This window comes from Jeotgalicoccus meleagridis, from assembly GCF_903994045.1.
Taxonomy (GTDB): domain Bacteria; phylum Bacillota; class Bacilli; order Staphylococcales; family Salinicoccaceae; genus Jeotgalicoccus; species Jeotgalicoccus meleagridis.
The window spans coordinates 508,203-565,873 of record NZ_CAJEWD010000008.1 but is presented as its reverse complement, the minus strand read 5'-3'; the positions used below and the strand labels follow the sequence as shown (position 1 = coordinate 565,873).

Below are 57,671 nucleotides of genomic sequence, written 5' to 3'. Positions count from 1 at the left end.
GGAAAATCCTCTTGATGAACCTGAGAGAAAATGTAAGAAATATTGCAATTATCGCACACGTAGACCACGGAAAAACGACACTAGTAGACCAACTGTTAAAACAGTCGGGAATTTTCCGTGAAAATGAACATGTTGAAGAAAGAGCAATGGACTCAAATGATATTGAACGTGAGCGTGGAATTACCATCCTTGCTAAAAATACAGCAATAGATTACAACGGTACGCGTATCAATATTCTAGATACACCGGGACACGCTGACTTCGGTGGAGAAGTTGAGCGTATTATGAAAATGGTTGACGGTGTTATTTTAGTAGTAGACGCCTACGAAGGTACTATGCCACAAACTCGTTTTGTACTTAAAAAAGCTTTAGAGCAAAACTTAAAACCAGTTGTAGTAGTAAATAAAATTGATAAACCGAGTGCACGTCCTGCAGAAGTAGTAGACGATGTTTTAGAGCTCTTTATCGAACTAGATGCTAATGATGACCAACTCGAATTCCCGGTTGTTTATGCATCAGCCATGAATGGTACAGCTAGTTTAGACTCAGACAAACAAGACGATAACATGCAGTCGATTTACGATACTATTATCGATTACGTACCAGCTCCAGTAGATAACTCGGATGAACCACTTCAATTCCAAGTTGCCTTACTCGACTATAACGATTATGTTGGACGTATTGGTGTAGGTCGTGTCTTTAGAGGAACAATCAACGTTGGAGATACAGTCTCACTCTTAAAAATTGATGGGACACACAAAAACTTTAGAGTAAGTAAAATCTTTGGTTTCTTAGGACTGAACCGCATTGAAATTGAAAGTGCTCAAGCAGGGGATCTAATCGCAATTTCTGGTATGGAAGACATTAATGTTGGGGAGACAATTACACCAACTGATGCACAAGAAGCCTTGCCAGTTTTAAGAATTGATGAGCCAACACTACAAATGACATTTTCAGTAAATAATTCACCTTTCGCTGGACGTGAAGGTAAACACGTTACTGCTAGAAAAATTGAAGACCGCTTAGAATTAGAACTAGAAACTGATGTATCTTTAAGAGTTGATGCAACAGATCGACCAGATGCATGGAGAGTCTCTGGACGTGGGGAGTTACACCTTTCTATTTTAGTTGAAAACTTAAGACGTGAAGGTTTTGAACTTCAAGTATCAAAACCAGAAGTAATTCATAAAGAAGTCGATGGCGTAGTTTGTGAACCATTCGAGCGCGTTCAAATTGATGTACCAGAAAGTAATACAGGAAGTATTATTGAGTCGATGGGTGAGAGAAAAGGCGAAATGCTAGACATGGTTTCAAGTGGTAACGGACAAACACGTTTAGTATTTATGATTCCAGCTCGTGGCCTCATCGGTTATCGAACTGAATTTATGTCTATGACAAATGGTTATGGTATAATGAATCATACGTTTGAAGATTATCGTCCAGCTGTAAAAGGACGAATTGGTGGAAGAAGAAACGGTGTCTTAGTATCAATTGATAAAGGCGCTGCAAGTACTTATGCCATCTTAGCTTTAGAAGGACGTGGGACTAACTTTATGGAACCAGGTACTGAAGTTTATGAAGGAATGATTGTTGGTGAAAACTCACGTGAGAATGACCTAGCGGTTAATATCACTAAAGTCAAAGCAGCCAATAATATTCGTTCAGCGACTAAAGAACAGACTTCTACAATGAAGAAACCAAGAAGTCTAACTTTAGAAGAAGCTTTAGAATATATCAATGACGATGAACTGGTAGAAGTAACACCTGAGTCTATTCGCATGCGTAAGAAAATTCTTGATAAAAACGCACGTGAGAAAGCGAATAAAAAACAGAAGTAATTATTTGAAGTGGAGTGAGAAACGTGTTTAACCCTCTCATTCTCCTAAACACAGCGGATGTCGGTAATGTCCAAGGTAGACTGACGTTTTTTGGGAGATTATATGGTCTAGATACTAATCCTGAAAAGGGTATGTGGTACTTACTAATTACAATCTTTGTACTATGTGCAATAGTCTATCATCTTGGCTTTGCTAAAAAGCTCAAATTATGGAAACACCTGATCATATATTTCTTTATGTTTATAGGTGTAATTTTCCTAACATTTTTTGGAGCATTTTATCCGGTTGCAGAATGTTTGATTGTTATCGCACTAGTCTTAGCAGGATATCGATATAGACTCCATAAAGAAAGAAAAGCTGGTAAGTTCCAAACTGCGAATAAACCACCTGAACAATAAAATATATAAGTAAATGGCCTGGGAATCTTAAATTCAAGATTTCCAGGCCATTTTTTATTTGTGTGAGTAAATAGTGTTTGTTTGGCGTTGATGGTGAGTTCAAGTTGAGCGAGCTTATGACTTATCAGGACTTCGAATTGTTTTCATTGTCCAGATAAGTAGGTATCAGGACTACGTGATGTTTTCATTGAATTGCCAGCGCTCTCGGAGGACAATGAACACTTCTCATTGAACCGCCAGCGCTTCCGGAGGACAATGAGCACTTCTCATTGAACCGCTAGCACCTCCGGAGGACAATGAGCACTCCTCATTGAACCACCAGCGCCCCTGGAGGACAATGAGCATTCCTCATTGAACCGCCAGAGCCCCACGAACCAACCCTAATTGAACCACATTAGTTATTATTTAAATTCTATGCCGGTCACATGAGTTAATCTTAAAGATTCATGGCCGTTATTGACGACGATTAGGTCAAACATTCCATCGTCATATAATCTTTTACCGTTATTAGAGAAGTGAGCATACATTCCTTCTCTTTCATTATATGGAAGTGTTGTTTCACCGTCGTTATGTATAAAAGTAATCTCAGCGTCTTCACCTGAGTTGGGTTCAGTGTATTCTAAGAACGGTTTTAGACAGATCGCAAATGAGCTGTCCAAGAGTTCTCTTTTTTTATATTTTTTCTCTGATTTTAATGTAGGTGGTTTAGTTTCACCTTCGATGATTTGACGATTCCATTCGGCTTCATCATCAAAAAGTATCTGCTCTTGGTCTTCTGTGTTGGTGAGCAACTCTTCAACTTTTAACTTGCGGTCATCAAAAATCCATGTTGATGGATCTAAAGTAATTTGAAACTTAATGTTTCCTTTTAATTGAATAATCATAATTATCGCTCCTTCTGATAGAAAAGTATAGCAAAGTTTTAAGAATAATTATAGAATGAATATATATCGATGAAAGATAGCACTGTCATATCCGCTTGATTTTTTGAGCATGTTAAGATAAAATTTTATGGAAGAGTAAAGAGGGGGGAAGCGCGTGTCTGAAATAAAACAGTTAAGCAAGGATGCTTATAATCAGTTAGATAGGGACGCCGACAGAATTCTCCAGCTGATTGAAGTTCAGATGGAAAACTTAACCATGCCGAGTTGTCCAGTATTTGAAGAAGTTCTAGACACTCAAATGTTTGGCTTATCCAAAGAAATACATTTTGCGGTAAGATTAGGATTAGTTGATGCAGAAGACGGACGTGCGATTTTAGATCACTTGGAAGTTGAAGTTTCTAAAGTACACGAAGCATATATGGAAAGAGAAAAAAACCAAGTCTAAAGAATTTTCTTTAGACTTTTTTAAATGAGGGACGTTTGGTAGATGAACCATATAAAAAACTTTATCAACTACGTAAAGTCTTACTCCAAGTATGTTGATTTTCTCATAATAATTGCATATATTGCGCTTTCAATGATCGGTTTAGTCATGGTTTATAGTGCGAGCATGGTGCCGGCAGAAATGAATCAAGGAAGCTCTACATATTTTTATTATAGGCATTTGGCCTTTATCATACTCGGTTTTGCAATTGTCTTTTTTATGACTTATTTTATGAGTGGTAATCTCTTTAAAATGAAAGGTGTCCAAATCTTGATGATTGTTACCATTATCATCTTACTTTTGGCAACTGCGATTTTTGGGACAGAGATTAACGGACAACGAAATTGGATTAGAATTGGTGGATTCGGTTTCCAGTCTTCAGAATTTTTTAAAGTCATTGCAATACTTTACTTAGCTTATATTTATTCTCGACGAGAGAAACGTTTAGGCAGTGAAGATACTAGTGTGGTACCAGTTGCCTTTATCCTAGCAATATCAGGATTAGTTATATTAAATGATATGGGAACTTGGATGGTTATTGCAGCGATTATTTTATCAACCTTCCTATATTTAAGATTACCTTTAAAAATAATCTTTCGGGCAGGGCTATTCGTTCTTGCTGCTATAGGAATCGGTGCAGGATTTTTATATTTAATAAACGGACAAGTACTATCCAATTATCAAATGGCTAGAATTGATACATTTCTACATCCCTTTAATGATCCAGCTGGAACAGGTTACCAACTCACTAATTCCTTAATTGCTATTTCTCACGGTGGTTTAACCGGAACAGGAATCGGTAATGGAATTATTAAGCTCGGCTATCTACCTGAACCTCACACAGATTTCATTATGGCAGTTATTGCAGAAGAACTCGGTTTACTAGGCGTACTGTTAGTGGTTGTCTTATATCTAGTTATCATTATAAAAGCAATGTCTTATGCTAGACGGTCTACAGACACTTTTTACCAAATTGTCTGTGTAGGTGTGGCGATGTATATTACTATGCAAGTATTTATTAACGTAGGTGGGATATCTAAAATTATTCCATTAACTGGTGTACCGTTACCATTATTATCTTATGGTGGATCATCATTTTTAAGTGTTTCGATAGCGATTGGCTTGTTAATCATTGCAGCAAAACATGTTAAGCAAGCTGAGATTGTAGAGAAAAATAAGAGATAAAAACTATACTCATATAAAAAAAGCTTGAAAATCTAAATTTAGATTTCCAAGCTTTTTCAATTTTACTTGTTTCTTGATAGAAGCATTATAAAGTAACATAGCACACCAAACAGTAAGGTAATGAATAAAGCGTGCATCAAGGCGATGAAAATATTCACCTGTGTAAACACTGATAACATACCTGTGATTACTTGTAATACGAGTAAGGTAAATGCAATCATCCAGCCAGTTTTTAAAATTCTCGACTCTGAATAATTTCTTAAGACATGAATGAAGATGATTAGCATCCATATGAAGAGTATTCCTACGAGAAATCTGTGTCCCATTTGGACAGCTTGATAAAAGTTGCCTGGTAGGATTTGGCCTGGCATACAATGTGGCCATTCTGTACAGGCGAGCGATGAATCAGTGTGTCTCACTAATGCACCACTATAAATCACAAAGTATATATAAATAGTTACTAAAATTGTGTTGTATCTTAGAAACGGCTTAACAATGATCTTACGTGTTTCGACACCATGGGCAGTTTCAAATATTAAGAGAGTCAATAAGAGAACAGCGGCAAAACAAATTAATGAGATACCAAAGTGTGCTGCAAGTATAAAGTCGCCTTCATAAATACCAACAACAGCTGCTGCACCAATTAGGGATTGAATAACAATAAAACTTAATGACACATAAATTAAAAATTTAGCTTCCCTAACATGACGAATTTGTTTCCATGCCATGTAGCCTAAAGCGAGTAAGAATATTATAGCTAAGCCCGAGACACCTCTGTGTGTGATCTCTATTATAGTGTCTATCGGCCAGTCTTTTGGAATGAGTTGTCCGTGACACAGTGGCCAAGATTGACCACAACCGTCTTCAGAACCTGTCTTAGTGACAAGCGCTCCACCGATTTGAACAAAAACCATGATCAAGGTGGTTAATACGGCGACTATTTTTAAATTTTTATACAACTACAACACCCCAGAACATTGACGTTATGTCTTTTACTACAGTAACTAAATATATATGATAATAAGAGTCTTTGCAATGAGCAAAGTTTTGAATAGTCCTTAACAATTTATGAAACTATGGTAAAATCTAATAGTGTAAGGACCTAACGCTACCCTTTGAGTATAAAACACTTTTAGGCATGTATTCATACATTTTGATGAATAATTCTTGAACAATGCAAAATGTAACAATTTTATTTCAAATATGTATAGAAAATATGTCCCATTTAATCTATTATAAGGTATAAATGTGTTTGTTTATGAAAGGGGGGCATATAGATGCACAGTGATGTATACCAAGAGGAAATACATCAGACCACTCGCAGTAAAAAACTTAAGGCGTTTAAAGTGCTCATCAAAGATGGCATAATTAAAGCGAACTTAATACCTGCTTTTGCTGCTGGATTTCTTGCAGTCATGTATTATAACATTTCGTTTTTTAGATCGATTCCAATCCTGCTCTTGATGTTACTCGGTACCGCGCTGGTCATCGGAGGCGTATGTGCCCTGAATAACTTCTATGACAAAGATATTGATAGGTTGATGAAGTCTAAGAAACAAAGACCAAGTATCGATGGAACATACAGCGATAAAGAAATTCTAACCATAGGTTTCGTAATGTTGTTTATCGGCTTAGTACTCTTGTTCTCAATCAATTTTACAACGGGAGTTTTAGGACTAATAGCAGCCTTTGGTTATGCAGTTGTATATTCAATCTTTGCCAAGAGACATCTTGTTGCAAACACAGTTATTGGAGCAATTCCTGGAGCAATGCCACCTTTAATAGGCTGGTCAGTATTTCAACCAGAGCTACATACATTAGCATGGGCCATGTTTATAGTGATGTTTATTTGGCAAATGCCTCACTTCTATGCTCTTGCAATTAAGCGGAGTGATGAATATAGTGCAGCAGGCATACCGATGCTTCCATCAGTCAAAGGAAGTAAACGCGCAAGGAATTCCATAATTTTCTGGGTGACACTTCTTTTGTTCACACCACTTATGATGTTTGAACTCGGTTTATGGTTCGTAGCGCTATTCGCAGCCCTGAACCTTCTATGGTTTTACTTTAGTGTCAATCAGTTCAAACGCATTACAGACTATAATCGCTATGCCGGGCGAATATTTGTCTTCTCACTCAACTACGTCGTGATATTTTTTGTCATGGTAATCGTAGCCGGCTTACTTGTGAATGTTTAGTAAAGTAAATGAATGAAAGAGGGGTCTAACACAATGAACTTTAGTTTTCTTAAAGGTAAGGGACTATTATTAGTTTCTGCACTGACACTTTTCCTTGCGGGATGTGGTACTAACGAATTAAGTACTTTACGTCCTGCTGGTGAAGTTGGACGAGAGCAGTTCAACCTGATGGTTATTTCAATCATCATTATGATTTTAGTTATTGTAGTTGTAACAATCCTATTTACAATCGCGGTACTTAAGAGCCGTAGAAGTAAAAAAGGTGAAGATTTTGAACCAAAAGAGGTTGCAGGGAATCACACGCTAGAGGTCATCTGGACGTCAATTCCAATCTTGCTCCTATTAATTTTAGCTGTACCAACAGTTTACTTTGTATTTAAGCAAGCAGACACTGAAGCAAGTACAGATGCTGACGGTAATGTAAACGCTGAAGAAACTGTTATTAACGTTAGAGCATACCAATATTGGTGGGAATTCGAATATCCAACTGAACAAGTTGTAACTTCACAAGAATTAGTTGTTCCAACTGATAAAAAAGTTTACTTCAACTTACAAGGTGCAGATGTAAAACACTCATTCTGGGTACCAGCTGCTGGTGGTAAGATGGATACAAACATCGATGGTATTAACAGCTTCTATCTAGTATTTGATGATGATGCAGCTCAAGATGCAGACCGTTTATTCTACGGTAAATGTGCTGAGTTATGTGGACCATCTCACGCTCTGATGGACTTCAAAGTTAAAGCTCTTCCAGAAGAAGAATACGACCAATGGTTAGCTGACATGAAAGCAGTTGAAGAACCTGTTCAAGCTTCATCTGAAGATGCACAACGCGGAGAAGAAATCTTTAACAACTCTTGTATGGGTTGTCACGCAACGACACCAACTAGTCCTGGAGCAATGGGGCCTAACTTAACAAACTTTGGTGATCGTGAATTAATCGCTGGTTTCCTAGAGCATGATCAAGAAAATCTTGAAGCATGGATCAAAGATCCAGAAGCATTTAAGCCAGATAACAATATGACTGGTAACTATGAATTATCTGACGAAGAAATTGAAGCAGTTGCGACTTACCTGATGGAGCTGAAAGTTGAAGAGGGTTCAGGAGATGTTTCTACATTAAGAGAACCAGCTGAAGACGAAGCTGCTGAAGAGTCAGAAGAGGGGGGTAATTAGTAATGTCGACAGCAACAACACAAAAACGTGGTTTCCTAGGCACTATTTGGGAATACATGACCACAGTTGACCATAAGAAAATTGCTATACTTTACTTGATTGCCGGTGGATTTTTCTTCGCACTCGGTGGTATAGAAGCAATGCTTATCCGTATCCAACTCGCTGTTCCAAATAATGACTTCTTATCAGCGGGCTTGTTTAACGAAGTTATTACAATGCATGGTACAACAATGATCTTCCTAGCCGCCATGCCTTTACTATTTGCATTTATGAACGCAACAGTACCATTACAAATTGGTGCACGTGACGTTGCTTTCCCGTTCCTAAACGCATTAGGGGTTTGGTTGTTTATCTTTGGTGGTATCTTCCTTAACCTTTCATGGTTCTTAGGCGGAGCACCAGACGCAGGGTGGACAAGTTACGCATCACTGTCAATCATTTCACCAGGACACGGTATTGACTTTTACGCAGTAGGTCTACAAATTGCGGGTGCCGGTACTTTGATTTCTGGTATTAACTTTGTTACTACAATCATTACAATGAGAGCACCAGGTATGACATACATGAGAATGCCTTTGATGACTTGGACAACGCTAATTGCATCAGTCCTAATCGTCTTTGCATTCCCACCACTTACTGTAGGACTATTCCTACTAATCTTTGACCGTATGTTCGGCTCTAACTTCTTTATTGTAGAAGCCGGAGGTAACACCATTATCTGGGAGCACTTATTCTGGATTTTCGGTCACCCGGAAGTTTACGTATTGATCCTTCCAGCATTCGGTATATTCTCTGAAATATTCGCGACATTTGCTCGTAAGAGATTATTTGGTTACTCAGCTATGGTATTTGCGACCGTCTTAATCGGTTTCTTTGGATTCATGGTTTGGGCTCACCACATGTTTACAGTAGGTCTTGGACCAACTGCTAACGCAATTTTCGCACTTGCTACAATGGCAATCGCAGTGCCGACTGGTATTAAGATATTCAACTGGATCTTTACCATTTGGGGCGGTAGTATCGAGTTTACGACTCCGATGATGTATGCACTTGCCTTTATTCCATCATTCGTTATGGGTGGGGTAACAGGTATCATGCAAGCTGTTGCACCAGCGGACTATCAGTACCATGACTCGTACTTCATTGTTGCTCACTTCCACTACGTAATTGTTGGTGGGGTAGTGTTCGCACTCTTAGCTGGTCTGCATTATTACTGGCCGCTAATGTTCTCAACTATGCTTAACGAGAAGTTAGGTAAAGTAACGTTCTGGTTCTTCCTTTTAGGGTTCCACTGTACGTTCCTAATCCAACACTTCTTAGGACTATGGGGTATGCCACGTCGTGTGTTCACTTACTTAGACGGACAAGGCTACAACGCAGCCAACATGATTTCAACAGTAGGTGCCTTTATGATGGCATTCGCAGTTATCGTTCTATTAATCAACGTAGTAATTACACTAGTTAAAAATGAAAAAGTTGGACGTGACCCATGGGGTGACGGTCGTACTCTAGAGTGGTCATTACCACTTCCAGTACCATATTACAACTTTGCACAAACTCCACTTATCCGTGGACTAGACGCATTCTGGTTAGAGAAAAAAGAAGGTAATGGAGAAATGCTTCCAGCAGAATCACTAGATGATTTCCATATGCCAAACAATTCAATCATTCCATTTATAATTTCACTTGGACTGTTTATTGCAGGATTTGGTTCTCTATACTTCGCATCAGGTAAGGACTGGGCAATTGATGCTGTAGCAAACCTACCTGAAAGACCTTGGGCAATTTGGTTACTTGTTATCGGTCTAGCAATTACCTTTATCTCAATGATAGTTCGTTCATTTAAAGATGATCTTGGTTACTATGTTAAAAAAGAAGAACTTATTAAAGATTTAGAAGAACAAGAAAGGGGTGCTAAATAATGGCGGAAATGAAATATAACGTTCCTAATAACCAGTGGCCTGAGCACCCGGAAAGAGCAACACAAGAAGGGAAAAACAAATTCGCAGGATTTTGGACTTTCCTTGGTGGAGAGACTGTTTTATTCGCATCTTTATTCGCAACGTATTTAGCGCTTAAAGATAGTGTACCGAGTGACGATCACTTACTCGCAGCTGATCTCTTCCACTTAGAACTTGCATTTGTGATGACGATGTTACTATTAACATCTTCACTCACAAGTGTGTACGCTGTATATCAAATGCGTAATAACAACTTTAGTAAAATGCAGTTATGGTTAGCTGTAACAGTATTACTTGGTGCAGGATTCTTAGCTTTAGAAATTTATGAGTTCTATGAATATGTTCAACTTGGACATACTTTTAGATCAAGTGCTTTTGGTAGTGCCTTTTACATCTTAATTGGTACACACGGTTTCCACGTTATCATCGGCTTGATTTGGATTTCAGGTTTAATTATCCGTAATGCAACTCGTGGATTATCTGTATATACAGCAGCTAAAGTTAACACAGCTGCACTTTACTGGCACTTTATTGATGTTGTGTGGGTGTTTATCTTCACGATTGTATACTTGTTAGGGGTGTTATAGATGAGTGAATCAAGCAATGAAGTTATGAGTGACGTTAAACTTAGACATGTGAGACGCCAAAGAACAAAAGAAATGCGTATGCAACTTACAAGCTTTGGTCTAATGATTTTCCTAACATTTACAGCTTTTGGCATGGTCGCTTTAGACTTTAATGCCACATTCATTACAGGTGCAGTGTTACTATTTGCCTTTATCCAAGTAGTCTTGCAGTTCTACTACTTCATGCACATGAAGGACAAAGGACATGACTTTGCAAAACTATTTATGATAGTTGGTATGTACTTCGCAATTGCATTCTGTGTCACATTTATTTATATCGTATGGATTGGTGCACCAATTTCATAAAACTTTAGAGATGACCTTCGGGTCATCTTTTTTTTGGTCAAGAGTTTGTCACTAAGTCAATTTTTAGCACCTTGAGTTATGGTGTTTAGCAATTTATACTATATATAGGTCAAATTTAAGGTGGTAAATATGGATAATATTACTTCGATAAAGATTTTTGGATTCATGGCGAACTGGAGTCCTTTCTTCTTAGCCTTCGTCGTCCTAGTGTCTGTGGTCTTTTTCCTAGTCACTACAAGATGGTATAAAGAATTTGAAGGTGGACGTCCACTAACAGCGAATGAAGGCATTCTTTTTACAGTCAACATGATTTTGTTGTATTTAATGTACGGTAGTCCAGTAGATTTACTGAGTCATATACTATTTACATTTCATATGTTGCAGATGGCATTTGTACTTTTTTTAATCGCACCATTGTTTTACTTTTGTGTACCGGAATACTTACAAAAATATTTATCAGAGTTACCTGTATTCGGACGAGTATTGCGTTTAGGAGTTAAGAGACCTTTAATTACACTTATGCTTTTAGTAGGTGCATTTTCGGTTTATCACTTACCTGTAGTGATGGATAATCTTAAGATGAGTGCCACACTACATACACTAGTCTTAGCATTTATGTTCTTGACTGCGGTTATGGCTTTCTATCCTATGTTTAATAAAGTAGAACCGAAAGAAAATCATATGGGAGGATTATATAAACTTCTCTATATCTTTGGAATCGGTGCCTTTGTAACACCTGCTTGTGCACTTATTATCTTTTCAAGCACACCAATATATACTACCTTTACAGAAGGAGATGCATGGTTAAGTGCGATGGAATTGTGTGTACCTGCTGGAGTATTAGATAGTATCGCTGGAAGTGGTATGATTTCAGGACCAGAGTACTTCTCAAACTCTACACCACTAATCGATCAGCAAACAGGTGGAGTCATTATGAAGGTCTTACAAGAAGTGTTCTTCGGTGTAATGCTTGCCTATATATTCTTCAATTGGTTTAGAGAAGAAAGAAGTAATGAAGATCAAATTACACAAGATGCTTTATTAAAAGCACAACAACAAAAAGAACTTTATAATCAACATAGAGTATAGGAGGCGTATTAGTGGATATATATTTTGTCCTGCCTACCATAAGTACATCATTTATTTTATTAAGTGCGATTTTTATGGGAATAGGTGTTTATCATATAAAAAATGGAAATGAGGAAAGTCATGAAAGATTTATGACTCTAGCAGCTTGGTCTGCTTTACTTTTCTTTATAATTTACGTTTCAAAGACAATCTTCTTAGGTAACACACAGTTTGGTGGGCCAGATTCACTTGTGACCTTCTATGTGATTTTCTTAGTCAGTCACATTATTTTAGCCACAACAGGTGGTATCTTCGGAGGTATTCAAGTATTTACTGGTAAGAAGAATAAGTTAAAAACACATAGAAAATTTGGTATGACTGCTGCGATAATTTGGTTCTTTACAGCTGTCACTGGAATTATTGTGTACTTTACCTTATATATTTTCTTCCCTGGTGGAGAGACAACTGGATTATGGGATGCTATCTTCCATTAAAAAAAGATCGTTTGCATGTGCAAACGATCTTTTTTTATGCTTCTATAATTTGAGTAAGTTCTTTAGAAATAGTTCTAATTTTGTTGATTGCATGTTCAACAATTCGCTCAGGGAATACTTCGTCACTACCATACTCAATACCAGTTGGATAGTAGTGTTTACCCATGTAAGGATCCATCAGTTGAAGTGTCGCATTATTTGAACCGACATCTCCATCTACTGCATACCCTGGGAAACGTAAGTAATAAATACCTTCAGGAATTTCATATTTATAGTCAAAAGTCATGCGCTCATAGTCCCAACTGCCTCCAAGAACACAACCGTTATGGTTCATAATTTCTTGAAGTGAGCCTTGTGGAATGACTACTTTTTCTATACCTGAGTTTTCAAAGACCATCAATTTTGCCCCCTATCTTTTTTTCCATTACCCTAATTTTAATCTATTACTAAAGGACTTGCAAATAGTATTTATAATATAGTATCAATTGTAAGCTTATGATAAACTGAACCATAGAGGTGATGACATGCAAACAATGATGAGCTTTGAAATTATGGATATGCTTGACTCTCTAAATGACATGGTCACTGACACTGAGGAATACAATAACTACTGTTATTATAAAAAATTGCTAGATACAGATAGAGAAGTGTCTCAAATGATTAAAAAATTTGTTGCACTCAAAGAGGATTTCGAAGAAGTTCAACGTTTTGGTAAATATCATCCAGACTTTTCAAGTAAACGTCGTGAACTTAATCAATTTAAGAAATCCTTAGATATGACCCCGATTGTTATGGAATATAGACGTGCTGAGTTTCAGCTTCAATCTATGTTAGACGAGGTCTTATTTATAGTCGGCCAGGCAATTAGTCCTCATGCCAATATAGTCAGTAGCAATCCGTTCTTTTCAAACAGTTCAAATAGTGGATGTGCAACCGGTGGAAGTTGCTCATGTGCAGGATAAATTTAAAACAGACTAACCGAATGGTTAGCCTGTTTTTTTAATAGCGTTCTTTCATTAAGTGATAACTAATATCTGGATAGTCGGTCACAATAGTATGTGCACCTTTTTGGATCAGTTCATCCATCTTGTCCATCTTATTGATGTTCCAATATCCAACTGCAATATTTAAGCTAGTTAGATATTCGATAAATTTCTTAGTATCTAGGTGAATCCCGTTGTACTCTACTGGAATTTGGAAAGTATCCGCATCAGCTAAGTACATGTGGCCAAAACCGAGTTTGTGTAAGAAATAGGCTTTAGACACTTGATCAACACCTGCTCCAAGCGCGATAGTGTTATCTGCATACAGATTGAACTGTTTAATCTGAGCATCGTAGAAGCTCGTCACGAGCACTCTGTCCATTACACCGAGCTCAGTAATCAGTCTAAATAATAAACTAGGCATTAAACTACCAGCATAAGTTTCTGGATCATCTTTGATATCAATGTTGATTAGTTTATCCGGATATTCTTCTAAGAGTTCTCTTAAGGTCACTATTTTGGCTTTAGCATCACCTCGGTAAGGATGATTACCTTCGACATCTGTAAAGTGATAACCAAAATCAAGTTCTCTTAAATCATCTAAAGTTAAATTGCTAACCTTACCTGAACCATTGGAAGTACGGTCCACATAGGCATCGTGGAAGACAACAATTTCTTCATCTTTAGTTAAGCGAATATCAATTTCAAATCCTTCGACTTTAAATTCGCTCGCTTTGTCAAATGCTAGGCGTGTGTGTTCCGGTCTAAGGCCCATACCGCCTCGATGCGCAAAGACATAAGGAGAACGCTTTTTAAAGTAAGGTTTAATGTCGCGAACTTTTACATCGGCTGTCAGTTTAGTACTGGCCCAGACACCGAGCGTAACTCCTGCTAATAAGCCTGTAACTTTTAAAATATTTTTCATACAATTTGCCATGTTTGAAACCTCCATGAGATATTCATTTAAAAAACATATTGTTTATATGTTATTATAACTTTAATGATTCAGATAGGTGGTCTAATAATGATAGTTGAACGTATCGGAATATATGTTTATTTTAAACAAAATAAATTCATTCGACAATTGAAAAGACATGGGCACCTTATTTATGTGAATAAAGATAAGAAATATGCCTTAATCTATGTCGATAAAATAAATCTAGAAAAAACTCTAAATGATTTAAGTAAACTCAAGTTTGTTACAAATACTCTAGTTTCTGAATATCCAAACATCTCTAGAGAATACTCCAGTGAAGACTATGAGAAAAAAGATTACAGCATTGTCTAATTAAGTCATCGGTAAGAGTAAGTGATTAAGTCTCAGTATACCAGTTAAATATTGATAAAATTGCTCCCTTTCATGAAAAACTGTTGGAGACTTTGTTTCAATTTCAATAATATTTATATCGACTTCATCGCACCAAGATTTAATTAAATCATATTTTTTGCTCTTTCCATCTTTAAAGCGAATACCATTATAGATTGTGTAAACTGCTTGAACATCTTGTTGAACTGGCTTCATCACTAAGAGAAAGCTAGCATTAGACTGATCGTCGTAAGTCAGTATTGCGTGTTGTACACGTTGATGATTGTATTCTATTAAGGCTTGAAGTTCAAAGATTTCACGGTAGCCTTCACCCATAGTGATAAATTTTTGCATGTAATCAACTCCTAATTTATATATTATATGACTGATGAATGAATTGAAAGGGCGGACAGATGAGAATTATAAGTGGTAAATATAAGGCGAAAAAATTAAAGACTTTGAAAACTAATGATACAAGACCAACAAGTGATAAAGTCAGAGGTAGTATCTTTAGTATGCTCGGCGAAATAGACGGAGCTGTCCTTGATCTATTTGGAGGTACAGGAAGTTTATCCGTTGAAGCCTTAAGTAGGGGTGCTGAGTCCGCTATGATTATCGACGGAGCAGATGACGCAGTTCGTCTAATCAGAGAAAACACTAGCTTTGTTGAAGAAGAACTAGAAATTTACAGAAATGATTTTAGACGTGCTTTAAAAGCGATGGCTAAAAGAGATAAAAGCTTCGACCTTATATTTTTGGATCCGCCCTATAGAAAAAAATTGGTAGATCAGAGCTTACATAAAATTAAAGAACTGAAATTGTTAAATCCTAACGGTCGGATTGTAGTTGAAACAAGCAAGGATGAAAAAGTCAATATTGAAGGATTCACCTGTGTGAAAGAACACACTTATGGCACTATAAAAGTACAGTTATTAATAGAAGATAAGGAGTAATCATTCATGACAAATTCTAAAATTGCCGTAGTACCTGGTAGCTTTGATCCTATTACTTATGGACACTTAGATATTATTGAAAGAGCATGTAAGATCTTTGATAAGGTGTATGTGTCAGTTTTGAGAAATTCATCAAAGAAGGGTCTATTTACACCAACTGAACGGATTGATTTAATCAAAGGTGTGACTAAACACATAGATAAGGTAGAGGTTGTTCAGTTTGATGGTCTACTAATCGATTTTTGTCAACAAGTCAATGCAGATGCAATCATTCGTGGTTTACGAGCTGTCAGTGACTTTGAATATGAAATGCAGTTAACAAGTATGAATAGAAAACTAAATAGCCAAATTGAAACTATGTATATTATGACCAATAATAATTATTCATTTATTTCTTCTTCAATCGTTAAAGAAGTAGCAAAATATGGCGGTAAGGTTGAAGATATCGTACCGCCATTAATTGAAGATGCCTTAAAAGAGAAATTTAAGGAACAATAATGACAGGAGTATTAAAGTCATTTTGTTGTCCTTGAGTTACAGTATTATATACAGCCGTCGAGGTCACTTCTCGTGACACTAAGTGACGGTTTTTTTTATTTACATTAGTAATAATGTGAACGTCATTCAGTGTTTTTAGATGTGCTTGGCCAACTTTGTTCATACCGAGTATTCTTAATGAATTATGATCTGTTAAGTCTGTCATATCACTGTTCTTTACATTCATTAGGATGGAAATCATTAAGCGACTGAGTCTTGTCCAAGTATAGCGTTTAGTTTTCACTTTTGATAAAAATTCATCAAAAGATGTGGCCTCTTTAATTTTTTCTTTAAGACGATACTCAAGACCTTCAGTCATCATATAGATACTTCTTAATTCACTTATGGACATCGTGAGTATTTTAATTTTTAAACTAATAAATAAATCTTCATTACTTGCAAGGTGTTTAGACACCATTTCTTCAATGAGTGATGCTGGCATAAACGCTTTAGCCTCTTCATAATTCCCATTTAATAAACTATTACGTAGACTAGTTGCGCTAGAAAAATTAAGGCTAGAGAGCGTTTTGTCGTTGTAATTATTACCAATTCTTTGAATGGTATCAACACTTATATTAGCTCCGAGTTTTTCAACTGCATTGATGTAGGCGATGCCTAGAGTGTTGTTGGGAGATCCTAATAAATTAGAGTCAGCGAGATGGGCTAAGGCTCTTGGATAGCTCATACCTTCTTTTAACAGCGTTTTAAAGTCATCATTCTTATTTAGTTCCTGCGCCTTTTTAGCTGCTTGTTTTAAATTGTCTATTTGACCATCCTCACTGCCAAAAACAAGGTGGCTTGCTCCGACTAAGTGAGCAGTATGAACAGCACCTAGAGCAAAGTCATCTGCATAACTTACAGCATTTAAAAAGGGAAGTTCAATGACTAAATCTACATGTTTAAGCACTTCACGTGTGCGAGTGAATTTATCAGTTATAGCAATCTCACCACGCTGAGTGAAATTTCCAGACATGATGACGACTGTTAAATCAGGCTCAATTTTTTCTTGTGCTTTTTTAATATGATAGATATGTCCGTTGTGGAATGGATTATACTCTGTGATTAATGCTAAAATCTTCATCCATAAGCCTCCAATCATGTTATAATTAGTGTACCAAAATATTGAGCATTTAGAATGGATTTGTTAAGAAATAAACTTGACACTTTTTCTAGATAATTGTACAATATCTGTTGTGCTCATAAGAGGTGGAATATATGAAATGGTCACTTTCTCAGCTTAGAAAGTACACCAGTGAGAAATTCACTTTTAACGAAACTGTCCAGTTAGACACATTGTATAATCGTCAAGATATACTAGCCATTGATGATATTAATGTATCAGGTAGTATGCTTGTTGGAAGTCAACGTATCAACGTTGATCTGCAAATTACAGCCACTGTTAAGATAATCGACAGTCGTTCTGGTAAACCGGTGCAATTCCCACTCGACATACAATCTGTGGAAGTGTTCGATGAGAACCTAGAAGAAGACGAGGATATTGAAGACGAACATCTACATCCTGTAGTTCATACTTTGGATTTAGAACTAATCGTTAGAGAGCTAATCATCGTCAACTTACCGACAGTTTATACTGAGAGTGATGAACTACCCGAGTCATCAGGCACAAGTGGTTGGACAGTAGTAGAGGAATCGGAAGTAAACAGCGAGAAACCAGCTGTCGATCCGAGACTAAAAAAATTAGAAGCTTTAAAGCTGAACATTGAGGAGGAAGAATAATGGCAGTTCCAAAAAGAAGAACTTCAAAAACACGTAAAAATAAACGTCGTTCACACATGAGACTTTCAATGCCAGGTATGGTTGAATGTCCAAATTGTGGTGAAGCTAAACTTGCACACCGCGTATGTAAAGAGTGTGGAAGCTACAAAGGTGAAGAAGTAGTCGCTAACTAATAGCAAAAAAACCTGGAAATCAATTGATTTCCAGGTTTTTTTAATGTGGGTACCATATCAATGATTCATCAGCGAGATCTCGCTCGATATCATATTCAAGGGTTTTAAAATTATGTTTGTCAAAAAATGCTCTGGAATCTTTAAAGTGACTTACGGCCTTAATCGGTAACTGGAAGGACTTTGCATAATCTATTAGGGCACTGCCTAAACCTCGTCCTTGGAAGCGGTCCAAGACCTCTAATTTCCAAATGATTAAAAACTCTGAGTTCGTGCCATCAATTGGATGTGTCGTATCAGTTTGTTTGTAAAGACACATGCGAGCAGCAAGTTCATCACCTTGATAAATACCATAAAAAGGTGAGTCAATATTCGCATCGATGACATTCGCTTCTAGTTCGTCTAACATGTGTAACTCTTGTGATCCGTATTCTCTAAACTTCTTAAATTCTTCAGCTGTTTTATAATTGATTGCTAGGTTATGTACTTTTTTCATCTGACAACGCTCCTTTTATTTAGTATATTGATATATTCTAAGCCGTTCAATTGTTTTATTGTAAAATAAAATCTATACTTTTATTAAGAATACCTTGAGGAGAAATATTTATGCAATTTGAGACGATAGATTATGCTAAACAAGTGGATCAAACTAAAGATTTCAAACAATTTTATGGTAATCTTTCTTATGATCAAGACTCATTAGATCAAGTGTTTGAAAGACCGAGTCATCCACATACAAAAGAATTAGCAGAAATCATGAAAAACGACATGGCTAAGTATGGTTTAAGTGACCGGCAAGAAGAAAATCTCACTAAACTTTCAAATGGACAAAAAGTTGTGATTGCTGGACAACAAGCTGGATTATTTATGAGTCCATCTTATATCATACATAAAATTATTTCTATTTTAGTAGTCACAAAAGAAATAAAAGAAAAATACAAGAAGTCTGTCGTCCCTGTCTTTTGGGTGGCGGGTGAAGACCATGACTTCGATGAAATCAATCATACCTATGTATATGATAGCTACTATAGACGTCGTGTAAAGATTAGTTATAAGCCAAATCTCACAGTACCGATGAGCATCGGTTTTTATCAATACGACAAAGAAGCTATGAAGGATACTTTAAGTAAAATTATTTCTTATATAGGTGACAGTGAGGAAATAAAGTCATTGGAGTCTAAAGTGGTCGAAGAGATCGAACAACACTCGACTTGGACTGAACTTTTCCACGCCTTGGTGCACTCGACTTTTAAAGAAGATGGATTACTGATCTTCAACTCTCACTTAAAAGAAGTTAGAGAACTTGAAGCGCCTATTTTTATAGATATGTTTAAGAATCACAAAGCACTTGATCAAGCATTTAAAGAAGGCCAAAAAAACTACCTTGAAACAAGTGGCAATCAAGCTGTTATAGACACAGAAACAAACGTCCATCTATTTACGAATGCAAGTACTAATCGTGAATTACTTCAAGAGTCGGATGGTCTTTATCACTTAGATGGTAGGTCTTATACTAGAGAAGAAATCTTAGATTGGATTAATAATCATCCTGAAGAGTTTTCTACTAATGTTGTAACAAGGCCTCTAATGCAGGAGTCCTTGTTCAATACGGTAGTCTTTCTAGGTGGTGGTGCTGAGGTGAAATATTGGGCTGAGATCCATAAAACTTTTGAAGTTTTAGGCCTTCATATGCCTATAGTTTTAAAGCGTATGGAATTTGTTCATCAAGACCGACGACTTACTAAGCTATTGGATAAATATGACTTGAAATTAACTACTTCTCTTAATGATGAGCTGTCACAGTTAAGAGACGATTTAATTAACACACATACAAATGAAAATGTTTTAAATAAGGTAGATAAAATTAAAGCTGACTTATTAGCGTCTTTTGACTCACTCTATACTGAAACTGATGATTATTTTAATGATGATATCATCGATGGGAATATCCATCAGCATATACTCCAACTAGATTATTTAAAAAACAGATACACAGTCGAAGTCAAACGAGCTCTAAGACATGAGCTCCACAACTTAGAAGAAATTAGTGAAAAGCTTCTACCGAATGGGGTGCTTCAGGAGAGACTCTACCATCCATGGCAATTTTCACTTGATAATTGGGATTACTCCCCACTTTCTTACACCGATAAATTAATCATTATAAAAAAATAAAAACTTGTAATATCAAGCGATTTCCTCATCTGAGGGAATCGCTTTTTTTATCTTGAAAATTTTTTTGCCTCATTTTTTATAAATTGTGGAGGATTGTGGGGAGATGTGGTAAATTAAATGTAGAGCGGGGTGAGAATATGTTCATGGGTGAATACAAACATAATTTGGATACGAAAGGTCGCATTATTGTACCGAGTAAATTCCGAGATTTACTCAGTGAACAATTCATTATTACTCGTGGGCTCGATCGTTGTTTATTCGCTTATACAATGGATGAATGGGCTCGCATAGAGGAAAAGTTAAAAACATTACCCCTGACAAAAAAAGATGCTCGTAAATTTACTAGATTATTTTTCTCTGGCGCAACGAATGTAGAAATAGATAAGCAAGGTCGCATTAATATCCCACAAAATTTAAGAGACTACGCAGGTTTAGAAAAAGATTGCACTGTTATCGGTGTATCTAGTCGAATAGAAATTTGGGATACGAATGCTTGGGAAGGTTTCTATACCGAGTCAGAAGAAAATTTTGAAGACATAGCAGAAGACTTAATCGATTTTGATCTATAGGATGTGACTTTGTGTTTAATCATACTTCAGTATTACTTAAAGAGACGGTCGACGGTTTAAATGTTAAACCGGACGGTATATATGTTGACGCTACCTTAGGCGGAGGCGGCCATACAGATTATCTACTGTCAAAAATAGATACTGGACATGTCTATGCCTTTGATCAAGATATTACTGCAATTAATAATGCAAAAGAAAAATTTAATGGAGAAACAAAACTCACATTAATTCATACAAATTTTGAAAACTTAAGAACAGCCTTAGCAGAACATGGTGTTGATAAGATTGACGGTATCCTTTATGACTTAGGCGTTTCAAGTCCTCAACTAGATGTAACGGAAAGAGGATTTAGTCATTCTAAAACTGCAAGACTAGATATGAGAATGGATCAAGATCAAGAGCTTGATGCCTATGAAATTGTCAATTCTTATTCCTATGAAGCCCTGGTTAGTATCTTTTTTAGATATGGCGAAGAAAAATTCTCTAAAAAAATCGCTAGAGAAATTGAAAGAAAAAGAGCTTTAGCACCAATTGAAACAACTACTGAACTTTCCGAGCTAATCAAATCACAAATTCCAGCTAAATTTAGACGAACTGGCGGACATCCAGCAAAGCGTATTTTCCAAGCTTTAAGAATTGCGGTTAATGATGAACTTGGTGTCTTTGAAAGGTCTTTAGAAACAGCAATTGATCTCCTCAATAAAAATGGTCGTGTATCAGTAATCACTTTCCATTCCTTAGAGGACCGAATTTGTAAACAGATGTTTGTCGAATATGAAAAAGGACCAGAACTACCTAAAAATATGCCAATTATCCCAGAGGGTTACGAAGCTATCTTAAAAAGAGTGAATAGAAAACCTATCATAGCAGAAGGCGAAAATTTAGAAAATAATCCTCGTGCACGTAGTGCTAAGTTAAGGATTGCAGAGAAACAAGTATAGGAAGTGTTGTCGTGGTAGTAGAAAGATATAATGAAGTCCAACCAACTCATAAGACAACCCCGCGCACAGACAGTCAAAAGAAGACGAGAACACGCGCTAAGGTTGTCGGCATTAAGCGCCTAGAAATGGCAGTTTACATAGGGCTTGTAATTCTAATTGCAGTCGCCTCAGTGTATGTGCTATCTTTAAAAATGGAAGCTCACAACTACCAAAAAGAAATGACAGAATTAGAACAATCAATATCAGTTAAGAATGGTGAAATCAGTGAATTACAAACTGAAGTTACCTACCTTGCTTCCTACGATCGCATATATGAAAAAGCTCAAGAATTGGGCTTAGATCTTAATAATAGCAATGTAAAGGTTGTAGAAAAGTATGGTCAAGATTAGACGGAAAATCAGACTGAACAATAGTAAGACTACACCTGGTGCACTCCTGATATATTTCGGTATAGGAGTGCTTTTTCTATTGATTATTGGTCAATTCATCAGATTGATGATATTTCAAACAATAGATGATGAGGATTTAGTCGCTAGAGGAGAAGATAAGTACTCCGTTAGCTCAGTATCACAAGCTGAAAGAGGAGACATTACCGATCGTTCTGGTAATATACTTGCCTCAGACATGGAAGCTTATAGAGTCGTAGTGATAACAGATGAAAATTATCCAAATCATGTTTCAAACCCAGAAGAAACAGCTAAAATTTTATCTGAAGTTATCGACATGGATAAAAAGGAAATACAAGAGCTCATAGAAAAGAGCATTGAAGAAGGACGCTTTCAAATGGAGCTCGGACAAGCAGGTCGAAATATTTCCTATAACGATAAAAACTTTTTACAAGACTCAGAAGCAACAGGCTTGGTGTTTGAACCAGAAACGAGACGTTTTTATCCGAATGGACAATTTGCATCCCATCTCATTGGTTTAGCTGAATTAAATCAAGAAACACAAGAGCTCACTGGACAGCTTGGACTTGAAAAAATATACGATGATCTTTTATCTGGAGAAGATGGCAGTATGGATTACAACCAAGACGTCTGGGGCTATATTGTGCCTGATACAGATAAGGTCAAAGCGCCAGTTGACGGTCATGATGTTAAATTAACAATTGATTCAAACATTCAGTTGTATTTAGAGGACTCTCTAAAAGATATGGAAGAGCACTTTAAACCAGAGGAATTAATCGCTGTGGTGGCCGATGCCAAAACAGGTGAAATTCTAGCATCTGGCCAAAGACCATCATTTAATCCGGAAACGAGAGAAGGCTTTGGAAATAGTTGGCTTAATATGCTGTACGAATATTCATTTGAACCGGGTTCTACATTTAAAGTATTTGGATTAGCAGCAGCCATAGAAGAAGGGGTGTATGATCCGGATGCATACTATACATCTGGGTCTATGGATGTCATGGATGCTACAATTTACGATTGGGAGAAAAGTGGTTGGGGCAATATAACTTATAATGAAGGTATGCAGTATTCTTCCAACGTACTGATGATGATTCTTCAGGATAAGGTTGGAGCAGATAAAATGCTCGACTACTATAAGAAATTTGGCTTTGGTGAAACTACCGGCTCAGAATTTCCTACAGAATCAAGCGGACAAATCGCTTGGGATAATGAACTGCAACAAAAAACAACTTCATTCGGTCAATCATCGACTGTTACACCGATTCAATTAATTCAAGGAATGACCGCCTTATTAAATGAGGGTCAGATGAAAAAACCATATGTCGTTGATGAAATTACAGATGAAAATGGCGAAGTCGTCTATCAAGGAGAAGAAGAAGTCGTCAGACAAGTCATCTCAAAAGAAGCGGCTAATAAAACTGTAGAAGAGATGAACACATTAATTGGTGGTTCTCTAGATCATAACCCACAGTATAAATCTGATGATTATGAAGTCACAGGTAAATCCGGAACTGCACAAGTGTATGATCCAGAAACGGGTGGATACTTAGACGGGGATTACCAGTTCTTCACATCATTTTTAGGTTATGCACCTAAGGATGACCCAGAAGTGATTATCTACTACGGTATTAAACTCGCAAGTGAAAATGAGAGTGAAACTTGGGATTACGGGGTGTCCAGAGGATTTAACCCCCTTATGGAAAGAACTCTGAAATATTTAGAAGTTTCAAATGCAGATGTATCAACTGAACATGATGTCATTGAAATTGGTGATTATACAGGACAACAAGTTGATAGCTTGCTTGAAGAATTAAATGATACAATTGACGTAAAAATAGTAGGGGAAGGTACTGAGATAACAGATCAGTTCCCTAAAGATGATACGCTTCTACCGTATGATACTCTCTTTGTCAAAACAGATGGTGATGCCACCATGCCTGATTTTAAAGGACTATCGAAAAGAGAAGCGATAATACTTAGTGATTTTATTGGTATAGATATTACCGTAAATGGAGAAGGTTACGTAGAAAATCAATCTATAAATGCCGGTACAGTCCTGAGTGAAGATTCAGCACTCGAAGTTACTTTATCATCCAAAGACCCTAACGATTAAGGAGGACTTATGAACTTTATATTTTTAGCCTTAGCTTTAGTGCTAACAGCAGTACTTATACCAATCATTATTCCCTTATTAAAGAGGATGAAATTTGGGCAAACGATTCGAGAAGAAGGACCTGAGAGTCACTTAGTGAAAACAGGGACTCCGACTATGGGAGGCTTGTCATTTATATCAGTGACAGTTGTCCTCTCCATCATCGGTTTATTTTTAGTGGATGATGTATACAAGTTATTAGTGTTGATTATTGTAACTTTAGGATTTGGACTGATAGGATTTGTGGATGATTATATAATCGTCGTTAAAAAGGACAATACTGGACTATCATCTAAACAAAAATTCCTCTTTCAAATCATAGTTGCCATCATTATATACTTTATTATGATTACGTGGATTCCAGATGTTGTTGCTGGAATTAGAATTCCTGGGACAGACTTCTTTATTCCATTAGGTGTCTTTTTTGTAGTATGGATCGTGTTCTGGTTAGTTGGCTTCTCAAATGCTGTCAATTTAACAGACGGTTTAGATGGTTTATCTACTGGAACGTCAGTCATTGCTTTCGGTTCATTTTTAGCCATTGCTATTGTACTAGGTGAAAGCGAAATTGCACTCTTCTTATGTATTTTAATTGGAGGCTTACTTGGCTTTTTAATTTATAACAAGTACCCAGCTAAACTCTTTATGGGAGACACTGGCTCACTTGCACTAGGTGGTATTATAGCTATCGTGTCCATCATGCTAAACAATAGCTTATTGCTGTTGATTATTGGCTTGGTCTTCGTCTTAGAAACCTTAAGTGTCATGATGCAAGTCACATCTTATAAACTGACTGGGAAAAGAATATTCAAAATGACACCAATTCATCACCACTTTGAGTTATCAGGTTGGAATGAATGGAAAATTGTGCTTGTCTTTTGGTCAGTTGGTTTAATCTGTGGACTAATTGGTGTCTTTTTAGGGGTGATGTAAATGAAAGACTATACAGGATACGATAAACAAAACGTAGTAGTTTTAGGATATGGTCGCAGCGGTAAAAGTGCTGTCAATGCATTAGTTAGACTCGGTGCCAATGTCACCTTAACGACAAATGAAGTCTTTTCAGACGAAGATGCTAAACAGACTTTATCGGCCTGGGGTGTTGAAATTGTCGATGGTCATCATCCAATCAATCTCTTAAATGACACAACACTAATCGTAAAAAACCCAGGTATTCCTTACACAATTCCTTTCTTAGTTGAAGCAAGAGATAGAGGTATACCGATCATTACTGAAGTGGAGATTGCACATCATATCAGTGAAGCACCAATTTATGCTTTAACTGGCACAAATGGTAAAACGACTTGCACCTATTTACTCGGGGAAATATTAGAAAATGATAATAATAATCCTATACTGTGCGGCAACATCGGCTACCCAGCAACAGACGCAGCTATGGAAGCAGGCTCTAAGAACAATCTAATTATGGAAATGTCATCCTTTCAATTACTTGGCACTATAGACTTTAGACCAAATATCGCTGTGATTACTAATATCTATGAAGCACATCTTGATTACCATGGTTCAAAAGCAGACTATCAAGCTGCAAAGTTAAGAATTTTTCAAAATATGACTGCTAGTGATCTTTTAATCTTTAACTATAAACAAAAAGAATTGTTAAAGGATATGGAGATTAACTGTAAGGTTCAATATTTTGATCTTCATGAAGAAACAGACGCATACTCTGATGGTGAATACTTGATTGTGCATGGTGAAAAGATAATTAAAGTCAGTGATATTGTTTTAAAAGGTAATCATAATATAGAAAACATTTTAGCTACTTTACTAGTCGCAAAAGCTCATGGAGTGTCAAACGAGGCAATTGTTAAAACTTTAAGAGTGTTCGGAGGAATTCCTCACAGACTAGAGCCACTAGGTACAGTAAATGGAGTAAGCTATTATAATGATTCAAAAGCAACTAATAATTTAGCGACTACTTTTGCCCTCGAAAGTTTTTCTAATCCGATCATTTGGATTGCCGGTGGCCTAGACAGAGGACAATCTTTATCAGAACTTAAACCATACTTAAAACATGTAAAAGCGATTATTACCTTTGGCGAAACTAAAGATAAATTCAAAAGTTTAGCTGACGCATCAAAAATACCAGTTGAAATCACTCAAAATCCGAACACAGCTGTTGACTTAGCTGCCAAGTTAGCTCTACCAGGTGATACTGTCTTGTTCTCACCAGCCTGTGCAAGTTGGGATCAATATAAGGATTACGAGAGAAGAGGAGATCACTTCAAAGAAGGATTCCATAAATTAGTGTGATAGGAGGATAGTCGATGTCGGATCATGACAATAACATAGATGATATAAAAGAAAAATTGAAAAAGAAACGTCAGGATACCGAATTTAACGGCTATACTCCTAAGAAAAAGCCAAGTGCTCAGCCGTCTAAAAATCCTGATGCAAAAGATAACAAGATTAAGTCACCACATGAAAAAACAAAAGAAGAAGAAAGTAACAAGAAGACTGACAAGAGTAGTACAGAATCAAGCTTAACAATTGAGCACTATAGCGATTTTGATAAAAAAGAGAATCACACTAAGTCAAAAGAAACTGTAAAAGAAGAAAAACCAAAGAAGAAAAAACAAGACCGACAGCCTAAAAAAGAAAAAAAAGAAAAAGTAAAAAAAGACAAGAAGCCATTTAAGTTCAAAAAAATTCATGCTTATATTATAGGACTCTTAATTTTACTTCTTATACTTATCACCATATTATGGTATGTTTTTTCAAGTGCCAGTGACGTAAAGGAAATTAAATATAATGGCAATAGTCTAGTTTCGGAAGAAGAGTTAGAAGAGCGAATTGGTTTTGGCCTGGGTAGTAAGATGTTCAGTATTTCTTTAAATGATGCAGAGGAAAATATCGAGTTATTACCAGTCATTAAAGATGTAACAGCGAGTAGAGATTGGCCTAATGGGGTTACTCTGGATGTGAATGAGTATAAAGCTGTTGCATACATCAATAGTGAAGATCTTTATTTCCCAGTCTTAGAAAATAGTCGTATCCAGCGTGGTTATCCAACAGCTCCTAAAAATGCACCAATCATCTACAATTTTGAAGGTGAAGAGTTCGATGCTCTAGTCACTGCTTTAAATGACATAGAGGTTGATATCTTAAAAAATATTTCTGAAATTTACTTTAGACCAACCGATAATTCTAAAAGAAGGATCCACGTCTTTATGAATGATGGTCAAGAGATTGTTGCTGACTATGAAACATTTGCTGAGAAGATGAATTATTATATTGGTATCCGTCAAGAAATCGGGGAAGATTTACAAGGCATCATTGATATGGAAGTTGGTACAAGCTTCTTACCGTATAAAAGTGCTGAAGCCAGAGAAATCAAAGAAAATATATACAATGAACCAAGTAGCGCTAACTATATAGAAGACATTAACGAATCGTTAAACGGTCTAAGTGATACATTAAATCAAATAGGCAAAGAAAGAGAAGAGTAATTAAGCAATATTTTTTTGAAATAGTTCACATTAATCAGAGTATAATGTAAACTAGTAATAGTATTATGAAATTGGCTGTGTAGGAGGCAATAAGGTGAAGGAACATTATTATGTTGCCCTTGATATCGGCTCATCCAGTGTCAAAGTAGTTGTCGGCGAAAAATTTCACAATGGTGTGAATGTAATCGGTACCGGCCAGACCTTCACTGATGGAGTTTCTAAAGGGATGATCAATGATTTTGATCAGGCTAAAAATGCAATTATAGATACAATTAAAAAGGCTAAGATTGCTTCGGGTGTCGATATTGATGAAGTATTTGTGAAGATACCAATCGCTGATACTAAAATTCATTTCACTGATGAGATATTACGATTCAGTGGCCAAGCAACGGAAATATCCGGAGAACATATTGAAGAGTTATTAGAAAATGTACGTTCAGCTAATATTCATTCAAATGAAGAAGTTGTCAGTGTGTATCCAGTATCATTCATCGTTGACGGTTTACATGAAGTAAATGATCCAAAAGAGATGATTGTTGAGGATAGCTTGACAGTAAAAGCAGGTGTCATCACTGCCAACCGCACGCTCTTAATTAATTTAATTAAATGTGTAGAAGCAGCCGGTTTGACTGTGCTTGATGTATATTCAGATGCACTCAACTATCAACATGTCTTAACAGACGCTGAGATTGAACTTGGTGCAGTTGTTATTGATATTGGTATGGACTTAACTCAGTTCGCCTACTTTGAAAGAGGGTCATTAAAATACGCGAATAGCGTTGCCCTTGCTGGACGAGATATTACGCTTGATTTAGTTGATGAGTTTAACACGACTTATGAAGAAGCAGATAAGGCTAAGGAACAATATGGCCATGCTTTCTTTGACCACGCAAGTGATGATGAAAAACTCATGTTAAGTCAAACAGACTCCGATCAAGGACTTCAGGTTACCTCAAAAGATCTAGCTGATGTAATTGAGCTAGTAATTGAAGATGCATTGATGAGCGTCTTTGAAAACATCGCTGCAAACGGCATTAACACTGTGCAAGGTGGATTTATCATTACTGGTGGTACTTCAAACATCAGAGGTGTTAAGGAACTAGTCCAAGACCTAGTTGCTGAAAAAGTAAGAGTGCATATTCCTAATCAAATGGGAGCTAGAAAACCCGAGTTTACTAGTGCTATCTCGACTTTATCAAATGGAATTATGTTTGATGAGCTACTAGATTATGTTACAATTGATAATTATGATGACTATCCTGAAGATTCAGGCGAACATGTTGAGAGCAGTAATCAACAAGAGCAACCAACGAACTTCTTTACCGGCTTGTTTAACAAACGCAAAGAAGAAAACGAGTTGCAAGTCAATCGTGATGACTCAGAAGTTGAAGAAGATGAGTTAGACCAGGAAGATTACAATTATCCTGAAGAAGAAGATTCACCATCTTATGAAGATGAAAGTGTTGATTCTGACGAGGATTATGAAGACTACGAAGATGATGAAATAGAGTCACGAGTAGGATCAGAAGAAGCTAAAGAAACAAAAGATGATAGCAGTCTAGGTAGCAAAATGAAAAAAGTATTAAAAAACTTATTTGAGTAGAAGTACATTTGGGAGGAAAGATTAATGTTAGAATTTGAACAAGGTTTCAACCACATGGCAACGTTAAAAGTTATCGGTGTCGGCGGTGGCGGTAATAATGCCGTTAACCGTATGATTGATGATGGCATGTCTAATGTTGAATTTATTGCAATCAACACTGACGGACAAGCTCTTAATTTATCAAAGGCAGAGTCAAAGATTCAAATTGGAGATAAACTGACTCGTGGTCTTGGTGCAGGTGCAAATCCTGATATCGGTAAGAAAGCAGCTGAAGAATCACGTGAACAAATAGAAGACGCGATTCAAGGTGCTGACATGGTCTTTGTCACTGCTGGTATGGGCGGTGGAACAGGTACTGGTGCAGCACCTGTTGTTGCTAAAGTCGCTAAAGAAATGGGCGCGCTCACTGTGGGTGTCGTTACTCGTCCATTTTCATTTGAAGGTCGTAAGAGACAAACACAAGCAGCTGCTGGAGTTGAACAAATGAAAGCTGCAGTAGATACGCTTATTGTCATCCCAAATGACAGACTCTTAGATATAGTAGACAAGTCTACGCCTATGATGGAAGCATTTAAGGAAGCAGATAACGTACTACGTCAAGGTGTTCAAGGTATTTCTGATTTAATCGCTGTAAGCGGTGAAGTTAACTTAGACTTTGCAGACGTTAAAACAATCATGCAAAACCAAGGTTCAGCTTTAATGGGTATCGGTATCTCTTCAGGAGAAAACCGTGCAGTTGAAGCAGCTAAAAAAGCTATTTCAAGTCCATTATTAGAAACATCAATCGTTGGTGCTCAAGGTGTCCTAATGAATATTACTGGTGGAGAATCGCTATCATTATTTGAAGCGCAAGAAGCCGCTGATATCGTACAAGACGCTGCTGACGAAGATGTTAACATGATTTTCGGTACAGTAATTAATCCTGAATTAGAAGATGAAATTGTAATTACAGTCATTGCGACAGGCTTTAACGAAAAATCAGTTCAACGTTCTGCAGATAGACCTGTAGAAAATGATACTAATGTTCAGTCTCGCGGTGGCGGTTCTAATTTCTCTCAAACACCAAATTATGATTCAAGAGATATTACTGAAGACGATCAATTTTCTCAAGGACGAGGCGGACACGATAATCGTGGACAAGATGAGCCAGATGTACCTACTTTCTTAAAAGGCAATAGTTCAAGAAGAGATAGACGCAGAAGATAAACGATCGAATATATAGTTAGAATTTCTAAAGGAGATATTGTTAACCCAATATCTCCTTTACTTATAGGTGGTAATCATTTGGAAAATAAATATACATTTAGACATTTCAATCATTTTGTCGGTGCTTTAAATGACGACATTGTACTTGGTTACACCAAAAGGTCAAACGGTTTAAGTGCTTATCCTGAAGATAGTTTTAATATGGCCTTATACATCGGTGATGATGAAAAAAATGTGCATCAACATCAAGATATGTTAGCAAAAGAAATTAATTTTCCAGTCAACCATTGGATGCTACCCATTCAAAAACACGGTGCGAATATTAAAGAAGTGACAAGTGATCACCGAGGCTTAAACTCACGTCAACTTACGGATAACTTTTATGATGTTGATGGTATTTATTCGTATGAAGTTGGAATTTTATTAACTATGAATTACGCTGACTGTATACCAGTGTATATATGGAGTGAGACTGATAATTTCCATGGCCTTGTGCATGCGGGTTGGAGAGGCACTTCTTTAGAAATTACTAAGAAACTAATCGATGTGTATCAGGGGAGAATCGAGGATCTTAGAGTGGCTATCGGTCCAGGCATTAGCGGTAGTCATTATGAAGTCGATAAAAATGTCATCGATCAACTTAGCTATCCGTTGGATGCAGTTGTAAAGACCCGAACTGGATATAATTTAGATTTAAAAAAAATTAATCAACAACAAGCAAGAGATGCTGGGCTTAGTGATCAGCAGATTTATGTCAGTGATTTTGGGACAGAAGAGACACCTTTCTTTTCTTACCGTCTTGAAAAAGGCAATACAGGACGTGCACTTGCTTTTATTGGGAGGAAATAGACTGATGATTAAAGAAAATTACGAAAAAATCAAAAAAGAAGTTGGAGATTCTGCTCATATTATTGCAGTCACTAAATATCACAGTGTGGAAGAAACACTTGAAGCTTATGAAGCGGGCGTAAGACACTTTGGAGAAAATAGGGTAGAAGGCTTTATCGAAAAAAGAAAAGCCTTACCTGAAGATGCAGAAGTGCACTTTATTGGCACTATGCAATCTAGAAAAGTCAAAGATGTCATTGAAGATTTAAATTATTTGCATTCGCTTGAGCGTGAAAGTGTTGCAAAAAAAATTGAAACTGCTGCTCATCATATTGTAAACTGTTTTATACAGGTAAATGTTTCAGATGAATCGTCAAAACATGGTTTACAACCTAACCAAGTTGAAGATTTCTTAGAGACACTTTCACAATATAAATATGTCAAAGTAATCGGTTTGATGACGATGGCACCACATACTGATGACGAGTCTGTAATCGAAGACACTTTCAAAGGTTTAGCTTTACTTCGTGACCAAGTCAAAGAAAAGTATCCAACCGTTACTGAGCTTAGCATGGGTATGAGCAATGATTATCAAATCGCATTGAACTATGGGGCGACATACATACGTGTTGGGAGTAAAATAATGGGGAGCTAGGTGATTTTATGGCAATAACAAAGTTTATTAAAGATTTATTTGTCGTTGATGTTGAAGAGGAAGTAGAGCCTTACAAAGAAACGAGAAATAATGACAAAATTACAAAGGTAACAAATATTAAATCTGAAAACACTAAACCCAGCCGACAAAAAACTGATTTATCAAACAGAGATAAATCACAAACAAATTCAAAGTTGATAGACGTTAACAAAAACGATAAAAAATCAAGTGTCGTTCAAAGTAAAACAAAGCAGAGTCCGAAAAAGACTACGGCTAAAACTGAAACGATTAACCGTGGGGAGAAAAAGACGATGGCTACTAACAATCAGAATACAAAGGTCTGCTTATTTGAACCTAGGGTCTTTGCAGAAACACAAGATATTGCAGATGAATTAAAGTCTAAAAGAGCGGCTTTGGTAAATTTAACGAAGATTGATAATGTCGCTAAAAAGCGAATAGTGGACTTTTTAAGTGGGACAGTATATGCTTTGGAAGGCGATATTCAAAAAGTTGGCGCAGATATTTTCCTCTGTACACCTGCGAGTTTTGGTGTTGAGGGTGAAATTTCCGACAAAGAAGAATATTTCGATGACATGTAAGGAGAATTGCTTTGGATAATTCATTATTAATTCAAATATTGATTTACATTGTTCAATTCTTCAATTTTGTGTGGCCAATATTCACATGGGGCTTAATTATCTATATTTTATCATCATGGTTACCAGCGCTTAGAGAGTCTTCTTTTGGAGTCTTTTTAGGAAAAGTTTACGAGCCGTTGTTAGAACCTTTTAGAAAACTAATTCCACCTATTGGTGGTATGTTAGATCTCTCTCCAATTGTCCTAATCATTATCTTGAACTTATTTGGTAGAGGTATGAATGAAATATTCAAAGTCTTGTTTATCTGGCTTCATTAAACAATTGAATGATGTGTACTAGCCGCGCTGTTAACAGTGCGGCTATAATTTTCAAGGTGGTAAGAAAATATGAAAGAAATTTTTCAACATTTTAGAAAAGAGGAACATAATGTACTTACCTTGCTCAATGGTAAATTTGAGCAAGCATCTAATCAATACTATGCCGTCTTAACTGATTTTTTAAACCCTAGAGAAAGAACTATGGTAGATAGTTTAAGCGGTTATTACGATGATATTTCTGTACACTATTATGGAGGCGGAGAGAACTCAGAAAGAGAACGTATGCGAGCGCTCTTAGTTCCTGAATATATAGACGTCAATTTAAATGATTTTGAAATTACTGTGTTTGAAATGTCATATCCTGAAAAATTTGTGAGCTTAAGCCATCGTAATATCTTAGGTGCTATTATGAGTCTTGGTTTAGATCGTTCAGTCATCGGTGATATCGTTATCGCTGACAGTATTCAGTTTGCTGTATCATCTACTATCAAAGATGTTTTTATCCGTTCTTTAAACAAGATTAAGAACGCTCCGATTAACTTAAAAGAAATTCCACATGAAGAATTTATTGAATCAAAAATTCCAACAAAAACGGTTAATATTTTAAGTAGTTCATATCGCATTGATGCAGTTGTTGCCAATGTGTTAAAAGAAGGGCGAGCAAAATCCAAAGAAAGAATTGAGAAAGGAAAAGTGAAAGTGAATCACTCGATTGTCGATGAGCCATCGTTTATAATAGAAAGTGGCGATGTTGTTTCAGTCAGAAGCTTTGGACGCTTTTTTGTCGCCGAGCAAATAGCTGAAACAAAAAAAGGAAAGTATCGATTAGAAATCAAAATCGTTACAGATGATTGAGGTGTAAATATGAATCGAGATGAAATAATTAAAAAGAAATTTAATACTGTCTATAGAGGTTTAGATGAACAAGCTGTGAGACAACATTTATCTTCTCTTGCAGATATCATCGACAGTAAAGATGAGCGTATCAAACAACTTGAAGAGATGTTAAACGAACGTCAAGAGAACTTAAACAGCTTTAAGAGTGTAGAAACCTCTATACATGAGGCGATTTTATCTGCTACAAAAGCTGGTGATGACATTAAATTAAGAGCTCAAAATCACGGTGATAGTATAATTCAGAAAGCAGAAATTGAAGCTGAAAAAATTATCGAGCATGCACGTAATGATGCAGCTAAAATGACACGCTATACAGAAGAGCTAAAAAACAATGCTAAGATATTTAGAGCAAGATATAAACTACTCATTCAAGCTCAATTAGATTTAATTGAGACAGACGATTGGGAACATCTACTTAAATTAGATGAAGAAGAAACGGAAAAATAAGTAAATAACATTGACGAAAGTTAAGAAATTTAGCATAATTAATATGTATTATTAGACAAGGAAAGTGTTCATTGGTATCCAGCGATCAGGGGAAGGTGAGAGCCCTGACGAAGATGAAGGCTGACTATCACTAATGATTTAGAAAAAATAAACTTTTAAGAGGACTCTAAGCAGTCAAAAAGGGTGGTACCGCGGTTAATCGTCCCTTCTTGCTTAGAGTCTTTTTATTTATCAAAGGAGAAAATCAAATGGACTATAAAGATACTCTACTCATGCCGAAAACAAAATTTAAAATGCGTGGCGGCTTAGTCAATAAAGAACCTAAGATGCAAGAACACTGGCAAGAAATTGGACTTTATGAGAAAAAATTAAAGTTAAATGAAGGTAACACACCTTTTGTCTTACATGATGGACCCCCTTATGCGAATGGTAATTTACACATGGGCCATGCGCTTAACAAAATTATCAAGGACTTTATCATCCGTAATAAACAGATGCAAGGTTACTACTCACCTTATGTACCTGGTTGGGATACACATGGACTGCCAATTGAACAAGCTCTGACTAACAAAGGTGTCGACAGAAAGTCGATGACGATTGAAGAATTTAGAAATAAATGTATTGAATTTGCCAACTCTCAAATTGACATCCAAAGAGACGGATTTAAACGTATGGGTGTAGATGGTGAATGGGATAATCCATATTTGACTTACAAACCAGAATTTGAAGCATCACAAGTACGTGTCTTAAAAGATATGGTTGAAAAAGGGCTTATTTACAAAGGTAAAAAACCAATTTATTGGTCACCTACTAGTGAATCGTCTCTTGCTGAAGCGGAATTAGAATACAAGGATAAAAAATCACCGTCTATCTATGTCACTTTTGAAGTTACAGATGGTAAAGGTGTCGTAGAAAATGGTGTGAAATTTGTCATTTGGACAACAACTCCATGGACGATTCCATCAAACTTAGCACTTGCCGTTCACAAAAATTTAAATTATGTTCAATTTAACTATCAAGGAGAAGAGTACATTGTAGCTGAAGATTTACTCGATCATTTCTGTGAAGAAGTCGACTTCAATAAAGAAGAGATTACTCGCACTAAGGAATTTAAAGGTGCAGAGCTTGATCGACTTGTCGCACGTCATCCATTAGTTGACCGTGAGAGCCTTGTTATACTTGGTGACCACGTCACAACTGAAGCGGGTACAGGAGTCGTTCATACAGCACCAGGTCACGGGGATGATGACTTTAAAGTGGGTCAACAGTATGGCTTGGATGTTCTAAGTCCTGTAGATGACAAAGGTGTCTTTACAGCTGAGGCTGGTAAATACGAAGGACTGTTCTATGATGATGCTAATAAAGTCATCACAGAAGATTTAGAAGAAGCAGGTGCACTAGTCAAACTGTCATTCTATACTCACTCATATCCACATGATTGGCGTACTAAAAAACCAGTAATCTTCCGTGCGACACCACAGTGGTTTGCTTCAATTGATGGTGTGAGACAAGATATCTTGGATGCTTTAATGGATACAAAATTCCAAGTTGAATGGAACCGTAAACGCATGTACAACATGATTAAAAATAGAGGAGACTGGGTCATTTCACGTCAACGTGTATGGGGTGTTCCACTACCGTTCTTCTATGCAGAAAATGGTCAAGAAATCATCGATGTAGATGTTATCGAACACATTGCAACACTATTTGAAGAACATGGTTCAAACATTTGGTTTGAATGGGATGCAAAAGATTTACTACCAGAAGGCTTCAGTCACGAAGGATCACCGAATGGTGAATTTACTAAAGAAACAGATATCATGGATGTTTGGTTTGATTCTGGGTCGACTCACCGAGGCGTTTTAGATTACAGAGACTATCTAACGTATCCAGCAGATTTATACTTTGAAGGTTCTGACCAGTATCGTGGTTGGTTCAACTCATCATTGATTACTAGTGTGGCAACTAAAGGCCATTCACCATATAAGGAATTACTGAGCCACGGCTTTGTCATGGACGGCGCAGGTAAGAAGATGTCTAAATCGCTTGGTAATGTTATTTTACCAACTAAAGTCATGCAGCAAATGGGTGCAGACATTATTCGTCTATGGGTCATGTCATCAGACTTCCAAGAAGATGTTAGAGTTTCTGACGACATCTTAAAACAAGTATCTGAAGTTTATCGTAAAATCCGTAATACTTTTAGATTCTTACTCGGTAATGTGAATGACTTTAACCCTAAAGAAGATGCAGTGTCTTATGATGACTTATTCGAAGTAGACAAGTATATGTACAATCGTTTTAATAAGCTTAAAACATTCATGTTAGATGCTTATGAAAGATATGATTATGTGACGATGTACCAAACGGTTCAGAACTTTATCAATGTGGATCTATCTAATTTCTATTTAGACTACGGTAAGGATATCTTGTATATCGAGAAAGAAAATGCACCTATCAGACGCAGCTTACAGACAGTCTTGTATAAGATTCTAAAAGAATTAAACTTAATCTTAGCACCTGTCTTAGTTCACACTGCAGAAGAGATTTATGAACACACACCATATACAGATAAAGAAAGTGTTCACTTAGAACATTATCCTGAACGTGAGGAAACTGATGAAGCACTCATTGAAAAATGGAGTAAATTCATGAGTGTCCGTGATGACGTTTATAAAGCTCTAGAAGAAGCAAGAAACGAAAAAGTGATCGGTAAGTCATTAGATGCTAAAGTGACTTTAACAGAACCGACAGATTTAAATCTAGATGACATTCGTGGTAGCCTTGCTCAGTTCTTTATCGTCTCTCAAGTAGAAGTTGTAGATAAGTTAGAAGATGGTAAGAGCTTTGATAATGTGACTGTGAAGGTTGAACATGCAGACGGCGAACGTTGTAATCGTTGCTGGAACTATTCAACAGCTGAATCTCTCGTAAATCATGACGATGACATTTGTCCGCGTTGTCGAGAAGTTGTGGACTCACTGTAAAAATGAAACAGTATAGAATTGTACCGATGACAATCGTTTTGCTTATTGTCTTAGCGCTTGATCAACTTACAAAGTACCTCGTAGCGACACAGATGTCGCTCGGGGAATCAATTCCACTTTTAGGAGAGTTTTTAAGTATTACCTCACATAGAAATAGCGGTGCGGCTTGGGGAATTTTCCAAGGTCGCATGCTGTTTTTCTATATCATTACTGTGGTAGTATTGATTTTCTTAGTATATTTCTACAAGTCAGAAGCGCGTGACAACTGGATGATGCAAATCGGTATCACCCTACTTATGGCTGGAGCGATAGGTAACTTTATCGACCGCTTACTATTTCAAGAAGTCGTAGATTTTGTCGATATTTTAATCTTCAACTACGATTTTCCAATTTTTAATGTTGCAGATAGTGCCTTAACCGTCGGAGTCGTGATGTTGTTACTAGAAGTGTTTGTAACGGGAAGAGGTAAAAAACAAATATGAAAATAATTATTACAAGTGATGATCAAGGTCAAAGATTGGATGCCTTATTAACGACTAAGGTGGATGATATTTCACGTACTGATATTCAAAACAGACTGAAATCAGGACATATCTTGGTTAATCAAAAACAAGTTAAACCAAACTACAAGGTCAAAACTGGCGATGAGATTGAATTTTTTGAAAGAGAAGATGTCGAGTCAGATATCGTTCCAGAAAATTTACATCTGGATATAGTCTATGAGGATGAAGATCTTGCAGTGGTAAATAAACCACGTGGTATGGTCGTTCACCCAGCTGCAGGGCATGCCTCAGGCACTTTAGTAAATGGTCTGATGTATCAATTAGATCACTTATCCGGTATCAACGGCGAACTAAGACCAGGTATTGTACATCGTATCGATATGGACACAAGTGGACTCTTAATGGTCGCTAAAAACGATATTGCGCACAGGCATTTAGTCGAACAGTTGATGGCAAAAACCGTAACTAGAAAATATACAGCCTTAGTTCATGGGGTGATTCCTCATAATTTAGGTACGATTGAAGCACCAATTGGACGTAATCCAAAAGAACGCCAAGAAATGGCAGTTGTTGATGATGGTAAAGATGCGGTAACACATTTCAATGTTCTTGAGCGCTTTAAGGATTTCACTTTGGTGGAATGTGTACTTGAAACAGGACGTACTCACCAAATTAGAGTGCACATGAAGTACATTGGTTATCATTTAGCAGGAGATCCTAAGTATGGACCAAGAAAGACTATAGAGACAGATGGACAATTACTACATGCAGGTGTGATTGGCTTTATTCATCCTAAAACAGGTGAGTATTTAGAATTTAAGTCTGAACTCCCTCAATATTTTACAGAGATTTTAGATGACTTAAAAAAGTCTGAACTCTAAAAAATCGTTGACTTAGTAAACAAGGATTGTTATGATAAACAAAATCAAATAAGTACGAAGTCTTTAAATTTTAGTCCAGAGAGGCTAAGAAGACGTGATGGTAATGATGGACTCGATGCCGGATGGATTGAGTCAGCGCATCATGCCTAATATATTGTATATTATATACTCATGTCTTTTTTTAAAGACATGAGTATTTTTTTGTATAAATGGAGGATATAAAATGACTAAAAAAACAATAATGGATGAGGCTCAAATAAAAAGAGCAGTGACAAGAATGGCACATGAAATTCTTGAAAAACACAAAGGTCCAGAAGACATAGTCATACTCGGTGTTAAAACTCGGGGTGAACATCTCGCCAAAAGAATTCAAGAAAGAATCGTAGCGATTGAAGGTGTGAAAGTTCCAGTCGGAACGATTGATACTTCAGCTTATAGAGACGATCGTCCCGCTGATATCGATACAAAAGATGCGATAGTCAGTGAAGGAGATTACAGTAAAAAACATGTAGTAATTGTAGACGATGTACTAGAGACAGGGAGAACGATAAGAGCTGCAATTGACGCTATTTTAAATAAGGCAAGACCAAGAACAATTTCCCTTGCGATTTTAGTGGACAGAGGCCACAGGGAGTTGCCAATCAGACCGGATTACATCGGAAAAAATATTCCGACTTCTAAAACAGAAAAAGTCATAGTCTTACTTGAAGAGTACGACGGAGAATCAAGTGTAACAATACAATAACTTAAAAGGGGATAATTGATGATGACTGAAGAAGAGATTTTCCAAAGAACGGTGGAGCCAAAGTTAGATGTTAATGAGAGGCCAAAGTTTTTACAAGGTTTACTGCTTAGTTCCCAGCATCTTTTCGCCATGTTTGGCGCGACAGTTTTAGTTCCTTTTTTAACGGGACTACCAGTGAGTGCAGCATTGATTGCGAGTGGTGTAGGAACCTTGATTTATATCTTAGTAACAAAAGGGCAAATTCCTGCCTATCTTGGGTCAAGCTTTGCTTTTATCCTACCGATTACCATAGCGCTTGGAGCGAACACACTTGGTGAGGTACTAACAGCCTTATTCTTTTCTGGTGTCCTGTACGTGCTAATTGCACTGATTATTAAAGGGATAGGCACCAAATGGATCATGAAAATGTTACCGCCTATCGTAGTCGGTCCAGTCATCATGGTTATCGGTCTTGGACTTGCGCCAGTTGCGGTGGACATGGCGATGTATACGGACTCCGGTAATCAAGAAGGCTATAGCTTAACCTATATCACAGTTGCTCTGATTACTCTGACCATCACAATACTCGCCTCAATCTTTTTAAAAGGTGTTCTAGGTTTGATACCTATATTAATCGGGATTGTCGGTGGTTATATTACAGCCTTAATCTTTGGCATAGTTGACCTTGAAATCATCAAGTCAACAAGTTGGTTAATGTTACCGGAACTCTACCTTCCTTTTAGAGACTATACACCAGCAATGAATATCGGACTCATGATAGTAATGTTACCGATAGTTTTTGTCACCATCTCTGAGCACATTGGTCACCAGTTAGTTATCAATAAAATTGTCGGCAGAAACTTCTTCGTAAAGCCAGGACTCCATCGCTCGATTTTTGGAGACGGTTTGGCAACTATGTTTTCGAGCATAATCGGTGGACCTCCAACGACAACTTATGGAGAGAACATAGGCGTCCTTGCCATCACTAGAATCTTTTCAACTTGGGTGATTGGTGGTGCTGCGGTTCTTGCTATCATTCTCGGTTTCGTTGGTAAATTTACGGCAGTTGTTCAATCGATACCGAGTCCAGTCATGGGTGGGGTTTCTATACTCCTCTTTGGAATCATAGCAGCAAGTGGTTTACGCATGTTAATAGATGATAGAACAAACTTAGACAATAAAAGAAATCTCGTCATTGCATCAGTTATTTTAGTTGTTGGAATTGGTAAAGCGCACTTAGACTTCACTATCGGAGATATTCCTTTTAATTTAGAAGGAATGGCACTCGCAGCAGTTATAGGAATTATTTTAAATCTGATCTTACCAGACAAGGGGATGGAATAAATGAAAAACTTATTATCAATGGAAGAAGTAGCTGCCTCAGATATCGTATCTTTAATCACAAGAGCAATAGACATTAAAAATGGCAGTCCTATGATGAGCTTAAGCGACAAAACAGTTGTTAATTTATTTTATGAAAACTCGACTAGAACAAAAGTGAGTTTTGAAATGGCAGAGAAAAAACTAAACTTAACACAATTACCCTTTGATGTCGCAACGAGTTCTGTATCTAAAGGTGAATCGCTCTATGACACTTGTAAGACACTCGAAGCAATCGGTGCCGATGCTTTAGTCATTAGACATCCTGATAATAAGTACTACAGTGAATTACAGTCTCTTAATATTCCAATCATCAACGGCGGCGATGGTAGTGGTTCACATCCGACTCAAAGTTTATTGGACATGATGACCATCTACGAAAGATTTGGCCAACTCGCTGGTTTAAAAATTGCTATAGTCGGTGACATTAAACACTCAAGAGTGGCTAAAAGTAATGCTCAAGCCCTAAGTAAAATGGGTGCAGATGTGTATTTCTCAGGACCAGAACTCTTACAAGACCCGACTTTAAATGTGCCTTATATCAGTCTAGACGATGCAGTTGAAAACTGTGATGTCGTCATGCTTTTAAGAGTACAACATGAAAGACATGAATCATTTGAAAAACTACAAAAAGAAGAATATAACAAACAGTATGGTATGAACAACCAACGCTTAAACCGTATGAAATCTCATGCAATCATTATGCATCCTGCACCGATTAATAGAGGGGTAGAAATTACAGATGATCTAGTAGAATGCGATAAAAGTGTCATCTTCCAACAAATGACAAATGGTGTCTATATGCGCATGAGCATTCTTGAATCAGTTTTAGAAGGGGGAAAATCACATGTCAATGCTCTTAAAGAACGCTACGCTTTCATCTAAGGAAGGTTTAACGGACGTCTTAATCGAAGATGGACGCATAAAAGAAATTGGTCAAAATTTATCTACAACAGGTGAAGTGATAGACTGTCAAAGGTATCTCTTGGTTCCAGGCTTAGTAGATGTACATGTACACTTAAGAGAACCTGGTTTTGAACATAAGGAGACTATTAAGACAGGGACTAAAGCTGCGGCTAGAGGCGGTTTTACAACCATCTGTCCTATGCCTAATACCAAACCAATCATCGATGATACAGAAAAACTTAAAACTTTAAACGATAAAATTAAGAGTGATGCGGCGATTGAAGTCCTACCATATGTTTCTATCACTAAAGGGCTTAAAGGTGATGAACTTGTTGATTTTAAAGCGCTTAAAGAACAGGGGGTATTTGCCTTTACTGATGACGGAGTAGGTGTTCAAAGTGCCGACATGATGTATAGAGCCATGCAAGAAGCAGCCAAACTAGATATGGCAATTGTGGCTCATACAGAAGAGAACTCTTTGATCTATGGTGGAGCAATCCATCAAGGTAAAAAAAGTGAAGAACTAGGGGTTCCGGGTATTCCCAATATTACTGAAGCCGTTCAAATTGCAAGAGACGTACTCTTAGCTGAAGCAGCAAACTGTCACTATCACGTCTGTCACGTCTCTTGTAAAGAGAGTGTCCGAGTTATACGCGATGCTAAGAAGGCAGGCATTAAAGTGACTGCTGAAGTGACACCACATCACCTAGTCTTAGATGAAAATGACATCACAGAAAAAGATCCAAACTTTAAGATGAATCCACCATTAAGAAGTAGTGAAGATAGACAAGCTCTTATTGACGGTTTAAAAGATGGCACCATTGATTTTATAGCAACAGATCATGCCCCTCATCAAGATGATGAGAAGGCAGTCGGTATTGAAAAAGCACCATTTGGTATTGTCGGTATTGAAAATGCCTTTCAACTACTCTATACCAAGCTAGTTAAAAATAAGGTGTTTGACCTTCAACAATTAATTGATTGGATGACAGTTAAGCCTTCTCAAGTATTTAAGCTAAAAACTGGTGTTATAGAAAAAGGTCGAAGAGCAGACCTTACTGTTATCGATCTCGATAGAGAATATACTTTAGATAAAAATGAATTTCTATCAAAATCTAAAAATACACCTTTTCACGGAGAAACTTTAAACAGTGATATTGTGCTAACAGTAGCTGGTGGTCAGATTGTTTATAAAAATATGTAAGAGTGAGGTGCCTCATGCTTGAACTATCAACTGTCTTATCTAATCGAGAACTTGCTCATAATATTTACGAGTTAACAATTAAAGTTGACTTAAGTAAATATCAATTAAAGCCTGGCCAATTCGTCCATATTAGAGTGAGTCCGTCTACAGAGCATGTTTTAAGACGACCGATTTCCATCGCATCAATTGATACTGATCACTCAACGCTCACACTAGTATATAGAGTAGGGAATGGGCAGTCAGGGACTTACAAACTATCCACACTTTCTAAAGGGAACTCATTGGATATATTAATGCCATTAGGTAATGGCTATAATTTAGACCATCTTAAAGATGAGAAACATATACTTTTAGTAGGTGGTGGCATCGGTGTGCCACCTTTATATGAACTGTCTAAACAATTGAACGATAAAGGTCTTAAAACGACACATGTTCTTGGTTTTAATAGTAAAGAAGATGTCTTCTATGAAGATAACTTTAAAAAGCTAGGCGATACCTATATCGCAACCGCAGATGGCACATATGGAGAAAGTGGCTTTGTGACAGATGTCATTGAAAATTTAAAAGAAGACTTCGATAAATTTTATGCATGTGGACCGATTGCTATGTTAAAAGTTCTAGAAAATACACTGACGATACCTGGTGAACTTTCTCTAGAAGAAAGAATGGGTTGTGGCTTTGGAGTTTGTTATGCCTGTGTTTGTCAGACAAAAAGTCGAGGACAAGTTAAGATCTGTACTGAGGGTCCTGTCTTTGAAAAAGGGGAGGTCGTGCTGTGAAGGATAAACTCGCCATCTCACTACCAGGCCTCGATTTAAAGAATCCAATTATGCCTGCTTCTGGTTGCTTTTCTTTTGGTAAAGAATTCTCAAAACTTTATAATCTATCTGACCTCGGAGCGATCATGATTAAAGCAGCAACTGAACATGAACGTTTAGGTAACAAAACACCAAGAGTTGCAGAAACACAAAGTGGTATGCTAAATGCAATTGGTCTTCAAAATCCAGGTGTCGATTCAATTATTCTTAATGAACTAGAGTATTTAAAAGACTATGACGTTCCAATTATTGCAAACGTTGCGGGTACAGCTGTTGAAGATTATGTGGCAGTGACTAAAAAAATTTCAGCCTCACCTGTAGTCAAGGCAATTGAGCTCAATATATCCTGCCCAAATGTTAAGTCTGGTGGTCTTCAATTTGGTACTGATCCAAAATCAGCTGAAACTTTAACTAAGGCTGTTAAAGCTGTCTCTGAAAAACCTGTCTATGTGAAGTTGTCACCGAATGTGACAAATATTGTCGACATTGCCAACAGTGTCGCAGATTATGCTGATGGCATAACGATGATCAATACTTTAATTGGTATGCGCCTTGATCAATTTGGTAAACCGATACTTGCCAATAAGACAGGTGGTTTAAGTGGACCTGCAATTAAGCCAGTTGCGCTTAATATGTTATATCAAGTCAGACAAGCATTGCCAAATATGCCAATCATCGGTATGGGTGGCATTCAGTCAGTCGATGATGTTTTAGACTTTCTAAGTGTTGGTGCGGATGCTGTAGCTATTGGCACAATGAACTTCACCAACCCCATGATTTGTAAGGAACTCATTGAACAGCTTGAAGATAGAGTGGCTGATATGGGTCTATCTCACATTCATGACATAAAAGGACGAGCACATTTATAAGAGGAGAGAACTATGACGAATTCTATTATTATTGCCTTGGATTTTCCTGACTTAAGTGAAGCGGATAAATTTCTAGAACAGTTTGATGAACCGCTATATGTCAAAGTTGGTATGGAACTGTATATGCAAACCGGACCTTCGATTGTCAAACATCTTAAAAGTTTAGGCCATCAAGTCTTTCTAGATTTAAAATTACATGACATTCCAACGACTGTTAAAAGAACGATGTCAGTGCTCGGACGTATGGATGTAGACATGGTCAATGTTCACGCTATGGGTGGCTTTGATATGATGAAGGAAGCATGTCTTGCATTTAGAGAAGTTAACTCAACAGGTAAGATCATTGCTGTGACCCAGTTAACTTCGACTTCTGAAGCGACTATGCAAAAAGAACAAGCTACAAACTTGAGCATGACAGACAGTGTCTTACACTATGCTGAACTTGCCTATAAAGCAGGCTTAGATGGAGTAGTATCATCTCCTTTAGAGAGTCGTTTAATCCATAATGAAATCGACAGTGAATTTTTAACTGTTACGCCAGGCATTCGTTTAAGTGAAAATGAAGCGGATGATCAAATTCGCATTGTCACACCAGAACGCGCACGATTTTTAGGTTCAGACTATATCGTTGTAGGTCGTCCGATTACAAGAAGCGACAATCCAGTTCAAGCATATAAGGAAATTAAGTCACTGTGGGAGATGGAAAAATGACCAGAGAAATCGCAAATATTTTATTGGATTTGAATGCTGTTAAACTATCACCAAATGAGCCTTTTACTTGGACAAGTGGCATACAATCGCCCATCTATTGTGATAATAGACAAATATTAAGTGACATCAAGGCTCACCGTCAGGTTATTGACCACTTAAAAACCACTCTATTAAACGGTACCGATTTAAATGAAATTGATGTTATTGCAGGCACCGCAACAGCTGGCATTCCTCATGCGACACTTTTAGCTGATCGTCTAGACAGACCATCTGCTTATGTGAGAAGTAGTAAAAAAGCCCACGGTACTGCACGTCAAATTGAAGGTGCGGATGTCGAAGGGAAAAATGTTGTCTTAGTTGAAGATCTTATATCAACTGGAGGATCAAGTATAAAAGCACTTGAGGCTTTAAAAGAGAATGGGGCAAATGTTGTCACAGTACTTGCAATATTTACATATGGTATTGAAGGGGTAAGAGAAAAATTTACTGATCTCGGTTACAATCTAGAAATTCTCTTAAATTTAGATGAACTCTTAGAGTGTGCTTTAGATAAAGGAACAATTGATCAAAGCGGTGTCGATATTGTTAAAAACTTTAGAGATAGTCTATAGAAAAAAATGGTGATCAGTCTACTGATCACCATTTTTTATACTTTCATTTCTTTAACTTTATCTTCATCCGGGGTCACGTTGACTGTGGTTTGTTCACTATAGGTGACAAAACCTGGTTTGGTACCTGGTATATTTTTAACATGTTTAATTTCAGTGTAATCCACCGGCACTGAAGCAGATTGTCCAGCCTTAGAGTGATAGGCTGCAAGCATAGCTGCTTCCAAGATATCTTCTTTTGAGATATCACTGCTGTTGTGAGCGATGACGACATGTGAACCTGGAATGTCTTTGGTATGGAACCACAAATGATTGTTTTGAGCCTTACGATTTGTAAGGTAATCATTTTGCTTATTATTCTTACCGACAAAAACAGGTAAACCATTAGATGTCTTAAACTCATGAAGTTTAACTTGCTTGCTTTTCTTTTTCTTCTTGTTTGACTTTTTAGCTTTTAGAATTCCTTCATCTACTAATTCCTGACGGATTTCTTCAACTTCGTCTTCTGTCGTTATAGTCTCCATTTGATGTAGAAGATTTGAAAAATACTCAACATCCATACGTGCAATATCCAACTGTTTTCTTGCTAGCTTTTCGCGTTTTTTCAACTTGTTATACTTGTTGTAATAACGCTGTGCATTATCAGCTGGAGATAGATGGTCGACTAGAGGAATGTCAATTTCTTGGTCTGTGTAATAATCTAACACCCGAACTGTTTGACTATAAGGTTTAATAGTGTGCATATAAGCAGTGATTAACTCACCATATTTTTGATACTTTTCTTTTTCTTTAGCTTCTGATAAATCCTCTTTTAACTTATCGATTTTACGCAGTGTTTTAGCATGTTCTCTTTCGATGACCTGATAATAGTCATTAGCTTTTTGTTTGATCATACTCTGACGTGCTCTTTTATGATAAAAATCATCCAGTAATTCACTTAAGTTTTCAAACGTTTTATCAGCCTCACCTAAGTGGGTGAGAGGCGTATGGTAAAACACTGGACGCTTCAAATCATAAAATACAGGTACTATATCTTCAGCATCCTTCATTACTTCTTTAATTGTAGGTAATAAATTATGCTGTGTTAAAAGTCCTGCTCTATGTTCTATTTCATCTATGAAGACAGGTGAAAAACCTTCCACATGACTTAAAATTTGGCGTTTAACTTTACCTCTATTCCAATCGATAAACTTCACTAAGTCATCAATTTCTTGACTTCTAGGATTGAGTTTTTTATCTGTTGGAGGTTGTTCATAGGTAAAGCCTGGCATAACAGTTCTCGCATTATTATTCGGAGTTAAGTGTTTAATGCTATCGATGATTTTATATTCATCATCAGTCAAAATGATATTAGCGTGACGTCCCATTATTTCTAAGATGAGGATTCTCTTTATATCATCGCCAAGTTCATTGATAGCACGCACATGAATTTCAACGAGTCTGTCATTTCCTATTTGCTTGAGATCAGTAATAATACCACCTTCAATATGCTTACGCAGTATGCGAGCAAACATAGGTGGTTCAAAAGGAAACTCATATTTTTCCTGACTGATATGAAATCTTGCATACATAGGGTGACTACTGATTAAGAGTTGATGGTTTTTTCCTGCCGCACGCATTTTGAGTAAGGTAGTTGATTGATCCATCTGGTGAACTTTATTAATTTTTCCACCGATTAAAAATGACAATTCAGCTACTAGAGCATGAGTAAAATTTCCGTCTAAGGCCATTGTAATTCCTCCTCAAAATGATTCTTCTTATTTTAACATGAATAGATATTAAAGTCGGCTTTAATGATGAAAAATAGTGAAAACTATGGTACATTAAGAAGTAATCAAAATTAGAAAGGTTACATTCCATGGTATCTGATAAAGGTTTACTCATCGTTCTCTCAGGACCTTCTGGAGTCGGAAAAGGCACAGTAAGAAAAGCAATTTTCGATCATCCTGAGACTAATTTTAAATATTCTATTTCAATGACAACTAGAGACAAAAGAGAAGGCGAAGTCGACGGAGTAGACTACTTCTTCAAGTCAAAAGAGGAATTCGAGACACTTATCGAACAAGATAAGTTTATCGAGTATGCAAAATATGTAGGAAACTACTACGGTACCCCTGTGGATTATGTCAAGGATACTATCGCAGAAGGACACGATGTTTTTCTAGAAATTGAAGTTGAAGGTGCCAAACAAGTGAGGGAAAAATTCCCTGATGCACTCTTTATCTTTTTAGCACCACCAACACTTGCTCAACTAGAAGAACGTTTGATTGGACGCGGAACTGACTCTAAGGAAGTAATCGATTACCGTATCAGCGAAGCAAAAAGAGAACTAAACATGATGAATCTATACGATTATGTTGTTATTAATGACGATGTTGAAACAGCACGTGAAAGAGTACAATGTATAGTAGAAGCGAGTCATTTAGAACGTTCTCGTGTTGAAAATAAGCTTAGAAAACTTTTATTGGAGGCTAATAATTAATGTTATACCCAGCAGCACATGAATTAAAAAAACATGTAAATTCAAAATACCTTATCGTCTCAATGGCGGCTAAAAGAGCAAGATACCTACAAGAACATCCAGATAAGACAGTGCTTGATTCATATCTTTCAAAGAAAAATGTGGGTTATGCCTTAGAAGAAATCGCAGCAGGCAAAGTTACTGTAGCTAAATAATAGATAAAAACTAAAGGCTGACAAGAAATTGTCAGCTTTTTTTAAGAGGTGAAAATATTGGCAAATATAGTCTTAGGTGTGACTGGTGGAATTGCCAGTTACAAAGCAATTGATCTAACGAGTAAACTCATTCAAAGAGGCCATGCGGTTAGAGTTGTTTTGACGGATAACACTATGGAGTTTGTAACACCATTAGCATTTCAGGCAATTTCTAGAAATCATGTGTACATCAATACTTTCTTAGAAGAAGACCCAAGTCAAATTGCACATATTAAGATTGGTGAATGGGCAGATATTATTGCGGTGGTACCAGTAACTGCCAATACCATCGGTAAATATGCTAACGGAATCTACGACAATATGCTCTTAAATGTCTTAGCTGCGAATACTAAACCAGTCCTTATGGCCCCAGCAATGAATGTTCATATGTTAAGACAAGATTCGGTACAAGAGAATATCGATAAACTGCGCACACAAGGTGTGGAATTCATCGACTCTGAAACAGGATTTTTAGCATGTGGCTATAATGCCAAAGGAAGACTTGCTGATGTGCCGAAGATCGTTGAAAAAATCGAAGACATGCTTAACCTTAAAAAAGATTATCAAGGTAAAAAAGTACTGATTACAGCAGGACCAACTCGTGAACGCTTAGACCCTATAAGATTTTTATCAAACTTTTCAAGTGGCAAGATGGGTTATAGTATTGCCGAAGCTTTTAAAAATAGAGGGGCGCTAGTCACGATCGTTTCTGGTCCAGTAAACTTAAGCGCCCCAAGTGGTGTAAAAGTGATTAATGTAGAATCAACTGACGACATGTTCCAAGCAGTTAAAGAACACATGGATGCTGATATTGGAATTTTCACCGCAGCAGTTTCTGATTTTACAGTTAAACATCCAGAATCGAACAAGATTAAAAAACAAAGAGGTCAAGTACCATCTATCGAACTGACAGAAACAACAGATATTCTAAAATATGTCGGCCATAATAGTGAGTCTATGTATGTTGTTGGCTTTGCAGCTGAGACACATGACGTGAAAAATTACGCGCTAGGAAAACTTGAAAGTAAACAGGCGGATGCGATTATTATGAATGATGTGTCAGATCCGAGCATCGGCATGAACTCAGACGAGAATGAAGTGACTATTCTCTTTAAAGATCAAACAGAAGTACATTTTGAAAGAGATACTAAAGCTCAAATTGCCAATAATATTGCAGAAAGTCTCAAAGACCGGGTGAAAAAATAATGTTTGCGTCTGTCATTGTTAGCGTCAATTCAAAAGACGTCAACCGTTTATTTGATTATAAAATTCCTGAACACTTACTCGATGTAATTAAAATTGGCCATCGAGTATTTGTGCCGTTTGGGCCGAGACACGTCCAGGCTTATGTCATGTCTATCCATAGTGAAAGTGATGTTCCTAAAGATAAGGTGAAAGAAATCGTTAAGGTCATGGATGTAGAACCGGTTTTAACCGAGGAATTAATTGAGCTGTCGAAAAAGCTATCCAATTACTATATAGAGCCTTATATATCAATAATCGAAACAATTTTACCAGCTGCTTTAAAAGTTAAGTCCAAAAAGGTATTGAAATTAAATGATTCGGCGACTGCTGAAGCTAAATTTATGTATGATAGTTTGGTTAAAAGAGGTGTGCTTGAAACGAAAAGCTTAACCAGTAAAGAACTCCATAGTCTCTTACCTTATATAAAAACAGAGGAGATTTATGAAGATATTGAAATTAAGCAGCACACTCGTAAAAAAACACAAAAAGCAGTGATTTCAAACTATTTAAATAAGGCAAGTTTAGAGCGAGCACCAAAACAATTAGAAGCACTTCATGTGATTGAAGAAAGTTCTGAACCAATCTTAGTCAGCGACTTAAAAGATCAAGGATACAGTGAAGGTATTATTCGAGAGTTAGAGAAAAAAGGATATTTGAAAAAAATTGATCAAGTCGTCGAGAGAGACCCTTTTGATAATAAAATTTTTGAAAGAGATGAAGTAAAAACTTTAACACCAGAACAAGCACGTGCTTTTGAAGAGATTAACCATGATGTTAAAACACATCAAGCTAATACTTATCTTTTACATGGTGTTACGGGTAGTGGTAAAACAGAGGTTTATCTACAGCTGATTCAAACAGTCTTAGACCAAGGTGAAGATGCAATAATGTTAGTCCCTGAGATTGCTTTAACCCCTCAAATGGTCAACCGCTTCAAAGCACGTTTTGGGGATGATGTAGCGGTCTTACATTCTGCTTTAAGTCATGGAGAGAAATACGATGAATGGAGAAAAATATCGGATGGCCGTGCACGTGTAACTGTAGGTGCACGCTCTTCAATTTTTGCACCATTTAAAAAGCTCGGTATCATCATTATTGATGAAGAACATGAAACCACCTATAAGCAATCTGAAAGACCGATGTATCATGCTAAGGAAGTAGCCAAATTAAGAGCAAAATATCACTCTTGTCCCGTCGTCTTAGGCTCAGCTACGCCTTCTTTAGAATCCTATGCACGTTCTGAAAAAGGGGTCTACAAACGCTTTGAGCTACTAGAGCGTCCTAATATGCAACCACATCCCGTTGCGACGATTGTTGATATGGCAGAAGAACATAAAAATGGGAATTCAGGAATTTTATCGAGAAAGTTAGAAGATGCCATTCGAGACCGAATAGAAAAGAATGAACAAACAGTCCTCCTCTTAAATAGAAGAGGATTTGCTAACTTTCAAATCTGTCAAAATTGTGGTCACGTCCCACAATGTCCGAACTGTGATATCTCTTTAACCTATCATAAATCTAATGGTAGTTTAATGTGTCATTATTGCGGTTATGAAGAAGGAATAAAAAGACAGTGTGCAGATTGTTCTTCTACAGAAGTGACCTTTAGAGGGACTGGAACAGAGAAGGTAGAAGAGATATTGAGAGATACCTTCTTAACCGATGTTGTTAGAATGGATGTCGACACGACAAAAAATAAAGGGACACATGAAGCTCTACTCGACCGCTTTGAAAAAGATGAAATTCCCATCCTACTTGGCACTCAGATGATTGCTAAAGGTTTGGATTATCCGAAAGTTACTCTCGTTGGCGTTCTAAATTCTGATACCATGTTGAATTTACCTGATTTTAGGGCGAATGAACGCACCTTCCAATTATTAACTCAAGTGGCAGGAAGAGCTGGTAGACATCAATTAGCTGGTGAAGTCATCTTTCAAACTTATAATCCCGAACATTATGCGGTCACCTTGGCTCAAGATAATAACTACCGAGAATTCTACGAAAAAGAAATGTCATACAGACGTTTTGCAAGATATTCTCCTTATTACTTTCACGTTTTATTTACAGTCTCGAGTGAGAGTGTAGAAGATTGTTTAAAAGCGACGACGGATATATATCAAACACTGGTCGCTAGTGTGAGTGATCAAACCTATATCATCGGTCCATCACCGAGTCCAATTGAGCGCATAAAAAATAAACATCGCTTTCAAATATTGTTAAAATATAAAAGAGAACCGAAATTATTAGAAGTCCTCACTCTTTTAGATAAAAAATATACTGATTTATATAAAAAAATGGGATTGTCTTTAAAAATAGATGTTGATCCACAATTTATAATGTAGGAGTTTTAATATGACAAAAATTATCTTCATGGGGACACCTGACTTCTCTGTGCCCATCCTTAAAGAAGTTCATAAAAAATATGGGGTGGATTTAGTCATTACTCAACCGGCAAGACCAGTTGGTCGAAAAAAGGTTATGACAGACCCACCGGTGGCAGTACTCGCTAAACTTTTAGGCATAGAAGTTTATCAGCCTGAGTCCATGACAACAGATGAAGCATATGACAAAGTTAAAGAAATATCTCCAGACTTACTGATTACCGCAGCCTTTGGTCAGATTCTACCAAAGAGAGTCCTAGATTTAGCAAAACTCGGGGCGATTAATGTGCATGCATCACTCTTACCTAAACATAGAGGTGGCGCACCGATTCACCGTGCTCTAATTAATGGGGACGATAAGACAGGCGTCACCATTATGTATATGGAAGAAAAACTAGATGCTGGTAATATCATTTCAAGTGCTGAAATAGAAATTAAAGACGATGATAATACGGGTAGTCTCTTTACAAAACTCAGCCAGCTAGGGGCTAAATTATTAGATGAGACAATGCCGAAAATTATCGCTGGTGAGAATGATAGCATTAAACAAGATGATCAAGAAGCGACCTTTAGTCCAAATATATCTAAAAGTGATGAAGTAATCGATTTTACTTTACCAGTAAGAGACGTTTTCAATCATATAAGAGGCTTAAGCCCGTGGCCGGTTGGTCACACAACAGTCGATGGTAAGCGTTTAAAGATTTTCTCAGCAAAATTAACAGATGATAAATCAGAAGCAGCTGCTGGTACGATTGTCGGAAAAACTGAAGATGGTTTTTCAGTAGTAACTGGAGATGGATATTTAATTAATCTGACAGAAGTCCAATTATCAGGGAAAAAGAAATCAGATGCTAAAAACTTTATTAGTAATAATAGCCATTTAATTGGTGAGAGATTGGGGGCACACTATGACAGTTAGAGCTTTGGCACTTGAACTGTACCAAGAAGTCATTGATGACAAAGCATACAGTAACATTGTCTTAAATGAAGCACTGCGCTTTGAAGAACTGAACAATGAAGACCGTGGTCTATTAACGGAATTACTATACGGGACACTGCAACATAAATTGACTTTGGAGTATTATATTAAGCCATTTATAAAAACTAAACTAAAGGCTTGGCAAAGACACCTTCTTCATATGAGTGTTTATCAGTTTGAGTATCTTGATAGAGTGCCTGATTATGCAGTTATTAATGAAGCGGTAGAAATTGCTAAAGACTTAGGTGGCTTACAAGCTTCTAAGCAAATCAATGGTATTTTACGTGCCTATTTAAGAGGCGAACGTCCAGATTTTGATCACATTAAAGATGATGCACATCGACTCAGTCTTAAATACAGTATGCCTAAATGGGTCATCAGACATTGGTTTAAACACTATAGCTATGATGAAACTGAAAAAATTCTCGCTGCTCTTAACAAGCGTCCGCAAATGTATTTAAGAATAAATAAAAAACTCATTGACCGTCAAGATTTAATCAACCGTCTCAATGAAGAAGGCTATCAAGCTGAAACGTCAGATTTGCATGAAGATGCGATTAAAGTAAAAGGTCAAGGCATTACTAGATCACAAGCTTATAAAGACGGCCTGTTTGCCATTCAAGATGTGTCTTCTATGTTTGTTCAAAAAGCCTTAAACCCGAGTGATGGAGATACGATTTTAGATGCTTGTGCAGCTCCAGGCGGTAAAGGGATGCATGCACTTGAATCTATGGAGGGTGGCTTTGTAAGTTTTGGTGATCTACACGAGCATAAGATTGCCCTAATTGATAATGAAGGAAAGCGTCTTAAGCATACTAATTATGAAGCGTTTATGGCAGATGCAGCCAAAGATGATTACGGAGGGACTTTTGACCGTATTATTGTCGATGCACCTTGTTCTGGTTTAGGCGTTGTAAAAAGGAAGCCTGAAATTAAATATGAACGTTCTTCAGAAACTATTGAATCTCTCGTTGAATTACAGTTAGAAATACTGGATAATGTAAAAAAATACCTTAAACCAAATGGTGTTTTAATTTACTCAACTTGTACGATTCACCAATTAGAAAATGAAAACGTCGCATATACTTTTAAAAAGAAACATGCTGATATTGACTTTGATGACTTTACTTTAGAAGCGTTTGACTTCAAGGGACCATATAAACAAATTCTCCCTTATGAACACGATACAGATGGCTTCTTTATTGCTAGATTTAAAAAAACTGAAAGCTGACCGACGGAAATGAGGGTTTATCTTGAAAGTAATTGAACGTAGTATTTGTGGCCGATTTAGAGAGACAAATGAAGATGTAACAGGTCACTTTAATAATCGTACTGATCAAACCTTATTACTCATTGCAGATGGCATGGGTGGACACGAACATGGTGAGGTAGCGAGCCAGTTCGTACACGATAAAATAAAAGCTGCCTGGGAAGTTAAAAATCTTTTTAACATTGATGAAGCGGAAAGATTTTTAAAAGACTTGGTCGAGAAAACCAATCGTGCACTGTATGATTTCCAAGAAGAGGAACCTAAATATAAAGGAATGGGAACGACCTTAGTCCTAGTCGCTGTCATTGATTCCTTGCTCTTAGTTCTAAGTGTGGGTGATTCAAGGGCCTATGTGATGAATAATCGCAAGATTGAACAAGTGACTGAAGATCATACCTTTGTAAATGTATTGGTCCAAAGTGGAGAAATTACACCAGAGGAAGCTTTAAATCATCCGAGACGTAATTTAATTACACGTGCTATGGGTACTGAGGCAATGATCCAAGCAGATGTCTTTAGATTAAGAGCACGCCAATATGATTACGTGGTTTTATCGACTGATGGTTTAACAGACACTGTAAGAAAAGAAGAAATTCATCAACAGATGTATACAACAAGTTCAAGTTTAGAAGAAAAAGCAGATAGTCTGGTAAAACTGGCTGAAGATAAAAAGTCTAAGGATAATATTAGCCTTGTGATTTTGGATTTAAAGCGAGGTGACACGAATTGATCGGTAAAGTCGTGTCTGACCGTTATAAAATTACAAAATATCTCGGTGGTGGAATGAGTTCAGTCTATCTAGCCGAAGATATTATTTTAGACCGTGATGTTGTTGTTAAAATGATCAAGGCTGATCCTCTAGATAAAGAAAAATCAGTCAAGAGATTCCAAAGAGAAGTAGAGAGTACAATTCAACTTTCACATCCGAATATTGTGAGTGTAATTGATGTCGATGAGACAGAAGAGTACCATATTTTAGTGACCGAAGTAGTCCACGGACCTAATCTGAAAGAGTACATCATGAAGAATCATCCTATAGACATTGATGAAGTGATTAGCATTGCGATGATGACCTTAAGAGGTATCCAGCATGCCCATGACCGCGGCATCATTCACCGGGATATCAAGCCACAAAATATTCTGATGGATGATAGTGGCAAGGTAAAGATTACTGACTTTGGTATTGCTAAAGCTTTAAGTGAAACACGGATGACGGAAACAAATCAAGTGATTGGTTCCGTTCAATATATTTCACCAGAACAAGCTAAAGGACAATCGACGGATGAAAGAACGGATATATATTCTTTTGGAGTTATGCTCTTTGAATTACTAACAGGTGTTTTGCCATACCAAGCAGAAACAGCGGTTTCCGTTGCGCTCAAGCATATTTCAGAACCTTTTCCAGATATCAATCAATACCGTGAAGTTCCAATTGGTCTAAAAAATATCATTATGAAATGTACAGAAAAAGAACCGCTTAACCGTTATCGTCATGCAGATGATGTCCTGTCGGCACTTGTACATTATCAAGATGAAACAAAACCTTATGTACCAGTAAAAAAAGAAGCTTTAGATCAAACTAAAGTCACACCAATGCCGACACCTAAAAAAGAAGCAGTTAGCAAACCTGTTCAAAAAACTGGGTCAGCACAGTCTGCTGTGCCGATAGGGGAGACCAAAGAAACAAAAAAGAAGCGTCGTAAATGGCCGTGGATACTTCTATTAATCTTACTGTTCTTAGTCGCTATTTTAATTGCTGCCTTCTTTTTGCTCAATCGACCACCTGAGACAGTCAGTTTAGACAATCTACAAAATATGACAGTAGAAGAAGCGACTGACTATCTAGAAACCGAAGAACTCATTTTAGGTGAAGTAGAAGAAAGCTATGATGATAGTTTTGAAGAGGGAGAAATTATTGAAACCACGCCGCGCTCAGGTACTGAAATCGAAAGAGGAACTGAAGTCGATATGCTAGTCAGTTTAGGTGAAGAGCCCTATACGATGTCTGACTTTATAGGTAGTAACTATGATGATGCAGTCAGCGATTTAGAAAAGGCTGGTTTTGAAAATATTAATACAGAATATGAATATTCTGATCAAGCTGAGGGTACTGTCATTAAACAGTCAGTCGAAAATGGTACAGAAATTAAACCGAGTGAAGACGAGATTACACTAACAGTTTCTGACGGTTATGAACCGATTCCGATTACTAATTACACAGGTAATGATTTCGAGACAGCTAAGAGCGAATTAGAGGCCTTAGGTTTTATCGTCAATGTGTCGACAGAAGTGTATAGTGATTCCGTTCCAGAAGGTGCAATCGTGTCACAAGATCCAAGTTATGGAGACTTTTTACCAGGCTCACAGATCAATATGATTGTCTCATTAGGTCAAGCACCACCCGAAGAAACAACCTATCAAATATCTTTAAATATTCCATATCCAAAAAGTGAGTCTGAGTCATCAAGTAAAGAAGACGAAGATAAGAAAGAAAAACAAGAGCCTGTAGATGTTGAGATTTTTATCGATGATAAAGATAGTGATATTGCTGAAGTGGCGGATACTTTAGAAATTACCGAAGATACCAACCATACTATCTCACTTGTCCTTGATGAAGGAGAAGCCGGTCAATATCGAGTAGAGGTTGACGGTGAAGAGATAATCAGTGAAACTGTAGATAACAAGTAAATATTGGCATTGCTTAAACCATTTATATATAATAGTGGAGTACATTCGAATTGGAGGATTTAAATTATGGCTAAACTTAAGAGGGATAAGGGTCTAGATAACACACTAAAAGTTTTAAAAGAGGGTTATCTTTACACTACAAACACAAGAAATCGTTTAAACGTACCAGTGTTTGAAACTAGAGCAATAGGTGGGAAACCATTCGTTGTCTTAAATGGTAAAGAAGGCGCAGAAT

Annotated in this window: 60 protein-coding genes and 1 pseudogene (1 of these 61 only partly in view); 53 read left to right on the top strand and 8 right to left on the bottom strand. The window is 36.9% G+C overall.

What is annotated here, in order from left to right:
- Positions 1-11: 11 nt before the first annotated feature.
- Both typA and JEOSCH030_RS08430 read left to right on the top strand, forming a co-directional pair.
- Positions 12-1,838, top strand: a complete 1,827-nt coding sequence (typA, locus tag JEOSCH030_RS08435) for a translational GTPase TypA (RefSeq protein ID WP_185126167.1) — start codon at positions 12-14, stop codon at positions 1,836-1,838.
- A 23-nt stretch (positions 1,839-1,861) separates the two neighbouring features.
- Positions 1,862-2,236, top strand: coding sequence for a YlaH-like family protein (locus JEOSCH030_RS08430; protein ID WP_235962261.1), 375 nt, complete (start codon positions 1,862-1,864; stop codon positions 2,234-2,236).
- A 401-nt stretch (positions 2,237-2,637) separates the two neighbouring features.
- Here JEOSCH030_RS08430 and JEOSCH030_RS08425 read toward each other — a convergent pair whose 3' ends face one another.
- Complete coding sequence (locus JEOSCH030_RS08425) at positions 2,638-3,120, bottom strand: hypothetical protein (protein ID WP_185126166.1); 483 nt, start codon at positions 3,118-3,120, stop codon at positions 2,638-2,640.
- Between the two features lie 154 nt (positions 3,121-3,274).
- Here JEOSCH030_RS08425 and JEOSCH030_RS08420 point away from each other — a divergent pair, with 154 nt between their 5' ends.
- A complete protein-coding gene (locus JEOSCH030_RS08420) occupies positions 3,275-3,565 on the top strand; it encodes a YlaN family protein (RefSeq protein WP_185126164.1) in 291 nt (96 codons plus the stop codon).
- A gap of 42 nt (positions 3,566-3,607) precedes the next feature.
- Positions 3,608-4,789: an FtsW/RodA/SpoVE family cell cycle protein gene (locus tag JEOSCH030_RS08415; RefSeq protein ID WP_185126162.1), complete on the top strand. Its 1,182-nt coding sequence runs from the start codon at positions 3,608-3,610 to the stop codon at positions 4,787-4,789.
- A 62-nt stretch (positions 4,790-4,851) separates the two neighbouring features.
- Here JEOSCH030_RS08415 and JEOSCH030_RS08410 read toward each other — a convergent pair whose 3' ends face one another.
- Complete coding sequence (locus tag JEOSCH030_RS08410) at positions 4,852-5,748, bottom strand: COX15/CtaA family protein (protein ID WP_235962260.1); 897 nt, start codon at positions 5,746-5,748, stop codon at positions 4,852-4,854.
- A gap of 318 nt (positions 5,749-6,066) precedes the next feature.
- Between JEOSCH030_RS08410 and cyoE the strand changes: the two genes are divergently transcribed.
- From cyoE to JEOSCH030_RS08375, 7 genes are all read left to right on the top strand, one after another.
- Positions 6,067-6,987 carry a heme o synthase gene (gene cyoE, locus JEOSCH030_RS08405; protein WP_185126161.1) on the top strand — a complete coding sequence of 307 codons (921 nt, stop codon included), beginning with the start codon at positions 6,067-6,069 and terminating at the stop codon, positions 6,985-6,987.
- 33 nt (positions 6,988-7,020) lie between these two features.
- On the top strand, positions 7,021-8,163 hold the full coding sequence (coxB, locus tag JEOSCH030_RS08400) for a cytochrome c oxidase subunit II (protein WP_185126159.1): 1,143 nt from the start codon (positions 7,021-7,023) through the stop codon (positions 8,161-8,163).
- Between the two features lie 2 nt (positions 8,164-8,165).
- Positions 8,166-10,085, top strand: coding sequence for a cytochrome c oxidase subunit I (locus JEOSCH030_RS08395; RefSeq protein WP_185126157.1), 1,920 nt, complete (start codon positions 8,166-8,168; stop codon positions 10,083-10,085).
- A complete protein-coding gene (locus JEOSCH030_RS08390; protein ID WP_185126155.1) occupies positions 10,085-10,711 on the top strand; it encodes a cytochrome (ubi)quinol oxidase subunit III in 627 nt (208 codons plus the stop codon). Before JEOSCH030_RS08395 ends, JEOSCH030_RS08390 begins: the two co-directional genes overlap by 1 nt.
- The gene (locus tag JEOSCH030_RS08385) at positions 10,712-11,056 is read left to right on the top strand and encodes a cytochrome C oxidase subunit IV family protein (RefSeq protein WP_185126154.1); all 345 of its coding nucleotides are present in this window, start codon (positions 10,712-10,714) and stop codon (positions 11,054-11,056) included.
- A gap of 129 nt (positions 11,057-11,185) precedes the next feature.
- Positions 11,186-12,145: a cytochrome c oxidase assembly factor CtaG gene (gene ctaG, locus JEOSCH030_RS08380; RefSeq protein WP_185126152.1), complete on the top strand. Its 960-nt coding sequence runs from the start codon at positions 11,186-11,188 to the stop codon at positions 12,143-12,145.
- A gap of 11 nt (positions 12,146-12,156) precedes the next feature.
- On the top strand, positions 12,157-12,618 hold the full coding sequence (locus JEOSCH030_RS08375) for a DUF420 domain-containing protein (RefSeq protein ID WP_185126151.1): 462 nt from the start codon (positions 12,157-12,159) through the stop codon (positions 12,616-12,618).
- Positions 12,619-12,652: 34 nt separating this feature from the next.
- Here the strand turns inward: JEOSCH030_RS08375 and JEOSCH030_RS08370 are convergent, their stop codons facing one another.
- Positions 12,653-13,015, bottom strand: a complete 363-nt coding sequence (locus tag JEOSCH030_RS08370) for a YugN family protein (protein WP_185126149.1) — start codon at positions 13,013-13,015, stop codon at positions 12,653-12,655.
- A gap of 127 nt (positions 13,016-13,142) precedes the next feature.
- Between JEOSCH030_RS08370 and JEOSCH030_RS08365 the strand changes: the two genes are divergently transcribed.
- Positions 13,143-13,580 (top strand): YlbF family regulator, encoded by a 438-nt coding sequence (locus JEOSCH030_RS08365; protein WP_185126147.1) that lies wholly within the window; start codon positions 13,143-13,145, stop codon positions 13,578-13,580.
- A gap of 37 nt (positions 13,581-13,617) precedes the next feature.
- On the opposite strand, the gene JEOSCH030_RS08360 is transcribed toward JEOSCH030_RS08365, so the two are convergent.
- On the bottom strand, positions 13,618-14,538 hold the full coding sequence (locus JEOSCH030_RS08360) for a glycerophosphodiester phosphodiesterase (protein WP_185126145.1): 921 nt from the start codon (positions 14,536-14,538) through the stop codon (positions 13,618-13,620).
- A gap of 87 nt (positions 14,539-14,625) precedes the next feature.
- Between JEOSCH030_RS08360 and JEOSCH030_RS08355 the strand changes: the two genes are divergently transcribed.
- Complete coding sequence (locus JEOSCH030_RS08355) at positions 14,626-14,889, top strand: YlbG family protein (protein WP_185126144.1); 264 nt, start codon at positions 14,626-14,628, stop codon at positions 14,887-14,889.
- On the opposite strand, the gene JEOSCH030_RS08350 is transcribed toward JEOSCH030_RS08355, so the two are convergent.
- Positions 14,890-15,261: a DUF7147 family protein gene (locus tag JEOSCH030_RS08350; protein WP_185126142.1), complete on the bottom strand. Its 372-nt coding sequence runs from the start codon at positions 15,259-15,261 to the stop codon at positions 14,890-14,892. It lies immediately after the preceding gene.
- A gap of 59 nt (positions 15,262-15,320) precedes the next feature.
- On the opposite strand from JEOSCH030_RS08350, the gene rsmD reads away from it, so the two are divergent.
- Together rsmD and coaD are read left to right on the top strand one after the other, a co-directional pair.
- On the top strand, positions 15,321-15,860 hold the full coding sequence (rsmD, locus tag JEOSCH030_RS08345) for a 16S rRNA (guanine(966)-N(2))-methyltransferase RsmD (RefSeq protein ID WP_185126141.1): 540 nt from the start codon (positions 15,321-15,323) through the stop codon (positions 15,858-15,860).
- A 6-nt stretch (positions 15,861-15,866) separates the two neighbouring features.
- Complete coding sequence (coaD, locus tag JEOSCH030_RS08340) at positions 15,867-16,358, top strand: pantetheine-phosphate adenylyltransferase (protein ID WP_185126139.1); 492 nt, start codon at positions 15,867-15,869, stop codon at positions 16,356-16,358.
- Here the strand turns inward: coaD and JEOSCH030_RS08335 are convergent.
- The gene (locus tag JEOSCH030_RS08335; protein ID WP_185126137.1) at positions 16,345-17,478 is read right to left on the bottom strand and encodes a nucleotidyltransferase; all 1,134 of its coding nucleotides are present in this window, start codon (positions 17,476-17,478) and stop codon (positions 16,345-16,347) included. The genes coaD and JEOSCH030_RS08335 overlap by 14 nt on opposite strands.
- Positions 17,479-17,612: 134 nt before the next feature.
- On the opposite strand from JEOSCH030_RS08335, the gene JEOSCH030_RS08330 reads away from it, so the two are divergent.
- Entirely contained in the window at positions 17,613-18,134 is a 522-nt protein-coding gene (locus JEOSCH030_RS08330) for a YceD family protein (RefSeq protein ID WP_185126135.1), read from the top strand.
- Entirely contained in the window at positions 18,134-18,307 is a 174-nt protein-coding gene (gene rpmF, locus JEOSCH030_RS08325) for a 50S ribosomal protein L32 (RefSeq protein ID WP_185126134.1), read from the top strand. The genes JEOSCH030_RS08330 and rpmF overlap by 1 nt, the downstream gene beginning before the upstream one ends.
- Positions 18,308-18,347: 40 nt before the next feature.
- Here rpmF and JEOSCH030_RS08320 read toward each other — a convergent pair whose 3' ends face one another.
- Positions 18,348-18,800, bottom strand: coding sequence for a GNAT family N-acetyltransferase (locus tag JEOSCH030_RS08320; RefSeq protein ID WP_185126133.1), 453 nt, complete (start codon positions 18,798-18,800; stop codon positions 18,348-18,350).
- 110 nt (positions 18,801-18,910) lie between these two features.
- On the opposite strand from JEOSCH030_RS08320, the gene bshC reads away from it, so the two are divergent.
- From bshC to pyrE, 27 genes and pseudogenes are all read left to right on the top strand, one after another.
- Positions 18,911-20,476: a bacillithiol biosynthesis cysteine-adding enzyme BshC gene (bshC, locus tag JEOSCH030_RS08315; RefSeq protein WP_185126131.1), complete on the top strand. Its 1,566-nt coding sequence runs from the start codon at positions 18,911-18,913 to the stop codon at positions 20,474-20,476.
- A 137-nt stretch (positions 20,477-20,613) separates the two neighbouring features.
- Entirely contained in the window at positions 20,614-21,045 is a 432-nt protein-coding gene (gene mraZ / locus JEOSCH030_RS08310; RefSeq protein ID WP_185126128.1) for a division/cell wall cluster transcriptional repressor MraZ, read from the top strand.
- 11 nt (positions 21,046-21,056) lie between these two features.
- Positions 21,057-21,986, top strand: a complete 930-nt coding sequence (gene rsmH / locus JEOSCH030_RS08305; protein WP_185126127.1) for a 16S rRNA (cytosine(1402)-N(4))-methyltransferase RsmH — start codon at positions 21,057-21,059, stop codon at positions 21,984-21,986.
- A gap of 11 nt (positions 21,987-21,997) precedes the next feature.
- Positions 21,998-22,375: a cell division protein FtsL gene (gene ftsL, locus JEOSCH030_RS08300; RefSeq protein ID WP_185126125.1), complete on the top strand. Its 378-nt coding sequence runs from the start codon at positions 21,998-22,000 to the stop codon at positions 22,373-22,375.
- Positions 22,362-24,509 (top strand): penicillin-binding transpeptidase domain-containing protein, encoded by a 2,148-nt coding sequence (locus JEOSCH030_RS08295; RefSeq protein ID WP_185126124.1) that lies wholly within the window; start codon positions 22,362-22,364, stop codon positions 24,507-24,509. Before ftsL ends, JEOSCH030_RS08295 begins: the two co-directional genes overlap by 14 nt.
- Before the next feature lie 9 nt (positions 24,510-24,518).
- A complete protein-coding gene (mraY, locus tag JEOSCH030_RS08290; protein ID WP_185126123.1) occupies positions 24,519-25,481 on the top strand; it encodes a phospho-N-acetylmuramoyl-pentapeptide-transferase in 963 nt (320 codons plus the stop codon).
- The gene (gene murD / locus JEOSCH030_RS08285) at positions 25,482-26,819 is read left to right on the top strand and encodes a UDP-N-acetylmuramoyl-L-alanine--D-glutamate ligase (RefSeq protein WP_185126122.1); all 1,338 of its coding nucleotides are present in this window, start codon (positions 25,482-25,484) and stop codon (positions 26,817-26,819) included. It abuts the gene before it with no gap.
- Between the two features lie 14 nt (positions 26,820-26,833).
- Positions 26,834-28,015, top strand: coding sequence for a cell division protein FtsQ/DivIB (locus tag JEOSCH030_RS08280; protein ID WP_185126121.1), 1,182 nt, complete (start codon positions 26,834-26,836; stop codon positions 28,013-28,015).
- A 94-nt stretch (positions 28,016-28,109) separates the two neighbouring features.
- Entirely contained in the window at positions 28,110-29,618 is a 1,509-nt protein-coding gene (gene ftsA, locus JEOSCH030_RS08275) for a cell division protein FtsA (RefSeq protein WP_185126120.1), read from the top strand.
- Positions 29,619-29,642: 24 nt separating this feature from the next.
- Positions 29,643-30,590: pseudogene (gene ftsZ / locus JEOSCH030_RS08270) on the top strand (cell division protein FtsZ); the annotation flags it as partial.
- A 312-nt stretch (positions 30,591-30,902) separates the two neighbouring features.
- Entirely contained in the window at positions 30,903-31,673 is a 771-nt protein-coding gene (locus JEOSCH030_RS08265; protein WP_185126118.1) for a polyphenol oxidase family protein, read from the top strand.
- Between the two features lie 4 nt (positions 31,674-31,677).
- On the top strand, positions 31,678-32,307 hold the full coding sequence (locus JEOSCH030_RS08260) for a YggS family pyridoxal phosphate-dependent enzyme (RefSeq protein WP_185126117.1): 630 nt from the start codon (positions 31,678-31,680) through the stop codon (positions 32,305-32,307).
- 8 nt (positions 32,308-32,315) lie between these two features.
- Positions 32,316-32,906, top strand: a complete 591-nt coding sequence (locus JEOSCH030_RS08255; protein WP_185126116.1) for a cell division protein SepF — start codon at positions 32,316-32,318, stop codon at positions 32,904-32,906.
- 11 nt (positions 32,907-32,917) lie between these two features.
- On the top strand, positions 32,918-33,223 hold the full coding sequence (locus tag JEOSCH030_RS08250; RefSeq protein ID WP_185126115.1) for a YggT family protein: 306 nt from the start codon (positions 32,918-32,920) through the stop codon (positions 33,221-33,223).
- Positions 33,224-33,292: 69 nt separating this feature from the next.
- Positions 33,293-34,078 (top strand): YlmH family RNA-binding protein, encoded by a 786-nt coding sequence (locus tag JEOSCH030_RS08245; RefSeq protein ID WP_185126114.1) that lies wholly within the window; start codon positions 33,293-33,295, stop codon positions 34,076-34,078.
- A gap of 9 nt (positions 34,079-34,087) precedes the next feature.
- Positions 34,088-34,567: a DivIVA domain-containing protein gene (locus JEOSCH030_RS08240; RefSeq protein ID WP_185126113.1), complete on the top strand. Its 480-nt coding sequence runs from the start codon at positions 34,088-34,090 to the stop codon at positions 34,565-34,567.
- A gap of 248 nt (positions 34,568-34,815) precedes the next feature.
- Complete coding sequence (gene ileS / locus JEOSCH030_RS08235; RefSeq protein WP_185126112.1) at positions 34,816-37,554, top strand: isoleucine--tRNA ligase; 2,739 nt, start codon at positions 34,816-34,818, stop codon at positions 37,552-37,554.
- A 2-nt stretch (positions 37,555-37,556) separates the two neighbouring features.
- Complete coding sequence (gene lspA / locus JEOSCH030_RS08230) at positions 37,557-38,036, top strand: signal peptidase II (protein WP_185126111.1); 480 nt, start codon at positions 37,557-37,559, stop codon at positions 38,034-38,036.
- Positions 38,033-38,938, top strand: coding sequence for an RluA family pseudouridine synthase (locus JEOSCH030_RS08225; protein ID WP_185126110.1), 906 nt, complete (start codon positions 38,033-38,035; stop codon positions 38,936-38,938). Before lspA ends, JEOSCH030_RS08225 begins: the two co-directional genes overlap by 4 nt.
- A 223-nt stretch (positions 38,939-39,161) precedes the next feature.
- Entirely contained in the window at positions 39,162-39,683 is a 522-nt protein-coding gene (gene pyrR, locus JEOSCH030_RS08220) for a bifunctional pyr operon transcriptional regulator/uracil phosphoribosyltransferase PyrR (RefSeq protein ID WP_185126109.1), read from the top strand.
- Positions 39,684-39,704: 21 nt separating this feature from the next.
- Positions 39,705-41,006, top strand: a complete 1,302-nt coding sequence (locus JEOSCH030_RS08215) for a solute carrier family 23 protein (protein ID WP_185126554.1) — start codon at positions 39,705-39,707, stop codon at positions 41,004-41,006.
- Positions 41,007-41,927 (top strand): aspartate carbamoyltransferase catalytic subunit, encoded by a 921-nt coding sequence (locus JEOSCH030_RS08210; protein ID WP_185126108.1) that lies wholly within the window; start codon positions 41,007-41,009, stop codon positions 41,925-41,927.
- A complete protein-coding gene (locus JEOSCH030_RS08205) occupies positions 41,890-43,152 on the top strand; it encodes a dihydroorotase (protein ID WP_185126107.1) in 1,263 nt (420 codons plus the stop codon). The genes JEOSCH030_RS08210 and JEOSCH030_RS08205 overlap by 38 nt, the downstream gene beginning before the upstream one ends.
- Positions 43,153-43,166: 14 nt before the next feature.
- A complete protein-coding gene (locus JEOSCH030_RS08200; RefSeq protein WP_185126106.1) occupies positions 43,167-43,931 on the top strand; it encodes a dihydroorotate dehydrogenase electron transfer subunit in 765 nt (254 codons plus the stop codon).
- Positions 43,928-44,839, top strand: coding sequence for a dihydroorotate dehydrogenase (locus JEOSCH030_RS08195; protein ID WP_185126105.1), 912 nt, complete (start codon positions 43,928-43,930; stop codon positions 44,837-44,839). The genes JEOSCH030_RS08200 and JEOSCH030_RS08195 overlap by 4 nt, the downstream gene beginning before the upstream one ends.
- A gap of 12 nt (positions 44,840-44,851) precedes the next feature.
- Positions 44,852-45,550 (top strand): orotidine-5'-phosphate decarboxylase, encoded by a 699-nt coding sequence (pyrF, locus tag JEOSCH030_RS08190; protein ID WP_185126104.1) that lies wholly within the window; start codon positions 44,852-44,854, stop codon positions 45,548-45,550.
- Entirely contained in the window at positions 45,547-46,161 is a 615-nt protein-coding gene (pyrE, locus tag JEOSCH030_RS08185; RefSeq protein ID WP_185126103.1) for an orotate phosphoribosyltransferase, read from the top strand. The genes pyrF and pyrE overlap by 4 nt, the downstream gene beginning before the upstream one ends.
- 35 nt (positions 46,162-46,196) lie before the next feature.
- Here pyrE and JEOSCH030_RS08180 read toward each other — a convergent pair whose 3' ends face one another.
- Positions 46,197-47,888, bottom strand: coding sequence for an Rqc2 family fibronectin-binding protein (locus tag JEOSCH030_RS08180; RefSeq protein WP_185126102.1), 1,692 nt, complete (start codon positions 47,886-47,888; stop codon positions 46,197-46,199).
- A 128-nt stretch (positions 47,889-48,016) separates the two neighbouring features.
- On the opposite strand from JEOSCH030_RS08180, the gene gmk reads away from it, so the two are divergent.
- The 9 genes from gmk to JEOSCH030_RS08135 all read left to right on the top strand — a co-directional run.
- Positions 48,017-48,640 (top strand): guanylate kinase, encoded by a 624-nt coding sequence (gene gmk, locus JEOSCH030_RS08175; RefSeq protein ID WP_185126101.1) that lies wholly within the window; start codon positions 48,017-48,019, stop codon positions 48,638-48,640.
- Entirely contained in the window at positions 48,640-48,834 is a 195-nt protein-coding gene (gene rpoZ, locus JEOSCH030_RS08170; RefSeq protein WP_185126100.1) for a DNA-directed RNA polymerase subunit omega, read from the top strand. Before gmk ends, rpoZ begins: the two co-directional genes overlap by 1 nt.
- A gap of 57 nt (positions 48,835-48,891) precedes the next feature.
- On the top strand, positions 48,892-50,079 hold the full coding sequence (gene coaBC / locus JEOSCH030_RS08165; protein WP_185126099.1) for a bifunctional phosphopantothenoylcysteine decarboxylase/phosphopantothenate--cysteine ligase CoaBC: 1,188 nt from the start codon (positions 48,892-48,894) through the stop codon (positions 50,077-50,079).
- Positions 50,079-52,460 (top strand): primosomal protein N', encoded by a 2,382-nt coding sequence (gene priA, locus JEOSCH030_RS08160; protein ID WP_185126098.1) that lies wholly within the window; start codon positions 50,079-50,081, stop codon positions 52,458-52,460. The genes coaBC and priA overlap by 1 nt, the downstream gene beginning before the upstream one ends.
- 10 nt (positions 52,461-52,470) lie before the next feature.
- Positions 52,471-53,418: a methionyl-tRNA formyltransferase gene (gene fmt / locus JEOSCH030_RS08155; RefSeq protein ID WP_185126097.1), complete on the top strand. Its 948-nt coding sequence runs from the start codon at positions 52,471-52,473 to the stop codon at positions 53,416-53,418.
- The gene (gene rsmB / locus JEOSCH030_RS08150) at positions 53,408-54,709 is read left to right on the top strand and encodes a 16S rRNA (cytosine(967)-C(5))-methyltransferase RsmB (RefSeq protein ID WP_185126096.1); all 1,302 of its coding nucleotides are present in this window, start codon (positions 53,408-53,410) and stop codon (positions 54,707-54,709) included. The genes fmt and rsmB overlap by 11 nt, the downstream gene beginning before the upstream one ends.
- A gap of 22 nt (positions 54,710-54,731) precedes the next feature.
- The gene (locus JEOSCH030_RS08145) at positions 54,732-55,478 is read left to right on the top strand and encodes a Stp1/IreP family PP2C-type Ser/Thr phosphatase (RefSeq protein WP_185126095.1); all 747 of its coding nucleotides are present in this window, start codon (positions 54,732-54,734) and stop codon (positions 55,476-55,478) included.
- A complete protein-coding gene (gene pknB, locus JEOSCH030_RS08140; RefSeq protein ID WP_235962259.1) occupies positions 55,475-57,436 on the top strand; it encodes a Stk1 family PASTA domain-containing Ser/Thr kinase in 1,962 nt (653 codons plus the stop codon). Before JEOSCH030_RS08145 ends, pknB begins: the two co-directional genes overlap by 4 nt.
- A gap of 66 nt (positions 57,437-57,502) precedes the next feature.
- Positions 57,503-57,671: the start of a cytochrome P450 gene (locus tag JEOSCH030_RS08135; protein WP_185126094.1), read on the top strand. 1,100 nt of this gene lie beyond the right edge of the window; only the first 169 of its 1,269 coding nucleotides appear in the window; its start codon is at positions 57,503-57,505; the stop codon falls past the right edge of the window.

Coding starts and splice junctions, on each gene's coding strand:
- JEOSCH030_RS08425 (WP_185126166.1), bottom strand. CDS start 3,120: ATGATTATTCAATTAAAAGGAAACATTAAGTTTCAAATTACTTTAGAT.
- JEOSCH030_RS08415 (WP_185126162.1), top strand. CDS start 3,608: ATGAACCATATAAAAAACTTTATCAACTACGTAAAGTCTTACTCCAAG.
- cyoE (WP_185126161.1), top strand. CDS start 6,067: ATGCACAGTGATGTATACCAAGAGGAAATACATCAGACCACTCGCAGT.
- coxB (WP_185126159.1), top strand. CDS start 7,021: ATGAACTTTAGTTTTCTTAAAGGTAAGGGACTATTATTAGTTTCTGCA.
- JEOSCH030_RS08395 (WP_185126157.1), top strand. CDS start 8,166: ATGTCGACAGCAACAACACAAAAACGTGGTTTCCTAGGCACTATTTGG.
- JEOSCH030_RS08390 (WP_185126155.1), top strand. CDS start 10,085: ATGGCGGAAATGAAATATAACGTTCCTAATAACCAGTGGCCTGAGCAC.
- JEOSCH030_RS08385 (WP_185126154.1), top strand. CDS start 10,712: ATGAGTGAATCAAGCAATGAAGTTATGAGTGACGTTAAACTTAGACAT.
- ctaG (WP_185126152.1), top strand. CDS start 11,186: ATGGATAATATTACTTCGATAAAGATTTTTGGATTCATGGCGAACTGG.
- JEOSCH030_RS08370 (WP_185126149.1), bottom strand. CDS start 13,015: ATGGTCTTTGAAAACTCAGGTATAGAAAAAGTAGTCATTCCACAAGGC.
- JEOSCH030_RS08365 (WP_185126147.1), top strand. CDS start 13,143: ATGCAAACAATGATGAGCTTTGAAATTATGGATATGCTTGACTCTCTA.
- JEOSCH030_RS08360 (WP_185126145.1), bottom strand. CDS start 14,538: ATGGCAAATTGTATGAAAAATATTTTAAAAGTTACAGGCTTATTAGCA.
- JEOSCH030_RS08355 (WP_185126144.1), top strand. CDS start 14,626: ATGATAGTTGAACGTATCGGAATATATGTTTATTTTAAACAAAATAAA.
- JEOSCH030_RS08350 (WP_185126142.1), bottom strand. CDS start 15,261: ATGCAAAAATTTATCACTATGGGTGAAGGCTACCGTGAAATCTTTGAA.
- rsmD (WP_185126141.1), top strand. CDS start 15,321: ATGAGAATTATAAGTGGTAAATATAAGGCGAAAAAATTAAAGACTTTG.
- coaD (WP_185126139.1), top strand. CDS start 15,867: ATGACAAATTCTAAAATTGCCGTAGTACCTGGTAGCTTTGATCCTATT.
- JEOSCH030_RS08335 (WP_185126137.1), bottom strand. CDS start 17,478: ATGAAGATTTTAGCATTAATCACAGAGTATAATCCATTCCACAACGGA.
- JEOSCH030_RS08330 (WP_185126135.1), top strand. CDS start 17,613: ATGAAATGGTCACTTTCTCAGCTTAGAAAGTACACCAGTGAGAAATTC.
- rpmF (WP_185126134.1), top strand. CDS start 18,134: ATGGCAGTTCCAAAAAGAAGAACTTCAAAAACACGTAAAAATAAACGT.
- JEOSCH030_RS08320 (WP_185126133.1), bottom strand. CDS start 18,800: ATGAAAAAAGTACATAACCTAGCAATCAATTATAAAACAGCTGAAGAA.
- bshC (WP_185126131.1), top strand. CDS start 18,911: ATGCAATTTGAGACGATAGATTATGCTAAACAAGTGGATCAAACTAAA.
- mraZ (WP_185126128.1), top strand. CDS start 20,614: ATGTTCATGGGTGAATACAAACATAATTTGGATACGAAAGGTCGCATT.
- JEOSCH030_RS08295 (WP_185126124.1), top strand. CDS start 22,362: ATGGTCAAGATTAGACGGAAAATCAGACTGAACAATAGTAAGACTACA.
- mraY (WP_185126123.1), top strand. CDS start 24,519: ATGAACTTTATATTTTTAGCCTTAGCTTTAGTGCTAACAGCAGTACTT.
- murD (WP_185126122.1), top strand. CDS start 25,482: ATGAAAGACTATACAGGATACGATAAACAAAACGTAGTAGTTTTAGGA.
- JEOSCH030_RS08280 (WP_185126121.1), top strand. CDS start 26,834: ATGTCGGATCATGACAATAACATAGATGATATAAAAGAAAAATTGAAA.
- JEOSCH030_RS08260 (WP_185126117.1), top strand. CDS start 31,678: ATGATTAAAGAAAATTACGAAAAAATCAAAAAAGAAGTTGGAGATTCT.
- JEOSCH030_RS08255 (WP_185126116.1), top strand. CDS start 32,316: ATGGCAATAACAAAGTTTATTAAAGATTTATTTGTCGTTGATGTTGAA.
- JEOSCH030_RS08245 (WP_185126114.1), top strand. CDS start 33,293: ATGAAAGAAATTTTTCAACATTTTAGAAAAGAGGAACATAATGTACTT.
- JEOSCH030_RS08240 (WP_185126113.1), top strand. CDS start 34,088: ATGAATCGAGATGAAATAATTAAAAAGAAATTTAATACTGTCTATAGA.
- ileS (WP_185126112.1), top strand. CDS start 34,816: ATGGACTATAAAGATACTCTACTCATGCCGAAAACAAAATTTAAAATG.
- lspA (WP_185126111.1), top strand. CDS start 37,557: ATGAAACAGTATAGAATTGTACCGATGACAATCGTTTTGCTTATTGTC.
- JEOSCH030_RS08225 (WP_185126110.1), top strand. CDS start 38,033: ATGAAAATAATTATTACAAGTGATGATCAAGGTCAAAGATTGGATGCC.
- pyrR (WP_185126109.1), top strand. CDS start 39,162: ATGACTAAAAAAACAATAATGGATGAGGCTCAAATAAAAAGAGCAGTG.
- JEOSCH030_RS08215 (WP_185126554.1), top strand. CDS start 39,705: ATGACTGAAGAAGAGATTTTCCAAAGAACGGTGGAGCCAAAGTTAGAT.
- JEOSCH030_RS08210 (WP_185126108.1), top strand. CDS start 41,007: ATGAAAAACTTATTATCAATGGAAGAAGTAGCTGCCTCAGATATCGTA.
- JEOSCH030_RS08205 (WP_185126107.1), top strand. CDS start 41,890: ATGTCAATGCTCTTAAAGAACGCTACGCTTTCATCTAAGGAAGGTTTA.
- JEOSCH030_RS08200 (WP_185126106.1), top strand. CDS start 43,167: ATGCTTGAACTATCAACTGTCTTATCTAATCGAGAACTTGCTCATAAT.
- pyrF (WP_185126104.1), top strand. CDS start 44,852: ATGACGAATTCTATTATTATTGCCTTGGATTTTCCTGACTTAAGTGAA.
- pyrE (WP_185126103.1), top strand. CDS start 45,547: ATGACCAGAGAAATCGCAAATATTTTATTGGATTTGAATGCTGTTAAA.
- JEOSCH030_RS08180 (WP_185126102.1), bottom strand. CDS start 47,888: ATGGCCTTAGACGGAAATTTTACTCATGCTCTAGTAGCTGAATTGTCA.
- gmk (WP_185126101.1), top strand. CDS start 48,017: ATGGTATCTGATAAAGGTTTACTCATCGTTCTCTCAGGACCTTCTGGA.
- rpoZ (WP_185126100.1), top strand. CDS start 48,640: ATGTTATACCCAGCAGCACATGAATTAAAAAAACATGTAAATTCAAAA.
- priA (WP_185126098.1), top strand. CDS start 50,079: ATGTTTGCGTCTGTCATTGTTAGCGTCAATTCAAAAGACGTCAACCGT.
- fmt (WP_185126097.1), top strand. CDS start 52,471: ATGACAAAAATTATCTTCATGGGGACACCTGACTTCTCTGTGCCCATC.
- rsmB (WP_185126096.1), top strand. CDS start 53,408: ATGACAGTTAGAGCTTTGGCACTTGAACTGTACCAAGAAGTCATTGAT.